General features: G+C 36.2%; 63 protein-coding genes and 1 riboswitch (2 of these 64 cut by a window edge). Of the genes, 4 read left to right on the top strand and 59 right to left on the bottom strand.

Going from position 1 to position 57,671, the window contains the following annotated elements; all coding sequences use genetic code 11:
* Window positions 1–1,182 carry the end of a transglycosylase domain-containing protein gene (locus KGF86_RS05925; RefSeq protein ID WP_211741347.1) on the top strand. The gene continues 1,524 nt to the left of window position 1, outside the view, so the window shows 1,182 of its 2,706 coding nt (coding positions 1,525–2,706); its start codon lies beyond the left edge, outside the window; its stop codon occupies window positions 1,180–1,182.
* A 45-nt stretch (window positions 1,183–1,227) separates the two neighbouring features.
* Here KGF86_RS05925 and nth read toward each other — a convergent pair whose 3' ends face one another.
* The 12 genes from nth to KGF86_RS05865 form a co-directional block, all read right to left on the bottom strand.
* Window positions 1,228–1,884 (bottom strand): endonuclease III, encoded by a 657-nt coding sequence (nth, locus tag KGF86_RS05920; protein ID WP_186869761.1) that lies wholly within the window; start codon window positions 1,882–1,884, stop codon window positions 1,228–1,230.
* The gene (locus KGF86_RS05915) at window positions 1,884–2,570 is read right to left on the bottom strand and encodes a DnaD domain-containing protein (protein WP_186869762.1); all 687 of its coding nucleotides are present in this window, start codon (window positions 2,568–2,570) and stop codon (window positions 1,884–1,886) included. The genes nth and KGF86_RS05915 overlap by 1 nt, the downstream gene beginning before the upstream one ends.
* Before the next feature lie 86 nt (window positions 2,571–2,656).
* Window positions 2,657–3,949 carry an asparagine--tRNA ligase gene (gene asnS, locus KGF86_RS05910; protein ID WP_186869763.1) on the bottom strand — a complete coding sequence of 431 codons (1,293 nt, stop codon included), beginning with the start codon at window positions 3,947–3,949 and terminating at the stop codon, window positions 2,657–2,659.
* A 49-nt stretch (window positions 3,950–3,998) separates the two neighbouring features.
* On the bottom strand, window positions 3,999–5,180 hold the full coding sequence (locus KGF86_RS05905; protein WP_186869764.1) for a pyridoxal phosphate-dependent aminotransferase: 1,182 nt from the start codon (window positions 5,178–5,180) through the stop codon (window positions 3,999–4,001).
* A 16-nt stretch (window positions 5,181–5,196) separates the two neighbouring features.
* Window positions 5,197–5,718 carry a cell wall elongation regulator TseB-like domain-containing protein gene (locus KGF86_RS05900; RefSeq protein WP_186869765.1) on the bottom strand — a complete coding sequence of 174 codons (522 nt, stop codon included), beginning with the start codon at window positions 5,716–5,718 and terminating at the stop codon, window positions 5,197–5,199.
* 369 nt (window positions 5,719–6,087) lie between these two features.
* Complete coding sequence (gene dinG / locus KGF86_RS05895) at window positions 6,088–8,871, bottom strand: ATP-dependent DNA helicase DinG (protein ID WP_186869766.1); 2,784 nt, start codon at window positions 8,869–8,871, stop codon at window positions 6,088–6,090.
* Between the two features lie 145 nt (window positions 8,872–9,016).
* Window positions 9,017–10,003 carry a biotin--[acetyl-CoA-carboxylase] ligase gene (locus tag KGF86_RS05890; protein WP_211741346.1) on the bottom strand — a complete coding sequence of 329 codons (987 nt, stop codon included), beginning with the start codon at window positions 10,001–10,003 and terminating at the stop codon, window positions 9,017–9,019.
* On the bottom strand, window positions 9,979–11,181 hold the full coding sequence (locus KGF86_RS05885) for a CCA tRNA nucleotidyltransferase (protein ID WP_186869768.1): 1,203 nt from the start codon (window positions 11,179–11,181) through the stop codon (window positions 9,979–9,981). Before KGF86_RS05885 ends, KGF86_RS05890 begins: the two co-directional genes overlap by 25 nt.
* Before the next feature lie 22 nt (window positions 11,182–11,203).
* Window positions 11,204–12,328 carry an N-acetyl-alpha-D-glucosaminyl L-malate synthase BshA gene (bshA, locus tag KGF86_RS05880; RefSeq protein ID WP_186869769.1) on the bottom strand — a complete coding sequence of 375 codons (1,125 nt, stop codon included), beginning with the start codon at window positions 12,326–12,328 and terminating at the stop codon, window positions 11,204–11,206.
* A gap of 2 nt (window positions 12,329–12,330) precedes the next feature.
* Entirely contained in the window at window positions 12,331–12,741 is a 411-nt protein-coding gene (mgsA, locus tag KGF86_RS05875; RefSeq protein ID WP_186869770.1) for a methylglyoxal synthase, read from the bottom strand.
* 16 nt (window positions 12,742–12,757) lie between these two features.
* Window positions 12,758–13,546 (bottom strand): 4-hydroxy-tetrahydrodipicolinate reductase, encoded by a 789-nt coding sequence (dapB, locus tag KGF86_RS05870; RefSeq protein WP_186869771.1) that lies wholly within the window; start codon window positions 13,544–13,546, stop codon window positions 12,758–12,760.
* The gene (locus tag KGF86_RS05865) at window positions 13,543–13,923 is read right to left on the bottom strand and encodes a nucleotide pyrophosphohydrolase (protein WP_186869772.1); all 381 of its coding nucleotides are present in this window, start codon (window positions 13,921–13,923) and stop codon (window positions 13,543–13,545) included. The genes dapB and KGF86_RS05865 overlap by 4 nt, the downstream gene beginning before the upstream one ends.
* 132 nt (window positions 13,924–14,055) lie before the next feature.
* Here KGF86_RS05865 and KGF86_RS05860 point away from each other — a divergent pair, with 132 nt between their 5' ends.
* Window positions 14,056–14,928 carry a YitT family protein gene (locus KGF86_RS05860; protein ID WP_211741345.1) on the top strand — a complete coding sequence of 291 codons (873 nt, stop codon included), beginning with the start codon at window positions 14,056–14,058 and terminating at the stop codon, window positions 14,926–14,928.
* Between the two features lie 249 nt (window positions 14,929–15,177).
* Here the strand turns inward: KGF86_RS05860 and KGF86_RS05855 are convergent, their stop codons facing one another.
* The 33 genes from KGF86_RS05855 to prsW form a co-directional block, all read right to left on the bottom strand.
* Window positions 15,178–15,861, bottom strand: coding sequence for a zinc metallopeptidase (locus KGF86_RS05855; RefSeq protein WP_211741344.1), 684 nt, complete (start codon window positions 15,859–15,861; stop codon window positions 15,178–15,180).
* A gap of 60 nt (window positions 15,862–15,921) precedes the next feature.
* Entirely contained in the window at window positions 15,922–16,185 is a 264-nt protein-coding gene (locus KGF86_RS05850; protein WP_211741343.1) for a sporulation protein YpjB, read from the bottom strand.
* Between the two features lie 62 nt (window positions 16,186–16,247).
* Entirely contained in the window at window positions 16,248–16,823 is a 576-nt protein-coding gene (gene lhaT, locus KGF86_RS05845; protein ID WP_186869776.1) for a lipoprotein heptaprenylglyceryl N-acetyltransferase LhaT, read from the bottom strand.
* A gap of 74 nt (window positions 16,824–16,897) precedes the next feature.
* The gene (locus KGF86_RS05840; RefSeq protein ID WP_186869777.1) at window positions 16,898–17,680 is read right to left on the bottom strand and encodes a menaquinol-cytochrome c reductase cytochrome b/c subunit; all 783 of its coding nucleotides are present in this window, start codon (window positions 17,678–17,680) and stop codon (window positions 16,898–16,900) included.
* A 16-nt stretch (window positions 17,681–17,696) separates the two neighbouring features.
* Window positions 17,697–18,371, bottom strand: a complete 675-nt coding sequence (gene qcrB, locus KGF86_RS05835; RefSeq protein WP_186869778.1) for a menaquinol-cytochrome c reductase cytochrome b subunit — start codon at window positions 18,369–18,371, stop codon at window positions 17,697–17,699.
* A 6-nt stretch (window positions 18,372–18,377) separates the two neighbouring features.
* On the bottom strand, window positions 18,378–18,890 hold the full coding sequence (locus KGF86_RS05830) for a QcrA and Rieske domain-containing protein (RefSeq protein ID WP_186869779.1): 513 nt from the start codon (window positions 18,888–18,890) through the stop codon (window positions 18,378–18,380).
* Window positions 18,891–19,028: 138 nt separating this feature from the next.
* Window positions 19,029–19,487, bottom strand: coding sequence for a DUF2487 family protein (locus tag KGF86_RS05825; protein WP_186869780.1), 459 nt, complete (start codon window positions 19,485–19,487; stop codon window positions 19,029–19,031).
* 88 nt (window positions 19,488–19,575) lie between these two features.
* On the bottom strand, window positions 19,576–20,151 hold the full coding sequence (locus tag KGF86_RS05820) for a ReoY family proteolytic degradation factor (protein WP_186869781.1): 576 nt from the start codon (window positions 20,149–20,151) through the stop codon (window positions 19,576–19,578).
* 30 nt (window positions 20,152–20,181) lie between these two features.
* Window positions 20,182–21,429: a tetratricopeptide repeat protein gene (locus KGF86_RS05815; RefSeq protein ID WP_343221429.1), complete on the bottom strand. Its 1,248-nt coding sequence runs from the start codon at window positions 21,427–21,429 to the stop codon at window positions 20,182–20,184.
* 87 nt (window positions 21,430–21,516) lie between these two features.
* A complete protein-coding gene (gene aroB / locus KGF86_RS05810; RefSeq protein ID WP_186869782.1) occupies window positions 21,517–22,593 on the bottom strand; it encodes a 3-dehydroquinate synthase in 1,077 nt (358 codons plus the stop codon).
* On the bottom strand, window positions 22,593–23,759 hold the full coding sequence (gene aroC / locus KGF86_RS05805; RefSeq protein ID WP_186869783.1) for a chorismate synthase: 1,167 nt from the start codon (window positions 23,757–23,759) through the stop codon (window positions 22,593–22,595). Before aroC ends, aroB begins: the two co-directional genes overlap by 1 nt.
* Window positions 23,760–23,861: 102 nt before the next feature.
* Window positions 23,862–24,638 (bottom strand): CheR family methyltransferase, encoded by a 777-nt coding sequence (locus tag KGF86_RS05800; protein WP_211741342.1) that lies wholly within the window; start codon window positions 24,636–24,638, stop codon window positions 23,862–23,864.
* A gap of 88 nt (window positions 24,639–24,726) precedes the next feature.
* A complete protein-coding gene (gene ndk / locus KGF86_RS05795; RefSeq protein WP_186869785.1) occupies window positions 24,727–25,173 on the bottom strand; it encodes a nucleoside-diphosphate kinase in 447 nt (148 codons plus the stop codon).
* An 84-nt stretch (window positions 25,174–25,257) separates the two neighbouring features.
* Window positions 25,258–26,229, bottom strand: a complete 972-nt coding sequence (hepT, locus tag KGF86_RS05790; protein ID WP_186869786.1) for a heptaprenyl diphosphate synthase component II — start codon at window positions 26,227–26,229, stop codon at window positions 25,258–25,260.
* 35 nt (window positions 26,230–26,264) lie between these two features.
* Window positions 26,265–26,972 (bottom strand): demethylmenaquinone methyltransferase, encoded by a 708-nt coding sequence (gene menG, locus KGF86_RS05785; protein WP_425516475.1) that lies wholly within the window; start codon window positions 26,970–26,972, stop codon window positions 26,265–26,267.
* Window positions 26,972–27,682: a heptaprenyl diphosphate synthase component 1 gene (locus KGF86_RS05780; RefSeq protein ID WP_186869787.1), complete on the bottom strand. Its 711-nt coding sequence runs from the start codon at window positions 27,680–27,682 to the stop codon at window positions 26,972–26,974. Before KGF86_RS05780 ends, menG begins: the two co-directional genes overlap by 1 nt.
* Window positions 27,683–27,809: 127 nt before the next feature.
* The gene (gene mtrB / locus KGF86_RS05775) at window positions 27,810–28,025 is read right to left on the bottom strand and encodes a trp RNA-binding attenuation protein MtrB (RefSeq protein ID WP_186869788.1); all 216 of its coding nucleotides are present in this window, start codon (window positions 28,023–28,025) and stop codon (window positions 27,810–27,812) included.
* 104 nt (window positions 28,026–28,129) lie between these two features.
* A complete protein-coding gene (locus KGF86_RS05770) occupies window positions 28,130–28,402 on the bottom strand; it encodes an HU family DNA-binding protein (RefSeq protein ID WP_010095921.1) in 273 nt (90 codons plus the stop codon).
* A 342-nt stretch (window positions 28,403–28,744) separates the two neighbouring features.
* Window positions 28,745–30,223 (bottom strand): stage IV sporulation protein A, encoded by a 1,479-nt coding sequence (spoIVA, locus tag KGF86_RS05765; RefSeq protein WP_186869789.1) that lies wholly within the window; start codon window positions 30,221–30,223, stop codon window positions 28,745–28,747.
* A 341-nt stretch (window positions 30,224–30,564) separates the two neighbouring features.
* Window positions 30,565–31,287, bottom strand: a complete 723-nt coding sequence (locus KGF86_RS05760; protein WP_186869790.1) for a hypothetical protein — start codon at window positions 31,285–31,287, stop codon at window positions 30,565–30,567.
* Between the two features lie 18 nt (window positions 31,288–31,305).
* Entirely contained in the window at window positions 31,306–31,503 is a 198-nt protein-coding gene (locus KGF86_RS05755) for a DUF2768 domain-containing protein (protein ID WP_186869791.1), read from the bottom strand.
* A 245-nt stretch (window positions 31,504–31,748) separates the two neighbouring features.
* Window positions 31,749–32,009, bottom strand: a complete 261-nt coding sequence (locus tag KGF86_RS05750; protein WP_186869792.1) for a stage VI sporulation protein F — start codon at window positions 32,007–32,009, stop codon at window positions 31,749–31,751.
* 60 nt (window positions 32,010–32,069) lie between these two features.
* The gene (locus tag KGF86_RS05745; RefSeq protein WP_186869960.1) at window positions 32,070–33,107 is read right to left on the bottom strand and encodes an NAD(P)H-dependent glycerol-3-phosphate dehydrogenase; all 1,038 of its coding nucleotides are present in this window, start codon (window positions 33,105–33,107) and stop codon (window positions 32,070–32,072) included.
* Window positions 33,108–33,122: 15 nt separating this feature from the next.
* The gene (gene der / locus KGF86_RS05740) at window positions 33,123–34,433 is read right to left on the bottom strand and encodes a ribosome biogenesis GTPase Der (protein WP_186869793.1); all 1,311 of its coding nucleotides are present in this window, start codon (window positions 34,431–34,433) and stop codon (window positions 33,123–33,125) included.
* A 196-nt stretch (window positions 34,434–34,629) separates the two neighbouring features.
* Window positions 34,630–34,815, bottom strand: a complete 186-nt coding sequence (locus tag KGF86_RS05735; RefSeq protein WP_186869794.1) for a capping complex subunit for YIEGIA — start codon at window positions 34,813–34,815, stop codon at window positions 34,630–34,632.
* Between the two features lies 1 nt (window position 34,816).
* Window positions 34,817–35,704 (bottom strand): YIEGIA family protein, encoded by an 888-nt coding sequence (locus KGF86_RS05730; protein WP_211741341.1) that lies wholly within the window; start codon window positions 35,702–35,704, stop codon window positions 34,817–34,819.
* A gap of 9 nt (window positions 35,705–35,713) precedes the next feature.
* A complete protein-coding gene (locus KGF86_RS05725; protein WP_186869796.1) occupies window positions 35,714–36,298 on the bottom strand; it encodes a YphA family membrane protein in 585 nt (194 codons plus the stop codon).
* Window positions 36,299–36,545: 247 nt separating this feature from the next.
* Window positions 36,546–37,670: a 30S ribosomal protein S1 gene (rpsA, locus tag KGF86_RS05720; RefSeq protein ID WP_186869797.1), complete on the bottom strand. Its 1,125-nt coding sequence runs from the start codon at window positions 37,668–37,670 to the stop codon at window positions 36,546–36,548.
* Window positions 37,671–37,807: 137 nt separating this feature from the next.
* Window positions 37,808–38,482 carry a (d)CMP kinase gene (gene cmk, locus KGF86_RS05715; RefSeq protein WP_186869798.1) on the bottom strand — a complete coding sequence of 225 codons (675 nt, stop codon included), beginning with the start codon at window positions 38,480–38,482 and terminating at the stop codon, window positions 37,808–37,810.
* Window positions 38,483–38,521: 39 nt separating this feature from the next.
* A complete protein-coding gene (locus tag KGF86_RS05710) occupies window positions 38,522–39,184 on the bottom strand; it encodes a flagellar brake protein (protein WP_186869799.1) in 663 nt (220 codons plus the stop codon).
* A 96-nt stretch (window positions 39,185–39,280) separates the two neighbouring features.
* Window positions 39,281–40,621 carry a germination protein YpeB gene (gene ypeB / locus KGF86_RS05705; RefSeq protein WP_186869800.1) on the bottom strand — a complete coding sequence of 447 codons (1,341 nt, stop codon included), beginning with the start codon at window positions 40,619–40,621 and terminating at the stop codon, window positions 39,281–39,283.
* An 11-nt stretch (window positions 40,622–40,632) separates the two neighbouring features.
* Window positions 40,633–41,547: a spore cortex-lytic enzyme gene (gene sleB, locus KGF86_RS05700; protein ID WP_211741340.1), complete on the bottom strand. Its 915-nt coding sequence runs from the start codon at window positions 41,545–41,547 to the stop codon at window positions 40,633–40,635.
* A gap of 156 nt (window positions 41,548–41,703) precedes the next feature.
* Window positions 41,704–42,342 (bottom strand): glutamic-type intramembrane protease PrsW, encoded by a 639-nt coding sequence (gene prsW, locus KGF86_RS05695; protein ID WP_186869802.1) that lies wholly within the window; start codon window positions 42,340–42,342, stop codon window positions 41,704–41,706.
* A 90-nt stretch (window positions 42,343–42,432) separates the two neighbouring features.
* Between prsW and KGF86_RS05690 the strand changes: the two genes are divergently transcribed.
* Window positions 42,433–43,404 carry an asparaginase gene (locus tag KGF86_RS05690; protein WP_211741339.1) on the top strand — a complete coding sequence of 324 codons (972 nt, stop codon included), beginning with the start codon at window positions 42,433–42,435 and terminating at the stop codon, window positions 43,402–43,404.
* 249 nt (window positions 43,405–43,653) lie between these two features.
* Here the strand turns inward: KGF86_RS05690 and KGF86_RS05685 are convergent, their stop codons facing one another.
* From KGF86_RS05685 to KGF86_RS05650, 8 genes are all read right to left on the bottom strand, one after another.
* A complete protein-coding gene (locus KGF86_RS05685; protein ID WP_211741338.1) occupies window positions 43,654–44,709 on the bottom strand; it encodes an LLM class flavin-dependent oxidoreductase in 1,056 nt (351 codons plus the stop codon).
* 20 nt (window positions 44,710–44,729) lie between these two features.
* Window positions 44,730–45,710 carry a YpdA family putative bacillithiol disulfide reductase gene (locus tag KGF86_RS05680; RefSeq protein ID WP_186869805.1) on the bottom strand — a complete coding sequence of 327 codons (981 nt, stop codon included), beginning with the start codon at window positions 45,708–45,710 and terminating at the stop codon, window positions 44,730–44,732.
* Window positions 45,711–45,796: 86 nt separating this feature from the next.
* Window positions 45,797–47,077: a Glu/Leu/Phe/Val family dehydrogenase gene (locus KGF86_RS05675; protein WP_211741337.1), complete on the bottom strand. Its 1,281-nt coding sequence runs from the start codon at window positions 47,075–47,077 to the stop codon at window positions 45,797–45,799.
* Window positions 47,078–47,231: 154 nt separating this feature from the next.
* The gene (locus tag KGF86_RS05670; RefSeq protein ID WP_186869807.1) at window positions 47,232–47,810 is read right to left on the bottom strand and encodes a genetic competence negative regulator; all 579 of its coding nucleotides are present in this window, start codon (window positions 47,808–47,810) and stop codon (window positions 47,232–47,234) included.
* Window positions 47,811–47,971: 161 nt separating this feature from the next.
* Window positions 47,972–48,280, bottom strand: a complete 309-nt coding sequence (locus KGF86_RS05665) for a hypothetical protein (protein WP_186869808.1) — start codon at window positions 48,278–48,280, stop codon at window positions 47,972–47,974.
* A 1-nt stretch (window position 48,281) separates the two neighbouring features.
* The gene (locus tag KGF86_RS05660) at window positions 48,282–48,857 is read right to left on the bottom strand and encodes a CPBP family intramembrane glutamic endopeptidase (protein ID WP_186869809.1); all 576 of its coding nucleotides are present in this window, start codon (window positions 48,855–48,857) and stop codon (window positions 48,282–48,284) included.
* Between the two features lies 1 nt (window position 48,858).
* On the bottom strand, window positions 48,859–50,388 hold the full coding sequence (locus KGF86_RS05655; protein WP_211741336.1) for a RecQ family ATP-dependent DNA helicase: 1,530 nt from the start codon (window positions 50,386–50,388) through the stop codon (window positions 48,859–48,861).
* The gene (locus tag KGF86_RS05650) at window positions 50,381–51,448 is read right to left on the bottom strand and encodes a YpbB family protein (RefSeq protein WP_211741335.1); all 1,068 of its coding nucleotides are present in this window, start codon (window positions 51,446–51,448) and stop codon (window positions 50,381–50,383) included. The genes KGF86_RS05655 and KGF86_RS05650 overlap by 8 nt, the downstream gene beginning before the upstream one ends.
* Before the next feature lie 124 nt (window positions 51,449–51,572).
* On the opposite strand from KGF86_RS05650, the gene KGF86_RS05645 reads away from it, so the two are divergent.
* On the top strand, window positions 51,573–51,827 hold the full coding sequence (locus KGF86_RS05645; protein WP_211741588.1) for a ferredoxin: 255 nt from the start codon (window positions 51,573–51,575) through the stop codon (window positions 51,825–51,827).
* Between the two features lie 22 nt (window positions 51,828–51,849).
* On the opposite strand, the gene KGF86_RS05640 is transcribed toward KGF86_RS05645, so the two are convergent.
* The 6 genes from KGF86_RS05640 to resB all read right to left on the bottom strand — a co-directional run.
* Window positions 51,850–52,368, bottom strand: a complete 519-nt coding sequence (locus KGF86_RS05640; protein WP_343221427.1) for an ECF transporter S component — start codon at window positions 52,366–52,368, stop codon at window positions 51,850–51,852.
* Window positions 52,365–52,805 (bottom strand): DUF4430 domain-containing protein, encoded by a 441-nt coding sequence (locus tag KGF86_RS05635; protein WP_211741333.1) that lies wholly within the window; start codon window positions 52,803–52,805, stop codon window positions 52,365–52,367. Before KGF86_RS05635 ends, KGF86_RS05640 begins: the two co-directional genes overlap by 4 nt.
* A 159-nt stretch (window positions 52,806–52,964) precedes the next feature.
* A riboswitch (cobalamin riboswitch) is annotated at window positions 52,965–53,147 on the bottom strand.
* Window positions 53,148–53,193: 46 nt separating this feature from the next.
* Entirely contained in the window at window positions 53,194–54,963 is a 1,770-nt protein-coding gene (locus KGF86_RS05630; protein ID WP_211741332.1) for an ATP-binding protein, read from the bottom strand.
* The gene (locus KGF86_RS05625) at window positions 54,963–55,679 is read right to left on the bottom strand and encodes a response regulator transcription factor (RefSeq protein WP_211741331.1); all 717 of its coding nucleotides are present in this window, start codon (window positions 55,677–55,679) and stop codon (window positions 54,963–54,965) included. Before KGF86_RS05625 ends, KGF86_RS05630 begins: the two co-directional genes overlap by 1 nt.
* 108 nt (window positions 55,680–55,787) lie before the next feature.
* Window positions 55,788–56,981, bottom strand: coding sequence for a c-type cytochrome biogenesis protein CcsB (gene ccsB / locus KGF86_RS05620; protein WP_211741330.1), 1,194 nt, complete (start codon window positions 56,979–56,981; stop codon window positions 55,788–55,790).
* A gap of 20 nt (window positions 56,982–57,001) precedes the next feature.
* On the bottom strand, window positions 57,002–57,671 hold the end of the coding sequence (gene resB / locus KGF86_RS05615) for a cytochrome c biogenesis protein ResB (protein WP_211741329.1). It continues 1,046 nt past the right edge of the window; 670 of the gene's 1,716 nt are visible here — the last part of the coding sequence; its start codon lies beyond the right edge, outside the window; its stop codon occupies window positions 57,002–57,004.

The raw sequence follows: 57,671 nt of genomic DNA, 5'->3' as shown, positions 1-57,671 counted from the left end.
GTAGTGTACCCAGATGATCGAACAATTAACCTAGCGCCAGAACCAGAAGTTGCCATGTCTGATTATACAGCTTATATGATCTCTGACATGCTAAAAACTGCCTTAGCACAAGGTTCTTCTGGTGGACCGGCTCGAATTTCAGGTTTACCTATTGCAGCTAAAACAGGTACTACCAACTTAAAAGATGTGGAAGGTACAAAGGACTCATGGATTGCCGGTTACACTACGAACTATACAACTGCAATATGGGTCGGATATGACGAGTCTAACCGCACAATGAATGATGAAAAATGGGTAGCACATAATCTATTTAAACAGCTTATGACAAAAGTACACGAGAATGTTGAGACAGCTGATTTTGTAAAACCTGATTCGGTCGTAGAAGTAAAAGTAGAAAAAGGATCAAATCCTGCTGCCCTACCTAGTGAATATACACCTAGCTCTGAAATTGTTACGGAGTTATTTGTGAAGGGTACAGAGCCTAAAAAGACATCCGAGCGATTTGATATGCTTGATCCAGTTAAAGGATTAAAAGCGGAATACAAAGAAGATAATAATTCTATTTTAGTCACTTGGAATTATGATTCTGATGAAGAAGTTAACTTTGAAGTCTCAGCTAGTGTAAACGGTGGAGACATGCAAGTCCTCTCCTCTACGGAAGAGAAACAATTAGAAATCAGCCAAGTAACACCTGGTGCTGAATATACGATTCAAGTTGTAGTAAAAAGTAAAGATAATGACCAAATTCGCAGTGAACCACAATCTGTTAAGATTCAGCTAGATAATGAGGAAGAAGAGGAAGAGAATACTCCTATCAATGCTGTAAGTGGTCTTACTGCTGTATATGATCCAGCAACATCCATTATCGATGTAAATTGGGGCTATGATGGACCACCCGCTGCTTTCGAAGTTGTAGTGGAAGGCGCACAAGGTGGTACCCAGATGGTAGAATCTAAAGGAATTGAAATTAGTGGAAACTTTACTCCTGGTCAAGTTTACACCATACATGTAACAGCGATTGGCCAAAGAGGAGCTAATGAAGGATCCCGAGGGGAAACCCGTAGTACTTCTGTTGAAATTCCTGGAAATGATGATACTAATCCAGATCCAGAAGATGAAGCAGATGAAGCATCTAACCCTAATTCTGACAATCAGGGCGATGAAGACAATGGAGAAGAATAGTTGATTTAACTAAAAAAGCTGTCACAGTTTATCGTGACAGCTTTTTTAAATTGATTCTCGCTTTTTCATTCTCTTTTGGCCTTCTCTACATACTTCTAATAAGGGACATTCTGGACAATTCGGATTTTTCGCCTTGCAATGGTAACGTCCAAAAAAGATTAACCGATGATGGGTAACACTCCATTCATCCTTCGGTACCTTTTTCATTAACGTTTCCTCTACTTCAATGACGGAATCCTTCCAGCGGCAGATACCTAATCGTTTGGAAACCCGCTCTACATGTGTGTCTACAGCAATAGCCGGTTCACCAAAGGCAACAGATGCAACGACATTAGCCGTTTTTCGACCAACCCCTGCTAATTTTACTAGCTCATCTTTTGACCTTGGTACTTCCCCACTATATTCCTCAAGTAATACAGTGCAAAGCTTCTGAATGTTTTTTGCCTTATTACGATACAATCCGATAGACCGGATGTCATGCTGTAGTTCTTCAAGTGGTACGGCTAAATAATCCTCAGGTGTTTTATACTTTTGAAACAGATCCTTTGTAACTTTGTTTACTAGTGCATCTGTACATTGCGCTGATAATAAGACTGCTATTACAAGCTCAAATGGATTACTATGGGTTAACTCACATTCTGCATCTGGAAACATCTTACCTATTTCGTCTAAACAGAATCGAATTTGTTTCTTGTTTAACATTAGTCCTCTCCCTCTAGCCAATTATAATAAAATGATGTATCTCTTTTTGAATTATTTACATTACTTTGTTTGGTGGTCTGATTATCATGGAATCGCTTGGAGGCCTGACGAGCTTGTTCAACGGTATGAATCCCTTTCTTTTGCCATTCTCTAAGAATTCGGTCCATATATTTAAAGTTTAACTTAGCCATCAACACAGACTCTCGAAGTGCAGCCTTAATCAATGCTGGTGAGATCTTGTCCTCATCCAACCAAACATTAATCGTCTCTATTTCAAATGGTGAAAGTGGCCTACCAAATTCCTGTTCAAACAAAATAAATAATGTGCCATCATCATTGTCTTTCTTCTCTTCCTTTACAGGCTGGTATAATTTTTCCCATAATGGCTCAAGTGAATAGGATTCGCTTAACTGATTTTGACTGTTCTCTGAACGCTCAATCTTCAAGAGATTCCGTTGAATTAGCTTGCGGAGAATCTTCGAGCATTCATTATCGTCCACAGTCAAATAATCCGATATTTCATGTATAGTAGGAAAATCGTTGCCCTGTAAAATAAATCGATGGATGTGTAATATAACGGTTAAATCGGTCTCATTAAGCCCTAACGTTTTATAAGAGAGCAATAATTCACTCGGTATGCTTATTTGATTATTCATAATATCTTGAATCAACATGTTTTTTTTCATATAGTGCACCTCATATTAAGTATAGCATGAATTGGATGTACATATAAATGTGGCTGTCCCTAATTGGAACAGCCACATTTAGTTTTTTATGGGTACAAACGATTTAACAATCTTGGGAATGGAATTGTTTCACGAACATGCTCTACTCCTGAAAGCCAAGCAACCGTACGCTCTAAACCTAAACCGAATCCAGAGTGTGGTACACTTCCGTATTGTCTTAATTCCAAGTACCATTTGTAAGCTGGCCCTGTTAAACCATGGTCTTCATAACGTTTTTTCATTAGCTCTAAATCATCAATTCGCTGCGATCCACCTATAATTTCACCGTATCCTTCTGGAGCAATTAAATCTGCGCAAAGAACAACTTCCTCACGATTTGGATCTGGTTTCATATAAAATGCTTTAATTTCTGCTGGATAATTCGTAATAAATACAGGTTTATCAAAGCTTTCTGCAATTGCAGTCTCATGAGGTGCACCGAAATCCTCACCCCACTCAATATCTGTAAAGCCCTTTTCCTTTAATAATGCAATCGCATCATCATAAGAAATCCGTGGGAATGGAGCTTTAACTTTTTCAAGCTTCGAAGTATCTCTCTCAAGAATATCTAACTCTAATTTACAGTTTTGCAATACAGATTGAACGATATGGCTAACATAATTTTCTTGGATTACTAGGCTTTCTTCATGGTCTACAAATGCCATTTCTGGTTCAATCATCCAGAATTCAATCAAATGACGACGAGTTTTAGACTTCTCTGCACGGAAAGTTGGTCCGAATGAGAATACTTTTCCAAAGGCCATTGCTGCAGCTTCCATATATAATTGTCCACTTTGAGATAGGTATGCATCTTCATCAAAGTATTTGGTATGGAATAATTCCGTTGTTCCCTCTGCAGAGGATCCTGTTAAGATTGGCGGGTCAATCTTGATATATCCGTTATCATTAAAGAATTCATATGTAGAACGAATAATTTCATTTCTTATTTTCATTACAGCATGTTGTCTTTTAGATCGTAACCATAGATGGCGATGATCCATTAAAAATTCTGTTCCATGCTCTTTCGGTGTGATAGGATAATCAACAGACTCATGAATTAATTCAATATCCGAAACTTGCATTTCATAACCAAATGGGGAGCGAGTATCTTCTACAATAGTACCAGTAACATAAATAGAAGATTCCTGTGTTAAGCTTTTTGCAAGCTGAAATGTTTCTTCACTAACATCACTTTTGGCAACAACAGCTTGCATAAAGCCTGTGCCATCACGTAATTGTAAGAATGCAATTTTACCACTAGAGCGCTTATTAGCAAGCCATGCTCCGATTGTTACTGATTTCCCCTCATGTTTGGGTACTTGTGCGATTGTTGTTTTCAACGAAATAACCTCCATTAGTAAAAAATTTGCTTCGTCATGTGAATATCTATTATTGATGTTTTTCTACAAATCGTTTAATTCGATGAGCAGCTTCAATTAATTGCTCTATTTCGATTGCATAAGATAAACGCATGTAATTAGGTGCTCCAAAGCCTGAACCAGGTACTACAGCAACCTTTTCCTCTTCCAGTAATGCTGTTACCCAGTCATCCACAGAATCAAAGCCATTTAATTTAGCAGACCCGGATACATTTGGAAATAAATAGAATGCTCCCTGAGGCTTTTTACAGGTCACACCAGGAATAGTAACGATTAAATCATATAACGCATCGAGTCTTTCTGCAAACACTTTACGCATTTCAATAGTTGGATCCTCTTTTGCTTGATATGCTGCTAACGAAGCATATTGTGTAATTGAAGTTGGATTAGATGTTGAATGCGATGCTAAATTAGTCATTGCCTTTATAATTACTTCTGGACCTGCAGCATAGCCGATTCTCCATCCAGTCATCGCATGTGATTTCGATAGGCCATTAATCACGATGGTCTGCGCTTTTAATGCAGAAGAAAGTTGTGCAATAGATACATGCTTATCTTCTGTGTAGATTAATTTTTCATAAATTTCATCAGAAATGATAACAATATTATGCTTTAAGCAGATTTCTCCTAACGCTTTTAGCTCATCTTCACTATACATCATCCCTGTTGGATTACTAGGAGAATTTATAATGACGGCTTTTGCACGATCCGATATTGCTGCTTCCAATTGTTCTGGTGTAATTTTAAAATCATTTTCTTCCAAGCCATCTACAATAACGGGTTTCCCGCCAGCTAGTTTAATTTGTTCTGGATAGCTTACCCAGTACGGCGCTGGAACAATTACTTCATCACCTTCATTTAAAATCACTTGAAAAAGCGTATATAAAGCATGCTTAGCACCTGAAGTTACAATGATCTCATTCATTTGATAATCAAGCTCGTTATCCTGTTTTAACTTCTTCATAATAGCTTGCTTTAATTCATTAATACCACCAGCAGGTGTGTACTTCGTCATGCCTTGATCCATTGCATCTTTTGCAGCTTGAATAATATATGCTGGTGTATTAAAATCTGGTTCACCTGCACCAAGTCCTATAACGTCAAAACCATTATTTTTTAATTCCCTCGCCTTTGCTGTAATAGCTAGGGTTGACGATGGGGTTAATGTTTTTACTCTGTTTGCAATCTCCATTTTGCAATTCCCTCACTTAATCGAACATTTTTTTAAAGCGAAATTCTTCATACTTTGAGCCATCAAACATAGACACATAATCCATCACATATCGTCCCGCTTCATCGTAGTAGGTAATCTCCCATAATGGATTATGATCGGTAATTGCCGGAACAATTTTAATGAACACACAATTTGTACATGTTTGTTGCCAACTTTGACGAATGGATTCAACTGGAATAATCTCATCCTCATTAATGGTGGTTAATTTATCCTCTTCATCATCAGGAACAAACACCATTAAACTTCCATTATCTTCAGTAGTACCAGTGACGATATAATGGAGTGTATCCCCGTGGTATCGCATCGTTTCCACTACTTCTATTACTTCTGTTTCCTCGATTACTCGTTTTTCAGCATTTTCAAACCCATTCGTTTTACTTTTTTCTATATTGTTATATAAAACCGATAAAAAGATAAGAATAGCAACAACAACAATGATCAATGCGAATATAACCCATTTTGTCCAGGAGGGGGCATTTATATTATTTCTTCGCATACGTTACCTACGTTTGTTACTACCTTCAAATTTCTAATACTTGGCTGATTCCTTTTGTTTCTTCCCATATCATTTACCCTCCAAATTCCTATACCTATCAAATTGCTTCTATTCTTATCAATTATTACTAATCATAGTTGCTTATATGCTGCTAATACTATAATTACGTTGAACTTAAATAAGATGAAACACATCCATTATACCAAGCATTTCCCGATTTTTGTTTTGATTTTATTTATTTCAACCAAAAAACTTCTAAACTCCATACCATCTCATTGAACTGATGCACCCCGCATCAGTTTTTTTATGTCAAAACAGTATTACAGAATGAAGAACAACGTGATACCATACCGTATTGAAAATTAATGGTTAAAACCATTCTCTTGCTTTTTTCATTAACTCGGTTGTTGAATCAAAGGCAATCGGTACTTTTGGAATGGATTCTGTGAAATACTTTCCATAAGACGATCTAATCATTCTCGCATCACACACAAATACAATCCCTCTATCATTATTAGAACGAATAAGCCTTCCGAACCCTTGTCTAAAACGGATAACGGCATTTGGAAGTGCTAAATCATAAAATGCATTTCCACCAGTTTTCTTCATATCTTGCGCTTTTGCCTCATATACAGGGTGATTAGGAGGTTGAAATGGCAATCTTACTATCATTAAACACGATAGATCATCACCTGGAATATCGACACCCTCCCAAAATGAACTTGTTCCTAGTAGGATTGATTGATCAAATGTTTGGAAGTTCTTTTTTAATCTTTCTCTACTACCACTTGAAATACCTTGGGCAATGAGTACAAACTTTTCATTTTCCATGGATTCTTTAATTAAATAATACGATTTTTTAAGCATATCATACGATGTGAATAGTACCAGCATCCTACCACTGGTGATTTCTGCAAGGGATAGGATAGCCTCACAAGTTGCCATAACAAAATCGTCCGAATTACTATAATTCCACTCTGGAAAATCGTTCGGTACCATCACACGTACTTGATCTTCATAAGAAAAAGGTGAGGGTAATTTTTTCGAATAAAGCCGATTATTTGGTATTCCTAGCCGTTTTTGAATGAAACTAAACGAATTTTTCATCGTTAAAGTAGCACTGGTTAAAATAACACTTTCTTTTACAGCAAAAAATTGTTCTTGAAGCACAGAGGATACATTAACTGGTTCACTATATAAATAAACCGCATTTTTAGCACCATATGCTTCAATTTCTATCCATTTCACGGCAACAGAATCATTATCAAGTAAGAATAATTGTTCTATCCCATCAATAAAGGATTGAAGTAATTCAATACGATGCTCTGTTTCATCCTTTGCTTCTTTATCAGTCAATTGTTGGCTTATGATAGTAAGGTAATGGATTAAATCCCGAATGTAAAAGATAACCCTTGTAGCCATCTCTATAATTGGATTCCATCTCGCTTCTTTCTCTTTTCTTTCTTCATACCGATACTGAATTCGGCCGACATCACTTAAGACCTTCTTCGTTCCCTCTAGGTGTAACACATATTGAAATATTGAACGGAATAAATCGTCTAATTCATACTTGGTTAAGCTTACCAAATCATTCCAGCGTTCAGAGGAAACGGCTTCTTTGATCTGTACATGATTAGTGGCAAGCTTATCTATCCATTTCCCTTCTCCAAAGGTTCCGATTTGGTTGATTACATGTTGCATATTAACATAATCAAGCTTTAAACCATAGTGTTTTGAAGCGGTCTCCTCTAAGTGATGTGCCTCATCAATGATAACTTTATCGTATTTTGGTAAAAACTGATACTCATTAAATATATCGGTACATAATAATGCATGATTCGTAATAATAATATCTGCTAATTGTGCTTTTCTCCGTGCTTTCTGGTAGTAGGAATATTTAAACCATGGTGAAGAAGGATCCGCTTGTCCTTCCGTATCAGCAGAGATTCGTCTATAAAATAGTTGGCCATGGGAAGGCAAGTGTAATTCATCTATATCACCTGTTTCGGTTTCCAATAACCAGACGAGAATCATTGCTTTCGTTAAGGCAATATCATAATTATCCTGCTCAGCGGAATACAATTCATGAATGAATTTTTCAATACTAAGATAATGCTGCTTTCCTTTTAATAACGCCACTTTAAATGGAAATGATATTAGCTTTTTTACTAAAGGAATTTCTTTTTCTAATAGCTGTGATTGAAGCTGTGTCGTATACGTACTAATTACGATTTTTTTATTTGTTTTTACCGCTTCATAAATAGCTGGTATCAAATATGCTAATGACTTTCCTGTACCGGTCTCCGCTTCAATTAGAGCGTGTTTTTTTCCCTGGAATGAATCATAAATGTCCTCAGACATGATTCGTTGTCCATCTCGTTTTTCGTACTGTTTAATCGCTGATTCCATCGAACCGTTCTCTTCATAGATAGAATCTAAATACTCGCCATAGGAAGTCGCGATCATTACCTTTTCACGCTTCTTAGGGGTATTATTAAGAAAAGCAAGTCCCTTATAACTAATATAATCCGTTTCCTCAGTCTCAAAGGCAACTAGTTCCATTTGTTTGTTTAGAATGTCATATAAATCGGACTTTAATGATTTTTCGATTTTTAAAAGATGCTGTAATGTTTCATATGGTAAGGTAGATATCTTTTCCTTTAAGATAAGGAAAAGCTTTGCTGTTACATAAGCATCTGATAAGGCACGATGAGGATTATCATGTTTAATCTTTAAATAATCCGCCAACTGCCCTAACTTAAAGCCAGGTGCCTGTGGAAACAGTATTCTAGTTAATTCCACCGTATCCAGTACAGGATTTCGTAATCTAGGTTTACCAATAGACGTTAGTTCTGAATTTAAGAATCCCATATCAAATGGAACATTATGAGCGATTAGGTAGCTGTTTTCTAGTAAGGTCGTTATCGTATCCGCCATTTCTGTAAAAGATGGTGCATCTTTTACATCTTCATCTTTAATTCCCGTTAACTTCGTAATAAAGGGTGGTATCGATTTTTCTGGGTACAACATCGTTGAAAATTCATCCGTAATTCGATCATCTTCTATTACAACGATACCCACTTCGATAATTTTATCTTGGTTTGCACTAGAATTTCCTGTTGTTTCTAAATCCAAGACAACAAATCGATTCATTCCCTCACCACCTTTATGTGTCATTTAATATAATGTACTTCATTGTATCGTTTAAACTTTATTCCTTTTTTTCTTCATCACAAGTTGAAGAGGTATCTCAGGTTAAAAGGATAACCTACCTAAGAGACACCTCCCCTACCATTCCTTATGTATTACCAAACCAATCAATTTCTCCGGAATATACCTTCTTAATCGTGCCATCCTCATACTTCGCTAATAATGCCCCGTCCTCGGCAATTCCTGTTAATACTGCTCTTTGAACATCATGAAACGTCTTAATGCTAGTAACCTCTCCGATTCGATAACCATAGCTTTCCCACTTTTCCTTAATTACCGAAAATCCTTTATCGAGGAAATCTTCATACGTCTTTTCGAAGTATAGTAATATTTGTTGAATTAATTCTGTCATATTCCATGACTTACCAGTTTCTATCTTTAAAGATGTTGCTTTCGATTGAATATCTTCAGCAAGGTCATCCGGTTCGTGATTCACATTAATTCCGATTCCAATAACCACATATTGGATACGGTCTTGTTCTGCTTGCATCTCCGTTAGAATACCTGAAGTTTTTTTATCCTGTAATAAAATATCATTTGGCCATTTAATTTTTGGATTAATCTTCAATTCTTTCTTCAATACGTCGGCTAATACGGTTGCCGTGAGTAAGGTCAATTGAGGAGCTAAATATGGTGGGATAGATGGCCTTAGAATAATACTCATCCATATCCCTTTGTTCTTCGAGCTATACCATGCACGGCTTAATCTTCCCTTACCAGCAGTTTGTTCATCTGCAATAACGACTGTCCCATGATCTGCATGATTCGTAGCCAAATCATGCGCAATATGCTGGGTAGAGGTAGTGGATTCCTTATGAATAATTGATTTGCCTAACCAGTTTGTGTTTAATCCCCATTGTACGGTATTTTCACTTACTTTATTTGGTGATTGAAGAATTCGATAGCCTCTGTTTCGAATCCCCTCGATAACATAGCCATCTTTTTCTAATTCCTTAATATGCTTCCAAATTGCACTGCGAGAAATTTGGAGCTGATTTGAAATCTCTTGTCCAGATATATAGCTATCCTGGTTACTGGATAATAAATTAATTATTTTTGCTCGGGTGGATTCCATTTTAGCCAATCCTTTAATATCATATTGTTGTTTTGTAATTCTCCTAGAACAACTAACCTTTCTAGTTTTACCAGTTTGTCCTGAATCCAGGGTCCTTTTGGAACAGCAGGAAATAATTTTATTATATCATTTCCATTGATATTTAGGTCTTTTTTTGATGTAAGGTTTAATTGTTTTTTTAATCTGTAAAGTTCGTCCTTGTCTATCTTAGTTGGGAACATAATCTCCGTAATTCGATAGAACGCGTTGTAATAATCTGGTAGGAGTTGATATACTAACCAATTATCCAAGCCGTTAGCTTTATAATAATCAACTGCTTGGTTCAATTGGAAGGCTTCTCTTAGAATTTTATTAGAACATTTCCATTCCTTGCCAATAATTCTTATGTCTAATTCAGGCTCCATCTGATGAATGAGACAGAGCACTTCAGCTAATGTATGCAATGGTTGAATAATAGGGACAAGCTTGGCAATTAGATGATAATCTTTCAGAACTGGAAGCTCTTGGTCTATCCTTAATTCTACCATATAGGATAGTGCGGTCTTGACATCCTTACCAGCAAATAATTTCTGTAACTCCACGGTTATCCGCTCAACAGCAAGTCCCGTTATCGATTGCCTCGTAGCCATAATTGCTTTTAAAGTGTTTTCTTCTATTTGGAATCCTAGTTGACTGGAAAAGCGAATTGCTCGTAGAATCCGAAGCGGATCTTCTTGAAATCGATCATGGCCATTGCCCACAGCTCGAATTAATGCTTTCTCAATATCTTCTCGACCATGAAACAGATCAATTATATAACCATGCTTGTTCATGGCAAGGGCATTAATGGTAAAGTCTCTTCTCGCTAAATCCTCGTCAATCTTATCAATAAATTGTACAGAATCAGGATGGCGCTGGTCTGAGTACTCTCCTTCCACTCGAAAGGTAGTTACCTCATACGAAATACCACGATGTCTTACGATGACTGTTCCATGCTGAATTCCTACAGGGATTACTTCATCAAAAATAGCCTGCACCTCAAAAGGCTTTGCAGAGGTTGTAATATCAACATCACCAATTGGTCGTTTTAATAAAAAATCTCTAACACAGCCACCAACAAAAAATGCCTGGTGACCTGCTTCTTCTATCGTTTCAATAATAGCTAACGCTTCTCGAAAAGGCTCTGTTAGTTCCTTCATTATTCCTAAACACCTCTATTTACTAATTCGATAATAATTTATGATATAAGTCCATGTACTGGTTTAATATAATAGATGAATGGAAATGATTCCGAACACGTTCAAGAGCTGTTTCAGAAAAACGCTTTAGTAATGACTCATCAGTTAGTAACTGCTTGGCATAGTAAGCTGCTGTTTCGACGTCGCCTAATTCCACAATATATCCTGTTTCATCGTGAACAATAACCTCTGGTATCCCACCAACATTCGTACCAATACAAGCTACTTCGCAAGCCATTGCTTCTAATAATACTAATCCAAAACTTTCTTTTTCTGAAAGTAATAAATTCAAATCTGCTATCGATAATAAATCACTTATATTTTTTTGTTTGCCTAGGAATAACACATCATCCTGAATACCTAATCTAGTCACCAGATTAAATGTATTAGTATATTCCGGACCATCTCCGACTAGCAGTAACTTCGCTTTCATACCATCTCTTATTCGCTTAAATGTGTTGACAGTATCCTCTAGGCGCTTTACTTTTCGAAAGTTTGAAATATGTATAATTACCTTATCATCTTCCTGTATACCATATTGTGCCTTAATTTCTTCTAAATCTCGCTTATAGTACTCTTCCTCGTTAACAAAATTGTAAATCACGGAAATTTCTTTATCTGTTTCGATCATATGTTTTGTCTGATTAGCTAAATCCTTGGATACTGCTGTTACAGCATCAGAATTTTCAATTCCATATTTAATCATCCGCTTAAATGTATTATCAATCCCTAATACCGTTATATCTGTTCCATGTAATGTTGTAACTATTTTCACATCACGTTTAGCCATATCCCGTGCTAAAATAGCACACACTGCATGTGGCATGGCATAATGAACGTGTAGAATATCTAGTTCTTCACGATCAATCACTTCAGCCATTTTGGTAGCTAAAGCCAAGTCATATGGAGGATATTGAAATACTGGATAATGACCAACTTCTACCTCATGATAATAAATATTGGGAATTACTCGGTTTAAACGAAAAGGTAGACTAGACGTTATAAAATGTATTTCATGCCCCTGCTCGGCAAGGAGCATCCCTAATTCTGTAGCAATCACACCTGATCCACCCACTGATGGATAACAGGTTATTCCTATTTTTTTCATCTTCAATATTCCTTTTTCCCTTTCATTATCTTTCTCCAGTCAAGACTACCATGCTCTAATCCATGTATAAATATTTCAGCCGAACTTATGTTCGTTGCAAGTGGAATTTGATGTACATCACAAAGCCTTATAAGTGCACTTACATCTGGTTCATGAGGCTGAGCGGTTAAAGGATCACGGAAGAATATAACCATATCCATCTCATTATTCGCAATCATGGCTCCAATTTGTTGATCGCCACCTAATGGCCCAGATAGAAAACGATGAATGGCTAAGCCCGTTTCCTCGGTAATTAACTTTCCAGTAGTCCCTGTTGCAAATAATTGATGCTTTTCTAACACGTGTTTGTAAGCTAAAGCAAAATTAATAATGGTTTGTTTCTTCTTATCATGAGCTATTAATGCAATATTCATAAACTACCTCCATTTATTAATCCAAATCTAGGACATTTTCCAAACCATAGACTAGTTCGTCAATGTGAAACACCTGATTTACGGATAATTTAATTCCTTCCATAAAGGACTTTCTATTCATTGAATCATGTTTAATCGTTAATGTTTGGCCCTCTCCTCCAAAAATAACCTCCTGGTGTGCGACGAGCCCTGGTAACCGTAAACTATGTATGTGGATGCCATCATCCTGTGCTCCTCTTGCCCCTTTCAGTACCTCTACTTCATCAGGGTGGCCTTGTGCTTTACTCTCACGTACCGTTTTTATCATTTCAGCAGTTTTTATTGCTGTTCCAGATGGCGCATCAACCTTTTGATTATGATGTTTTTCGATAATTTCGATGTCTGGAAAATATCTCGCTGCTATTTTGGAAAAATGCATCATAAGTATAGCTCCTATTGCAAAGTTGGGCGCGATAATTATGCCAGTTTTATTCTCTTTTGCTACTAGTTTCATCTCTACTAGTTGCTCGTTGGTAAATCCAGTCGTACCCACTACACAGCGTATATTTTGCTGTAAAGCGATAAGAATATGATGATAGCTTGCTTCAGCAACCGTAAGATCTATTAATACATCTACTTCCGTTGCATAGAAGCACTCCTCTGGATTTTGATATACCGGAATAGCCTTCTCAGCTAGTGATGATATAGAAGATGCTTTATGATCAATGCAAGCAACTAGATTAAAGCTTGGCTCTGCTAATACCATTTGTACTGCCTCAGACCCCATACGCCCACGAGGACCAGCAATAACTATATTTTTCCTCATTCTCGCCCCTCCTGTTGCAATTCCTTCTTCGTCCATCTATCCTTATCTCTCGTTTCGAATTTCGTCATCGATCGGTTAAAAGCGTCCGACAGGTCAATATCTAATGAATTAGCCATACATGCAATAACGAATAAGATGTCACCTAATTCATCTTCCACTGTATTTTCTTTCTCAGTAGATTTCTTCGGCTTCTCCCCGTAATAATGATTCATTTCCCGAGCGAGTTCTCCTACCTCTTCCGTTAATCTAGCCATTAAAGCTAAAGGTGAAAAATAACCCTCTTTAAATTGACTAATGTATTGATCAACTCTTTTTTGCATTTCTTTTGTAGTAATATCTGAAGTACGAATAATAATCTGCCCCTTTTCGAGTAGCATTTTCTTTAATGTTAGCGAATCCGATAGTTTTTGACAAATTATTTAGCACGGGAAAGCATTGTTCTAACCATTTAAATTGATTATAATAGAAAAAGTGTTCTATCGTATCATTTTATAAATGGAGGTGCAACAATGATTTTCGGCTTAAAAATTAAAAATATCCTTTTCATCTTAATTGGTGCTGCTATTTTTTCTTTTGGAATCGTTCACTTTAATATGCAGCATAACCTTGGTGAAGGTGGTTTTACTGGTATTACCTTAATCTTATATTTCGCTTTCAAATGGGATCCAGCTATTACGAATATCGTTCTGAACATTCCAATCCTCCTTATTGGTTGGAAATTTCTCGGTCGAAATACACTTTTTTACACAATCATTGGGACTTTATCTGTTTCTTTATTCTTAAGCATTTTCCAGCTTTATGAATATGAAATTCATTTAGAACAAGATATGTTTCTTGTTGCGTTATTTGCCGGTGTATTTATCGGAGTAGGACTAGGAATTGTATTTCGATATGGAGGAACTACTGGTGGTGTAGATATTATTGCAAGAATTGTACATAAATATATAGGTTGGAGCATGGGGAAAACCATGTTTATTTTTGACTTTGTCGTAATCGTTACCTCCATTTTTACCATTCTTGAACTTGACCAAGGAATGTACACATTAGTTGCTGTATATGTAGGTGCACGAGTCATTGATTTCATACAGGAAGGTGCCTACTCAGCTCGCGGAGCAACTATTATCTCCTCTAAGAGTGATGTGATTGCAAAGAAAATCATGAACGATATGGACCGTGGCGTAACCGTTCTAGATGGACGTGGAAGCTTCACAGGAGAAAAAAGAGATGTATTATATTGTGTTGTCGGTAGGAATGAAATTGTAAAATTAAAGAGCATTATTAATGCAATTGATCCGCAAGCCTTCGTTGCAGTCGGCACTGTCCACGATGTCTTGGGGGAAGGATTCACATTAGACGAAAACAAAAATCCAATTAATGATTAAGTGAATCTAGTTGTATAACGAAGATATAATTGGATATTACTCTGTGGCATTACACAGTGAAAAACCTGTGATAACGGAAAAACCAATAGAGGGGAGAGCATGATGTACACGCTCCCCCCTGCAAAAAGTCTTTCCTTTTACAAAAAGCAAACAATTTATAATAAAAATCCGTACGAATGTGAACTCTAATGATAGTCAACATGATCCGGATTTTTTAATTTTATTCCCTATATTTATCTAATGAATTGTTTAATCTTGGTTACTTGCTACAATCATTAAAATAAAACGGATTAATTCCGCAACTGCTACTACTGCAGCAGCTACATATGTCATAGCAGCAGCATTTAATACCTTCTTCGTATCACGTTCCTCATTATTTCGAATGACACCAGTAGATACTAACTGCGCCATTGCTCGATTAGAGGCATCGAATTCCACCGGTAATGTTACTAATTGGAATAACACCGCAGCAGCAAAGAAAACAACCCCAATCACGGCAAGCTCTGTCATACCAATTATAAAACCTGCAATGATTAAAAATATTGATATATTAGAGCCAAAGTTTGCTACCGGTACTAAAGCACTTCTAAATCGTAAAAATGCATAGGATTCTGCATCCTGAATGGCATGTCCTACTTCGTGAGCAGCAACAGCAGATGAAGCCATGGATTGTCCGTGATAAATACCACTTGAAAGAAAAACAGCTTTTTTCCTTGGGTCATAATGATCTGTTAGTGTTCCTTTTGTCTCATGAATTTCAACATCATAAAGTCCATTATCATTGAGAATTTTACGTGCCACTTGAGCACCTGTCATCATAGATGATGTAGCTACTTTAGAGTATTTATTATACGTACTTTTTACCTTTGATTGTGCCCAAAGTGGGATAATCATAAGAAGTACTATATAGATTAAATAGGTTCCAAGAGTCATGGTACATTCCTCCATTATGTTAATGTGTCTCTATAGTCAATTTTAGTCAAATAGTCAGATTTAGTCAATTAATTTGTCGTTATCTCTATGCTGCTTATCCTTCTTCTCACCATGATATTTTCTCCAACTAACATAAGATAATGTACATACTATAGATCCGCCAACAATTAGCAGTAACCAATAAAAGGGCAAAAGATTATCCTCTCTCTTTTCTTCTTTCATGTTGGCAAGTATAACATCACTCCAAAGCAATTCCATCAGAATAAAAAAAACTATCCCTATGATAATCCAAATCAAGATTTTTATAGATCGTTTCTTTTTCATAGAGATCACCCTTTTCAATGAGTATCTCTATAAATGTATGACATTCCATTAGCTGTTATAACTTACAGGCTTGGCTTATCTTTAATGGTTAACTTGTAAGCAATCCATATGGATACAATACTGAGCCAAAATGTAAAATAGCCTATTTTATCCATATACGCGGTTAGTGTAGAATAAATTGGCATCATTCCAAATACATAGTCAATTACATCATTATGTAAAGTCCAAATAGCTGCAATGACAATATGTATGAGCCTTATTTTGTAATAGGGAGCATATAGTAATCCTTGGATTGCCATGGCTGCATGAGATACCATTAACATATAACCACTAGGAGCTAATTCCCCATTTAGCCACAACGTTAATACGTTCATCACAACAGCCCAGATTCCATATTTAAACAAAGTGATAATAGCCAAAGCTTCAATCAAAGGAAAATGCTTTCTAAAAATAAAAAACAACAAAAATATCGTAAAGAATAAGCTTGCAGTCGGACTATCTGGTACAAATATAAGGAAAATTGTTGGTGTAATTGCTAGCTGAGAGCGATACCAATAAAACCCATAGATTGTGCCAATTAAATTAATGATAAATAATAGAACAAGGAAGCGCTTATCTAGCAATATCGCTTTTAACATGTAAATATACTTCTCCTCCTTAAAAAATGAAAAGCACCTTTACCATGTTGGCAAAGGTGCTTTTCTAACATTGATTATTCTGCCGCCTGCTCATTGACTGAAATTATAAAATCAACCAATTGTTCAAGCTCTTCTTCCGTACCAGTAAACATATTAGCAGGCATGCTACCAATACCTTCTTTTGCAATAGTAGCAATTTCTTCTGCAGTATGTTCAGTACCAATAAGCGCTGGTGCTGCAGAACTACCTTGTAATGCATCACCATGACACTGTAAACAGCTCGTTTCATAAGCAGCAAAGCCCTCATGTGACGTATCTATTTCAACTTCAGTTGGTGGAATTGGTTTATTCATTTCTGCACGCTCTTCCCAATTAACATGAGATGCAGAAGTATATGTTAACCATACTACAGATACTAAAGCAAGTAACATCATAATAACAGCTATTGGCCGTTGATGTGGTCTACGTCCAGGACCATTATCTAAGAATGGTGCTAGAAGGAGCGCTCCGAATGCAAGACCAGGTAACCCAATCATACCAAGTAATACATACGGTCCACTAGCGAATTCATATTTAAGTAATTCATACAAGAACAAGAAGTACCAGTCTGGTAAAGGTATATATGCTGCATTCGTTGGATCAGCCATTCCTTCTAGTGGAGATGGATGTGCTAATGTAAGACATAAAAATCCAACTAAAAATACTGCACCTACTAACCACTCTTTTAATAAGAAGTTGGGCCAAAAAGCTTCTGTTCTTCCAGGATACTCAGAATAATCTTTAGGTATTTGTGATGCTTTACGCTCTGCCGGTACACGAGAATCTCCGACAAATTTCATTCCTTTTCCCTTATGCATAGCCTTCCCCTCCTTTTTATAGTGGTCCAGAAATACCTTGTCTACGGATTAAGATAAAGTGAGCTCCCATAAGCGCAAATAATGCAGCTGGTAGGAAGAATACATGAATCGCAAAGAAACGAGTCAATGTTTGAGCTCCTACAATTTCTTCATCACCCGCAAGTAATGCTTTTAGATCGCCACCTATGAGTGGTACTTGTTCGGCCATCTCTAATCCTACTTGTGTAGCAAAGTATGCTTTGTTATCCCAAGGTAATAGATATCCTGTGAATCCTAAACCTAGCATAACAAAGAAGATAAGTACCCCTACCATCCAGTTTAATTCACGAGGTTTTTTATATGCTCCTTGGAAGAACACCCTTAAAGTATGTAATAAAAGCATTACGATAACGACACTAGCACCCCAGTGGTGCATGCCACGTACAATTTGACCATGTGCAACTTCAGTTTGTAAGTAATATACAGATCTCCAAGCGTTTTCAATATCTGGTACGTAATACATCGTTAAGAACATACCTGATAAAATTTGAATAACAACCACGAAGAATGTTAAACCACCAAAACAATATACAAATGCAGAAAAATGATGGGCAGGGTTAACATGTTCTGGTACTTCATGGTCTGCAATATCCCGCCAGATTGGCGTAATATCAATACGCTCATCGATCCAGTCATAAATCTTTTGTAGCATAAATAATTACGCCTCCTTTCTAGATATTGCTTTACCTAAGTATAGCATTCCATTTTCCACTTTTTGTTCATACAAAGGTAATGGCGCTGTCGGTGGTGTTCCTGGAACGTTCACACCATCCTTGGTGTAGCGACCATCATGACATGGGCAAAAGAATTGGTCCGGAAAACTTTCATTTCCCTCCCATGATACAACACAGCCTAGGTGTGTACATATTGGGGAAAGTGCTACAATGTTTCCGCTATCATCTTTATAAACCCACGCAGTTCTTGTTGGTTGTGACTCATACCATCCATCTACTTGTTCAATTTGCCAATCGACACGTTGAGGTGTTGTTGTAATATCTTCAACAGCAAGACCGACGTTTACATAGTCACCATCACTTGGTGGCTGTAAAACTGGGTCAATCGCCATTCTGAGCATAGGTGCAAGCAAACCAGCAGCCATAAATCCTCCAACACCTGTTAGTGTATAATTCAGAAATTGACGACGGGACACTTGTTGCTTTTCTTCGCTCATGATTTTCCCCCCTCTTCACAATAATCACGGACAATAATTTTAATCATATTACTAGGACATTATCATGATAGCGCAAACTTACTGCTCGGTCAATACATATCCATCTATGTTCTGAAAGATTTCATAATTTTATTACGTTTACCAATAACTGCGTATAAGATCGATGACATCTGGAACTTGTCCCCTAATTAGTTGCAGCATATTAGCGGAATTTGTCTCATCAACCTGAACTCCAGGAACCCATAAGAGATTAGCCTCTAAATTTTTTTCATAACGCTTCCAACTAGCATCAAAGGTTAAGATGAACACATGCTCAAACGGTTGTTTCTTAATTTCTTCACACCACTCATTTAGTCGCTTCGCTTCTTGTTCCTTATTACCAAATTCTAAATAATAATAGTTAGGAATTAAAAGAACTCTACCCGACAGCTCTTTTTCAATTTCCGTCGCAAAGATAGATAAGCTCTCTCTTTTGGAAGTACTTTTTCCAAATGATGCTTCTTGTGATACTTGGAACGGAATTATTGGAATGATAGCAGTATCAATATATTCTTTTGAGCCAACATAGAGCTCCATATCCTTTTTTGTCCATTGCATGTATGTAGCCACCTTTTTTAGTATTTACTAAATTTAATATTTTTATGATTCCCAAGTTAATATACTGGTGCAAACAAAAAAAATCAACCTATTGCTCTTGCAAAGTAGGTTGACTAAGCATTTTCAATTCAAGGATTCTAAGTTCCTTCACTAATTTGTTGAATTGGTCTTTATCTTGTTCATCTAAGCTCCGATCAATTTTCTCTAACAACTGTTTCTTTCGAAACTCAAATAGTGAGTGTTCCAGCAGTAACTTGGCATTATCTTTGTCTTGCTGGGTAATTAAATATTCATCCGGAACAAAAGGATTTTCTTCTAATACGGAAGCATATAGATGATTTTGATTTGACTGATTAAAATTTAATTGAATATATAATGACTCATGTTGATTGAGACGAATATCGTGAAATGCCTTTTCAGCGTCTGTGGTTACTAAATGATTTTTGTAAAAGCGGAATGGGACTTCTTTGGAACATTGACTGGTAATAATAACACTTCTTACACAAAATTTAGCGTCATGAACAAAGTGAACATTTTCTAATATTTCTTGATGATTAATTAAGTAGTTCAGAATCCATACACTTTCCCGTTTTTTTAATTGATAATTATTGAGGAACCATTGTAAAAACTTCTTTTTATCCTTTACTGAAACAGGTGCTTGCATAGCGTTTATTACCTCCTCCCCTTCACCATATTACATTTGCTTCAAACGATTAACGTATTCCATGATTTCATCGTCCTGTGGGTCTTGCTCTAAATAGGTAGTGAATACCTTAATCGCCTCTAAAGATTTCCCTTCTTCAACTAAGAAGTATCCGTATTCTTTTAAGAAGTCATTATCATGTTGTAAGCTATTATATGCTTCCTTGTAGTGATTTAATGCATCATTATAGGATTCAATTTTAATATAGGCACGTGCAATTTCCCAGTCATATAAAGGATCGTCACCACCATATTCTTTGACCATACGAATTAACTCGATAATTTCTTCCGGCTTGGCCTTCAATTTTAACAGTTCTATTAAAAACAGAACTGCTTCCTTATAATCCATATCGAGATTAACTGCTTCTCGAATGTGTTTTTCACTTTCCACATCTAAATTACATTTATGAGCCAAGGTCCCCGCTAAGTAGTATAGTTCCTTATTAAACTCATCTAATTTTAGACCCTTTAATGTCGTCTCGTAAGCATCATTTAGTAACTCCTCGTCCTCATAAGCCTTCGCTAACTGCATATAAGCAGTATGGTAATAAGGATCTTCTTCAATTAACTCCTCCCATACATGAATAGCAATATCCTTACGATCTGCTTGATATGCTGTAACCCCATATTTAAATAACACATCTGGATTTTTGCTATCTGTTTTTTCGTAATAGGTTAATGCAACCTCATACTCTCCAACGTTGGCATAAGATTCTGCTAATCTTTCATGAATTGGGATATCGTGCACATCGGATTTTAAGGCTTTTTCATAAAAGGTGATGGCTCGCTTGAAATCTCCGAAAGAATAATAGAGCTCTCCTAAACCTAAATCAATGATTGGCTCAGACGGATTTAACTCTTTCGCTTGTAGAAGCTTTTGCTCTGCTACCTCAAATAACCCTTGGGATTGATAAAGATCTGCAAGTGCTACTAAAGCTTGCAAATAAGCGTCATCTCCTTTTGGAATAGAGTTAAGTAGGTCTATAGCCTTTTCATCATTATCTTGTTCGATATAAATATCCGTGAGGTATAATTTTAATTCACTTTCTTCTGGATAGTTTATAAGTAATCTAGACAGAATCTCTTCAGCTTCCACTAAAAATCCCCAATGCAAATAAAATTCCGCATACCAATATAGCTCTTCATCAGATGCTTTTGTCATTTGCTTACGTATAAGCTTTAGCGCCTCGTCTACCTTATCCATCTCCATTAAGTTGTTTGCTTTTACAATAATATTCACTTTAAAATCCCTTCCATCTACCGTTAAGTTATCTCTACTAAAAAACTAGATTACGGTGGTGATTATTTACAATCACCATGACTGTTTTTATCCATTTATTATTTCTCTCTCTACAAATGATGTTAAATAATTCTTTAGTTTGTTTTCTTCTACAATATGGGTAACGGGGTCTCCAATTTTATTTAATAATACCATCTGGATTTGATTATGCTCTGTTTTTTTATCACGTTTCATTAAATCGATTAATTCGTCTATTCTATCCGTATTCACCAAAAATGGATATTCATTTCGTTTTAACCAATCTCTGAGCTCTTGTATCGGCAATACTGCTTGTAATTCTTGTTCACTTACGTAAAATGCAAATAGTAGTCCAATTGCCACTGCCTCACCATGGGTTAGTACACCATACCCTAAATCGGCTTCTATTGCATGACCTAATGTATGCCCGAGATTTAAAAACTTCCGCACCCCTGATTCTCTTTCATCCTGTTGAACGATTTCTGCTTTAATTTTAATTCCCATTTCTAGAAACTGTTCTAAATCAGCTGGGGTAATCCTATCTAAATGCTGCGATAAGAGCTTGTTCCATAATCCACTATCGGAAAGCATAGCTTCTTTTATTAGCTCAGCATACCCTGATCGAATTTCTTTTGGTGGTAGAGTTTGTAATGTATCCGTATCATATAGTACTAGTACAGGTGGATAAAAACTACCAATCAAATTCTTTCCTTTATCATGATTGATAGCAACTTTCCCTCCAACACTACTGTCATGCGCTAGTAATGTAGTAGGTACTTGAATAAAATCAATTCCGCGCATATAGGTTGCTGCTACAAATCCCGCTAAATCTCCTATTACCCCTCCACCTAAAGCAATAATGAGAGATTGACGATCTAAGCCATATTCAATTGCTTTCGTATGAAGGTTATAAAATGTTTCAATATTTTTCGATTGCTCCCCTGCATCGACAATTTCTATAAAGATGTTCTTTTGATTTAGTCCATCGTGAATGTCTTGAGCATATAGTTTTCCAACATTAGAATCTGTAATAATAAGAATCGACGAATAATTCTTATCCAGCTGGTCCTTGATATGATGGCGTATATGGTTACCAATTACAATATCATAGGATTGAATGGTTGAACGCACATGAATGTTTTTCATTAGAATCTCCTTATTTCTTCACGATAGTTTTCTACTGCTTCTTTTAATTTATAGAAGTTATCACGCGGAAATTGCTCCAGCATCGCTTTTGCTAACTCAAATGCTACCACATGCTCCATTACTACTGCGGCTGCAGGTACTGCGCAAGCATCAGAGCGCTCCACACTAGCTTGAAAAGGTTGCTTTGTTTCCATGTCAATGCTTTGTAGTGGCTTCATTAAGGTAGGAATCGGCTTCATAACACCTTTAACTACAATGGGCATTCCAGTTGTCATTCCACCTTCAAATCCCCCAAGATTATTCGAGTTTCTGTAATACCCCTTTTCCTGATTCCAATTGATTTCGTCATGAACCTCACTACCATTTCTTCTTGCGGCTTCAAAACCGATTCCAAATTCAACTCCTTTGTATGCATTGATACTGACTACCGCTCCTGCAATACGTGAATCTAGCTTTCGGTCATAATGTACATAGGAACCGACACCAGCAGGCATCCCTTCTACATAAACCTCTGTAACACCTCCTAAGGTATCACCATTCTTTTTAGCCAAATCTATTCTCTCCATCATTTGTTGCTCGACATTCTTATCTATCGTTCTTACTGGAGAAGCTTCCGAAATCCGCTGTCTTTCTTCCATTGATACGTTAGGCATATCTTCTGCTTGAATTCCGCCTATTTCTTTTACATACCCACACACACTAATCCCAAGTTGTTTTAGCATTGTTTTCGCAACGGCACCAGCAGCCACTCTTGCTGCAGTCTCCCGAGCAGAGGAGCGCTCTAATACGTTACGAATATCACGATGTCCATATTTTAATGCCCCGTTTAAATCTGCATGACCCGGCCTAGGTCTTGTTACTACTCGCCTTAACGTCACATCCTTATCTAACGGATCCTCCCCCATAATATCGGTCCAATGCTTATAATCATCATTGTTTATCACTAGTGAAATAGGAGATCCTAGTGTATAACCATGGCGAACACCACTTGTAATCTCAACTAAATCTTTCTCTATTTGCATCCGTTTACCCCGTCCATAACCTTTTTGTCTACGAAGTAACGACTCATTTATCTGATCTTTTTGTAAAGGCATTTGTGCAGGAATACCTTCTATGATTGTTGTCAATTGTTTTCCATGTGATTCACCTGCAGTTAAATAACGCATGCTTTACCTCCTTGTTTTACTTATCCTATTATCTAGTATAAACTAATAGGTCCTTATAATAGAAAAAAATGCTCCCTATCATCTGATATGAGCATTTGATAATTAATTTAATTTTTGATAAAAGAAAGTATCCAATAATTGCAGATTATACTTGTTTGGACTAAATATTTGTTCGGTACTACCAACAAATAGAACGCCATTAGTTGTAAGTGATTCAGAAAAGTTATGATAGATTTTATCCTTAGCGGTATCCGTAAAATATATTAGTACATTTCTACATATAATTAAATCAACTTGCTCAGGATAGTCATCCTCTAATAGATTGTGCTTCTTAAACGTAATTTGACGCTTAATAGAAGGGTCTACTTCATATGTGTTATCACGATACGTAAAGTACTTTTTCTTTAATTCTTCCGGTAATTCCTTAAGCGCCTGTTCAGCATAAACACCTTGTTTGGCTCTTTCTAGTACCTTTTCATCAATATCGGTTGCTAGGATTTTAGCATTTACATTAGGGAAGAATTCTTTTAGTAAAATGGCTATACTATAAGACTCTTCTCCTGTAGAACAAGCTGCACTCCAAACGAACAATGATTTATTATTTGTTTGGAGTGTTGGTATGACGGTATCACGCAATACTTCCCATCGCTTAGGATTTCGGTAGAATTCCGATACGTTTATGGTAATTCTATCGATAAATTCATTAAGTAATCCTTTGTCTTGATGAATCGCGTCAAAATAGGACATAAAATCCTGGTAACCTCTTTTATCACGTAATGAGGTTAATCTTCGCTTCATCTGTGCTTCTTTATACTGCTTTAGATCAATTCGAAACTTAGCATACACTTTCTCTATAAATAGTTGATAATCATCCCTCATAGCCTCTGCGCCTCTTTTTGCTTATGTATGTATACTTGCTTATCTAGTAAAATGCCTCCATTAAAGAAACGGAGGCATTTTGTTTAACTTAATAAATCCAATTACTATCTTGTTTTGAATATGAAATTAATTCATTTTGATTGAAGAATAAATTAATTTCTCTCTCAGCGCTTTCTGGTGAGTCAGAACCATGAATGACGTTCTTACCTACTGTCACCCCAAAGTCACCTCTTACTGTACCAGGTAAAGCTTCAGCTGGGTTCGTTTTACCCATCATTTCACGAGCTGTACTAATGACTTTTTCACCTTCCCATACCATTGCAAAAACTGGTCCAGAAGTAATGAATTCTACTAGTTCTCCGAAGAAAGGTCTTTCTTTGTGCTCTCCATAATGCTCACTCGCTAGCTCCTCAGAGATTTGCATTAATTTTGCACCTACTAATTTAAAGCCTTTTCTCTCAAATCGGTTTACAATTTCGCCTACTAAATTTCGTTGTACCCCATCTGGTTTAACCATTAAAAAAGTTTTCTCCATGTTTACACCTCATTTAAAGTATGTCATTAGGAATTATGTAACCGTTTAAATTCTATCAAACTTTTATAAAAATAACAATATTTACTATTGCTTTCTTTTTCCTATATATTTGGCAATTTGTTCAAGGGTTATCTTTGCCTTATTATGAGGGAAACCATTCAATGCACGAAACGCCTTTTTTAAGTAACGTTCGCTTAGCTGGTAAGACATGTCAATTGCATCCGTTTCTTTTAGTCTGCTAATGATGCATTCCATCTTTTCTTTAGAAACCTCATCCGGATTTGCGAAGGTTTCTCTAACTAACCGATTAAAGTTCTCATCACGCATAGCATAAAGAACTGGTAACGTGACATTCCCTTGATACAAATCATTCCCAGATGGTTTACCTAATTCTTCAGCAGAAGAAGTAAAGTCAAGAATATCATCGATGATCTGATAGCTCATTCCAATATAATATCCATATTCATAAAGTTTCTTAACTTCACTAGGTGTAATTCCTGATGTCATCGCGCCAAGCTTACAGCTTAAAGCGAGGAGTAAGGCAGTCTTCCGCTTAATTCTTCTTAAATAAGATCGAATATTTTGATCCCAGTTGTACTTATCTTTGATTTGTTGAATTTCTCCTAAACTAACCTCGACTAATGCCTCTGCCAATGTTTTATGTAATTCTGCATTATCAATCTGTGTGATGGTTTCTAGAGCTCGAGCTAAAATGTAGTCACCAGTATACATGGCGACACGGTTACCATATTGTTTCTTAATTGTCGGCATCCCTCTTCTTAGCTCCGCGTCATCTATAACATCATCATGGACTAAGGTTGCCATATGGATTAGTTCCAATGAAACTGCCACTTTGGTTATTTGTTCGATACTAACCGTACCGAATTGACTTGATAACAAAACAAAGACAGGCCGAATACGCTTCCCTCCTGCCTTCAATAGCTGTGTAGATGCTTCTCGTAGTACGGGATGATTGGCCTGAATTGCCTCCATTAAGGATGATTCTATTACGTCGAGATCTTTCTTTAGGTAGGTATATGTTTTTGGTAATTTCATGTAATTCACCTTTTGTCTGTCAAAACTAATGATTTTTATTTAACACCCATGTGCATAGCTGCAACCCCACCGGTATAACTCTTCACCTGTACTGTCGAAAATCCAGCATCTAAAAACATTTGCTTTAATGTCTTTTTATCAGGGAAATTCCTAGTAGATTCATTTAACCATGCATATTCCTCGTAGCTCTTTGCAAAAATTCTACCAAATAATGGCATAATAAAACGGAAATAGAAGAAATATAGTTGTTTAAAACCAATCATCGTAGGCTGTGATGTTTCTAGACATGCTACAACACCACCTGGTTTTACAACTCGATACATTTCCTTGAGAACAGTCATATAATCCGGAACATTTCTTAACCCAAATCCAATCGTTACAAAATCAAAAGAATTATCCTCATATGGTAATTCCATTGCATTACCATGGACGAACTCTAGATTATCATAGTTTAGTTCTTCATTCTTCTCTTTTGCTACCGATAACATATTTTGGCTAAAATCTAGACCGATTACGTTTCCTTTACTACCTACTGCTTCAGCTAGTGAGAAAGACCAATCTCCAGTTCCACAACAAACATCTAATGCACTTGCTCCATTTGGAACATTCATTTGCTTCATGACATCTTTTCGCCAGGCTTTATGTCGCTGGAATGAGATGATAGAGTTCATCGTATCATACTTATCATATATTTTTTCAAACACATGATGTACGCGTTCTTCTTTTGATTTACCTTGCATCATTAATCCATCTCCAAAGCGGTATGTTGGTATACGATGGTGTGAAGTATTTTTACAAGATTTTGCTTATACCCATCTTCCACCTGTAAACCCTCTAGCATACCTTTTGTTTTGTTTACTTGAGCCTCAAGTACTGATTGCTTGTCTATTTCAACAAATATATCATTTGTATGTATCATATAGTTTAGTAATAATAATTCTGCCATAACTGGGAGCTCTTCTGTCACTCGAACATGATCAGCTATATATTTGATTAATGTTATCTGAATTTCTTTTTTGATATTTAAATAGTTCTCTATTGTATAGTCGTTAAGATAATATAATTCCATCTTTAATTCATTAATGTGTTTGATTGCTGTGGCAAGTACGGTTATATACTCACGTTCTTCTATTTCAGCGAGTAGATAATAATAAAGGCCACTATAGTAATCCCCAGCTAATATGGATAATTGGCTCTCAACATTAATTGATGGACCTTGTTCCCCTTTATAGTCCGGAATTTGCTCATGTATATCTAAAGCAATTTGTACAAGCATTGTCGTTATAATTAGCTGTTCTTTTACTTTTGGGGCTAATGTTGTTTTATTCAATATTTGTTGAAGAAAGTATAGTTTGTATTCATCAATTTCAGGGTTGTCAATATGTTGTAAAAGGAAAGAATGTCTTACTTTCTCTTTAATTTGCTGTTTTAAATGTTGTAATTCCCTCTCCATTGTATGCAAATTTATCACCTTAGCCCTTCAAGCCTTTTTGTTGCCTTAGTTATTATAACACATTTATCTATGTCAGGTAGTTCAAAAGTTGTAATATGTATGCTATATAACCTGTAACATATTTCCTTTAGTTATTCGTTATCTCGCCATGGCTTGTTTGGATAATAGCTTTACCTCTAACTTTTACCGCAGAAGTATGCTCGGTAAACTGAGCAATCATAATTTCTCCTTTATCCAGTTTCTCTGAATGGTGAAATTTTGTATCTGATCCTCTAGTTAATCCAATTACATTAACACCATCTTCAAGGGCTTTAATTACAAAAAAATCATTGTTATTATTCATACGATACACTCCTTCATATTTTACAATTAGTATAATCCCTTTAGGAAGTAATATGAAAAGAAAAAAGGGTGCGTATGAACGCACCCTTTAACCCTATGTACGTATTATTTTACGCTGTCTTTAAGGGCTTTACCTGGTTTGAAAGCAGGAACTTTGCTTGCAGGGATTTCGATTTCTTCTCCAGTTTGAGGGTTACGACCTTTACGTGCAGAACGCTCACGTACTTCGAAGTTACCGAAACCGATTAATTGTACTTTTTCACCTTTTTTAAGTGAATCCATGACAGCTTCGAAAACTGCATCAACAGCTTTTGTAGCATCTTTTTTAGAAAGTTCGCTTTTTTCAGCAACAGCATTTACTAAATCTGTTTTATTCATGACATTCACCTCCTCCCAAAAAAGATTTCGGGTCACATTGGTACAAATATTTCTCTCTCATCATTTGTTTACCAATTTACCAACTTTTATACTTAAATGCCCCTATATCAATAGGGACAACGCTAATAATAAACGAGATTTCTTTAAAATTCAACAAAAACCTATTATTTTTTCTTATTTTGTTTGATATTTTATAGATTAGCGGCTACTTCTATCCAAATATTGGTAATAAATCCCCTTCTTAAATGCCCTATGTAACATATTCGCTAGTTGCTCGCAAAATCCTTCTAAAATTTAAAAATAAACAAAAAAATAAACAGCAGCTAACTGCTGCTGTTTATTTTATAGGATTATCGCTATTAATCCTCCAGAGCCTTCATTAATAATTCGCTCTAGTGTTTCTTTTAGTTTATATCGAGCATTTTCAGGCATTAGTGAAATTTTAGCTTGAATGCCTTCTCTTACAATAGAACTTAGTGATCTACCAAATATATCAGATTCCCAAATCGATAATGGGTCTTCTTCAAAGTCTTGCATTAAGTATCTCACCAATTCTTCACTCTGTTTTTCCGTACCAATAATTGGCGCGAATTCGGACTCTACCTCTACTTTTATCATATGAATAGATGGTGCAACTGCCTTTAGTCTTACACCAAATCTTGACCCTTGGCGAATAATTTCAGGCTCGTCAAGCTCCATATCCTCTAGCGTCGGAGCAGCAATACCATATCCTGTCTGCTTAACCATTTGTAAAGCACTCGCAACTTGGTCATACTGTCTTTTCGCATAAGCAAAGTCTTGCATAAGCTCTAGCAAATGATCCTTACCTCTAATTTCAACACCGACAATTTCTTTTAATACTTGATCATATAAATAATCTGGAGCATGTAAATCAATTTCAGCTATTCCTTCTCCCATCTCCATGCCGGCTAGATTTGCTTTGTCAATATAATCATAGTCTGCGAAATCACCAACAATATGATCGACATCACGTAGTCTTCTAATATTTTTTACAGTAGATTGAATTGCTTCTTGATAGCTTTCACGTAACCAATGATCTTCCTTTAATACCATTACCCAGCTTGGAAGATTCACATTAACCTCAAGTACAGGGAACTCATATAACGCCTCACGAAGGACATTATATACGTCATGTTCTGTCATGGACTCGACACTCATCGCAAGTACCGGTATATCATATTTTTCAGACAGCTCTTGTCTAAGCAATTCGGTTTCACCACTTGTTGGATGAACTGAGTTAACTACCATAATGAATGGTTTCCCAACTTCTTTCAATTCTTCCACAACTTTAGACTCGGCCTCAACATAGCCTCCTCTTTCGATATCACCGATAGACCCGTCAGTTGTAATGACCACACCAATTGTAGAATGTTCCTGAATTACTTTTCTAGTTCCAATTTCAGCAGCATCATGAAATGGAATGGGTTCTTCATACCAAGGAGTATTGATCATTCTTGGTCCGTTCTCATCTTCAAATCCTTTCGCTCCTTCTACTGCATAACCAACACAATCTACTAGTCTAATATTTACATCTAGACCTTCCTCAACGGTTACATTTACTGCTTGATTCGGAATAAACTTTGGTTCAGTTGTCATAATAGTCTTTCCAGCTGCGCTTTGAGGTAGTTCATCTTGTGCCCTAACCTTCTCACTTTCATCTTCAATATTCGGAAGAACAACTAGCTCCATAAATTTCTTGATGAAAGTTGATTTTCCTGTTCGAACAGCTCCAACAATACCAAGGTATATATCGCCATTCGTACGTTTCGAAATATCTTTAAAAATGTCTACCTTTTTCAAACGATCCCCTCCCGATCACTACAATATTAAATGAACAAACTACGAATAATTGACATTACAATTCTATGATGTTGTCCTATCAAATTATGACTTAATATATGCAAAAGAATTAAAATAAATGATAAAGTTTCTTTAGACGAACCAGAATTATTCTAAGCCAATTACTAGATGTACGTATTAGGACAGTTCTAGGAGGCTCCCTACCTGACATTATTTAATTTAATAAATAAGCTTTTAAAGGATGCATTTATTCGTAGCTCGGTAATTTCAAATAACACCGGGTTATAGCAATAAAAAACCCCTGCAACAAATATATGCTGCAAGGGCGTATTTATGAAAATTTATTCCGTCATAAAAACAGGCTCATTGTCTTTAACTGTATAAGGTAAGGAATACACGGGTAAGAAAGGGGTGTTCTCCGCTAATAGAAAGCGAATATCCTCTCCTTCTTTATAGCTACTGTTATACTCTTTTAAAGCGTTATTTAAATCTATCCGATAATCAATATAGATATTACCATCCGTATCCATGACAATTGGTAATACAGCATCAGAATAAGGACTTTCTATTGTGGGTGGAGTCTCTAATCCTAATTTCTCATGATCAATAGTAAAGATGCCGTTTTCAACTACTTCACCAAAAGGTGGATATAGATTTTTATCACGATATAGATTAATTTTCAGATTAATACTTCTCAGTGCATCGGTGATACGTAAATCAATTAATTTTACTTCTGGATTGGTGTCTGGATTAATAATAGCATATTGGTATATTCCGCCATTCTCATAAGCGTTACCTGGCACCTCTGCTAGGCTACCTTGTTCTTTTAGCTGATTAAAATCAATGATATATTTTTCAAAAATAGGAGTTTCGTTTGGCTTTGTACGAATAGGTAATAATCCATTCGTTTTCTCCTGATAATCATTTAATGCAGATTGAACCATATCAAGCTGTGCCTGGTTTGGTGTTTGATTCTTTTCTAGTTGGCTACTAGGATATAAACAACCGCTTAAAATAAATAGTATTAGGAGCATCATTGCAATAATTTTATATGTATGTTTCATACATTAACCTCCATTAGCTTATATTGTTGGCCCACTAAAGACGATATAAAGTATTATGATACCTCCTAAAATTAGGCAAACATATGCTAAAAACGATACAATAATGGATAAAAACCCTTTCAGTTTATGTCTTGCTAATACAATTAGGCCGATAGCTATAATTAAAAGCCCCATACCCGCTAAAGATATCCACATATTCATCATTGATTGTGACATTTTTTCACCTCTATATCTGTTTGTCCGTTTACTGCAACCGTTATTATACCATACCGTGCCAAATAGAGCATGCATAATAGGGGAATCGAAGTGTGTTTTTCCATATAAAAAATCCAGGATAAAGAGGGGCTATCTTCATCCTGGCTTGACTAAATAATACCCACAGCAACTCTATCTATGAATGCTTGTGCGTTCTATTTTATGCGAGCTGACTCGAGGTTGTATCCTCACATGCCCAAGTCTCGTTACTTTTTAAATAACTGATTCAGCGAGTTAAGATCTCCAGGAACTTTATTATTCGTTATGGACTTAACAAGTTTATCTTCTTTTTCTCTCGAGATGGGTTTGTTCGCCATTTTCGCTAATTGCCGAACGAGCCTTCGAACGGTTTTCTCATCCGAAAAATCGGCGTTTTTAACTGAATCAGCAACTTTGTAGATTTCACTTGGACTAATACCCGCGCTTTGCTGAATTTTGTCAAAGGGATTGTTACTTTTATTGCTCACATGCTCGCCTCCTTGCTGCTATACTTCAACATAGTATATGCAAGGGAATTTATCAGTGTGTTAGCGAGCGTAACGGTTCTTTAACAATGTCGCTAAATCATCCATTTCTTCTCGTTTACTTCGATTCATTAATTGCTCCACAACTTCTTTAGGTTTCTTCTGATGGTGGATAATTTCATAAATACCATGAGTAATCGGCATTTCTATATCCTCTTGCTCTGCGAATTGGTACGCTGCTTCCGCAGTACGAACACCTTCCACTACCATACCCATTTGATTTAAAACCTCTTCTAAGCTTTTACCTTTTCCTAGGAGATTGCCTGCTCGCCAATTCCGACTATGAACACTTGTACAGGTTACAATAAGATCGCCAACACCTGGTAATCCCAAAAAGCTTAGAGGATTAGCACCTAAATATGTTCCTAGCCTCGTAATCTCAGCAAGTCCTCTTGTAATTAATGCTGCCTTAGCATTATCTCCATACCCCAGTCCATCTGAAATACCAGCACCTAGAGCAATAATGTTTTTTAGGGCACCACCTAATTCAATGCCAATTACATCATTACTTGTGTATACACGAAATACTTCATTAAAGAAAGTGTCCTGGGCAATTTTAGCTTGTTCTTCATTGATAGATGCAACCGTTACGGTTGTAGGTTGTCTAAGTCCAACCTCTTCCGCATGGCTAGGCCCTGATAAAACAACGATATCCTCGTATTTCACTTTATCCATCTCTTCGTCCATCATCTGGGATACGCGTTTCAGAGTACCTGGTTCAATCCCTTTTGTTGCATGAATTATGGTTGGGTTTCCTGTTAAAATAGTATTTAATTGTTGCGAAACCTCTCGTATAGCCTTTGTCGGTACAACTAACAAAATAACATCCGTATCTTGAATCGCTTCCTGCATATCAGCATAAGCTCTGATTCTCTCTGGGATCATAATTTCTAAATAATGTTCATTTTTATGCGTTGTGTTAATTTTATCTGCTTGTTCCTTACGGTGAGTCCATAACCTAACATCATGCCCATTATCAGCAAGAACGATACTCAATGCAGTACCCCAGCTACCTGCTCCTAAAACAGCTACTTTTTTCACCAAAAATCCCTCCCCCTAAGATCTTCTGCGAGCAATTATCTTTATCGGTGTTCCCACAAAACCAAATGCGTCACGGATTTTATTCTCCAAGAAACGTTGGTATGAAAAGTGCATAAGCTCTGGATCGTTCACAAAGACGACAAATGCAGGAGGCTTAGCAGCTACTTGTGTTGCATACAATACCTTCAAGCGCTGTCCTTTAACTGTCGGTGTTGGATTCATTGCAATGGCATCCATAATGACATCATTTAACACATTTGTCGGAATTCTTTTCGCGTGATTTTCACTTGCTACTTGAACCATTGGTAGTAACGTATGGATACGTTTCTTTGTTCTAGCAGATAAAAATACGACTGGTGCATAATCTAAGAATTGGAAATGAGCGCGAATTTTTTCCTCATATTCCTTCATTGTTTTCTCATCTGTTTCGACTGTATCCCATTTGTTCACTACAATTACAATTCCTCGTCCAGCATCATGTGCATAGCCAGCAATTTTTTTATCCTGTTCCCTAATACCCGTCTCAGCATCGATTAAAACTAGGACAACATCGGAACGTTCAATAGCTCTTAGTGCACGTAATACACTATATTTTTCTGTTGATTCATACACTTTCCCACGTTTTCTCATTCCGGCAGTGTCAATAATGACATAATCTTGTCCATCACGGTGTAAATGTGTATCAACCGCATCACGTGTAGTACCTTCTATATCACTTACGATTACACGTTCTTCATTCAGTAATGCATTGACTAAAGAAGACTTACCTACATTTGGTCTACCAATTAAACTAAAGTAGATGGTATCCTCATCTACCTCTTCTTGTTCAAATTGTGGAAAATGTCCAACCACTTCATCTAATAAATCTCCTAGTCCCAAACCATGGGCACCAGATATAGGGAACGGTTCACCGAAACCTAACGAATAGTACTCATAAATCTCGTCACGCATTTCTGGATTATCTATTTTATTTACTGCTAGAACAACTGGTTTATTCGACTTGAATAAAAGCTTAGCCACTTCTTCATCAGCAGCAGTGATCCCTTCTTTGGCATTTACAATGAAAATAATGACATCAGCTTCATCTATCGCAATTTCAGCTTGCTGACGCATTTGAATTAAAAGAGGTTCATCCCCAATTTCTATACCACCCGTATCAATTAGATTAAATTTCGTATTTAACCATTCCGCTTGGGAATAGATACGGTCTCTTGTTACCCCTGGTATGTCTTCTACAATTGATATTCTTTCACCTACTAATCGGTTAAAAATAGTAGATTTTCCAACATTTGGTCTCCCTACTATGGCTACTACAGCTTTCCTCATTGAAAGGAACATCCTCTCTCTATGTAAAATACATTTTTTAGTTTTTTTAATAGTCTAATGTAAAATTGGATTGATTTTTTACTTATACTTCGCGTAATTACGTTTATATTTGATACTATTCTAATCAACCTAACAAATAATACCACATATCATAACTTTATTCATTCTAGCAAAAGAAATTAATCTTAACAATATTTTAATGTTTTACAATGATAAAAACCTCGTCACTTAATGCATGTGCAATCCCATCTAATATGGCCTCTAAATTGGCAGCTGTTTTTTGTAATTCATCAAAATCCTGACAATTGAAAATCGGTGCTCCTCCCGCCACCTTCTCATTATTAGTTGTAATGATAGCCAAAATAGATTTTTCTATCACCATGCTAATGGACCTCCTTCTGTGTATTAGATTTTGAAGGCATTCGAATCGCCGTTTCCAATACAGGGACCGCACCGATTATTTGTATTGCTTTATCAACGTCTCTAATTTGCGGTAATATGAAAACACCAATTCTACCATCATCTAAATCTCGTTTAATAAGCGGCACTAATGCCGGTGTCCCGGAATCACGAAACACACCTAACGAAACCGATACATCATGTAATATTGCTTGTCTTTGGCCAAGATGAGCAATCGTATTCACCACATTTATATTTTTAGGCTTTAAAATAAAGCCCATACCATACTTGAGAATCTCCTTTTGCCTTTCCGGTAGACCTATATTCATAATATAGATATTATCTATATATAATCCAGCCCCTTCAAAATGTGGTTCCACATATTCGATTTGAACAAGATCTTTGATTGTACTTCCACTTTGCATGATTTTACTAATAATAAAACAAATAATCGCTCCAATAATAGCGGCATATATATTCCAAATAATATAAAATAACGTAGTAATAAAGGCTGTTAAAATAACTAAATAATTCCTGCTTTCAAACGAAATTGCGATCCCTTCTATATAAGCCTTTCCCCTAGAAACAAGCTCATGATCATCAATTTCACTTAGTGTATTCCGTTCCATGTTTCGTACCTCACGAAATTGTGTAGCGGCAACAGTTAAAAACGTAACCGCAGTAAAATCCATCTCCATCATCGCGGGTACTGCAACTGCACCAAGAGATGCTGCAATAAACCCTAATGAGACATGGATTATTTTTCCATGTAAATATGTTGGATATTGACGGTAATCCGTACGAAGCATGATTATCCTAGTAATTGTACCTAATACTACACCTAAAACAATAGGCATCATATACTCATTCATTTTGCCACCTCAAATGTTGTTCGTTTTATGGAGTAATAAAAACAGTTTATCTTTTCCTTGATGTATAGCTTCCATAAGGACAAGCAGGAATACCATAACAGAGAGTGTATCTAGAAAACGCAAACTACCAATAGATTGTATAATGGAATAATTATATAATAGAGCACTATATAAAAACTCACCGCTACAAATACCAATGACACTTATCGTAAACCTAGCATAAAGTTCCTTTGTTAACACCATTGCCAAGCATACACATAAAACAGGTATCATGATGATTCTTGGCATAAATAGCCATACTGGAGCATTTACTTCCCATATTAATAAACTTGTATAACCAATCATCATGGTAAATGCCGAAAAAAGGAGGATTCCTTTTCTATTTAATGTTGAAAGGAGGATAAAAGCTCCTAATATAAGGGTTAAATAGGACATAGATAACGCTATTGAATCAAAGGATAGATATAGATTTGAAAAACCGATAATCAGTAATATCCACATCGCATAAATAGTCCGTATTTTATTCTTGGGAACTATAAAGGTAAAAATCACCCAAAAGAACCAACCAAACCAGTAAAAAAAGATACCATCCATCAATCATCACCACCATTTTTAGTATTGCTTTGATGGGTTGTTTTTAAACAAGAAAGAGGATGTCTCCTATATTTGTCATAATAAAAAAGACCCAAACCAATAAAAATTAGTTCGGGTCTTATTTATCGAATTTAATACTACGACGTTATGTGGGTTCCTATTGAGCACAACAAGGGAAAACAGGCTCATAGAAATTATCATCACATATACTTTTAGTTGATATAAACCAAGTATTCCTTAAAGAATGTTATTGCTTAAATTTATTTAATTTATCTCCAATAAGGTCACCAAATTGGAAGCTAGATTGCTCTTCAACCTTTTCGTATTGTTTGTAGTCTTTTGCTTCTTCTTCAGCCTCTAATTCTCGAATACTTAATGACATTCTTTCTTCCGATTCATTAATATCTAGAACTTTCACCCTTACCTGCTGACCAACTTCTAATATCTCTTGTGGTGTACCAATGTGGCGATTGGCAATTTGTGAAATGTGCACTAGACCTTCTACACTTGGAAGTACTTCGATAAATGCTCCAAAATTAACTAAGCGTTTAACCGTTCCTTCTACTACTTGACCTGGTTTAATTTTACTTTCAATATCTGCCCATGGCCCAGGAAGAACTTTCTTTCTGGAAAGTGCAATACGTTCATTATCACGGTCAACGGAAAGTACTTCTACTTTCATTTTGTCCCCGACAGATACCACTTCTTCGGCATTATTGACATGATCATGTGATAGTTGAGAAATATGTACTAACCCATCAATACCACCGATATCAACAAACACACCAAAATCAGTAATGCGTTGTACTGTCCCCTCTATCACTTGTCCAACCTCTAAAGTTTGAATAATCTCAGACTTTTTATTTGCTAGTTCCTCTTCTACAACCGCACGGTGAGATAGGATAACTCGGTTTTGTTCCTTATCTAATTCGACGATTTTCACTGTTAGAATACGATCTTGGTATTCGGAAAAGTCTTCTACATAATGTGCTTCTACTAATGAAGCAGGGATAAAGCCACGTATGCCAATATCAGCAACTAGGCCGCCTTTTACAACTTCTTTTATTTGTACTTCAAACACTTCTCCTGATTGGAATTTTGTTTCTAGGTCACCCCAAGCCAATTCCTGGTCAACTACTTTCTTAGAAAGAACTACTCCATCATCCTCTATTTTCTTTATAGATAATGATAGCGTATCGCCTTCCTTCACAACCTCATTAGGCGTCTCGATATGTAGATTAGATAATTCACTAATGGGAATAATACCCTCCGTTTTATAACCAATATCAACAAGAACATGTTTATCTTCAATCTTCACAACCGTTCCTGTTACCTTATCCCCTACTTGTAAATTTAAATTTTCTTCGCTCATTCCAATTCCTCCTTAGCCAATACAACTATATAACAACATATTTTCAGAAAAAATCTTCCTTTTAATAACTTCTAATATTTGACTTTATTTGTCAAGCAAATATTACCTTCATGATAGTAGTTAGTATTTACCCTTGTTTATTTTAGGATTTTTTGGACCTGATGTAAGATTTGATCAGCGACATCCTGAATAGATAGTGAAGTTGTATCTATTTCCACAGCATCTTCCGCTTTTACTAGTGGTGAAGCCTCACGCTCCGAATCAATTAAATCGCGCTTCTCGATTTCTTTCTTCAATTGCTCCAAGTCAGATGGAAATCCTTTATTTATATTCTCTACATGTCTTCGTTTAGCCCGTTCCTCGACTGAGGCAATTAAGAAAATCTTAACCTCTGCATCTGGGATAACCTTCGTACCAATATCACGGCCGTCCATAACTACCCCACGCGCTTCTGCTAGTTGCTGTTGTCTCGCTACCATATCCTCTCGTACCTTCGGGTGCTGTGCAACATAGGACACATTATTCGTAACTTCACTTGTACGTATATCTAATGTTACATCTCGATCATCAAGTAAAACCCGTTGTCCTTCTTCACTCTGAACTAGTTTGATACTTGTTGTTTCAAGTATTTCCACTAGCTCCTGTTCATTATTTACATCAACAGAATTCTCTAGTGCCTTTAATGTTATCGCTCGATACATTGCACCTGTATCAATGTAAATATAGGATAATTTATTCGCAACAATTTTAGCTACTGTACTTTTTCCTGCTGCCGCAGGACCGTCAATCGCAATCGCAATTTTTTTTGTCATTACATTATTCATTCCTCTCATGGTCAATCCCTATGCTAGCTATTGAATTTCTTTTTGTCTTGCTTCTCGTTGCTTTTCAAAACAGTAACGAACAATACTCTGTTTATCCTGTTCACTGAGTGCATTTAATTTAATTGAGGCTATATTGGCAGTATGTTCTTGATGTATAATTCTTACAACCTCACCGGATAGTTCAAGATATGAATACTCCCCAGAATACATATGAAGAACCAAATATATCGTAACCTTCTCCTGTTCCATTATACTAGTTCCTTTAGGTATAATGACAGATATCCCACCGCCACTAATATCTACTGTCACCGTAGTAAAAGGAGGAAATTTCTCTTCTATACTATGAATGGCAACATCAGTAGCCGCTTCTACTCTTACATATTGCCTTCTTTGGATTCTCTCTACTTGGTCTTTTTCAGGTATTACAAGTGCCAGAGTGGGTATTTTTCCTCTTTGTTTATCTTTGACTTCAGTTTTGAATCGATAAACAGATTGGTCTTCCCCATTATACTCAGCATACATTATATCACCTATTTGAAATCCTGCATTCGTTCTTTTCGTTTGTATGTGAACTGGATAATCAACGTATAGATAGTTACTATTTTTGTCAACTATTTTACAACGATATTTCTCCATAGAGTTCGTTTTTATACTGAACGCCTCAATTGTTAAAAAAACCCCAATCTTCATGTTACTCCCCCACATTATCTATTCGATAAAACAATAGCTCTCCATTTATTATCACAAAAAAATAAAAAAAGGGAAAGGACAAAAGCCTCTCCCGAACTAAATTCCTGCATAATTTATTTCTTTGCCGTTTAATTTTTCTACTTTTTCTTCATGACCATCTGTCGCATTTATAAAGATACGATACGTGTCATTACCTAATAGACCAAGGAACTCATACACCAGTACCTCTTCTCCAAGATCATTCGTTATGACGGCTAAAAACTCTTCTTGTATATCGACATTTGGATTTACGAAATCTCGTGCTTCCTCATAGCTTAATTTAGGGTCTGGAATGTCTCTTTCATGGTGATTTAGAAAATAATTATTTGCAGTCAATCCAATTATATCTCCATTATCAAGCGCCACTTTTACCTCTATTGCATCTGCAAAAACGCGGACACCATCTTGATTATAAATAAAGGAGTAAATACCTATGTTTTCATATTGACTACTATTGAACATTTCCATCTCTTCAAAATCATGATCTTGAATATATTTCTCAGCTATTTTAAACCCGTCATTTAAGCTAATACTTTGTTCTCCAACTGGTCTATCGACAAGTAACGTAATAGGGTGGCCACCTTTTTGCGTTAAATCAAGGTATGCACTCTTATTTCCTTCAGAATACGATACACTATATAAGGCTACGTCTGCCCCATCTCCTGTTTCTGTTAAGTTTAAATCTCTTGTTTCTTTTATATTAAATAGGTCTTTACTATATTGCAGTGCTTCCTGTTCACTAATTTGTTTACCTTGAATATTTTCATAGCTATGATTTTCTGAGGAAGTACCAGAAAGAGCTGAATCGACATTTCCTTCTGAATATCCTTCAATCTTCTTTTCGACAGTCTTAAAACCATCGATAATCGTGTTATCTGCTTGTTCATCCTCTGTAGCTAAGGCTAATTGGACGTCCATCCAACGAAGGTTGTTTTCCATTGCTGTATGTTGTACTTGACGAAGTTCATCCTTAATTTCACCAGCTTGCGAATATAAATTCTCTAATGTTTCTAGCTCTTTATCAGATAATGGATCTTTATCTAAATCTCGAATGGCGGTTCGATACGTAAAATCTCCAATATTCGATAAGAATTCTTCCGTCTTATTAAATGGTATTAACGTAAGTGGCAGTTGCCCAACATTTGATAATGAATCCGATGTAAGTCTCCAAATTTCCGCAAGCTGTGGTGATAATCGTTCTCTGGAGTTCATAGCAATTGCCGTACCAATCTTATCATGCAAAAGATCCATATTATAAGTCAGTTCATGAAATGCCCTCTGATACGTATTTTCTGCTTGTATTAAGATGGCATTTTTTTCTTGATGTTCTTTATAGCCCCATGCAGCAGTTCCTATAACTGCTACTGCTAGGACAACTATCGATATCCAACGCAACATTTTTCACACCCCTATTTACAAAAGATATGCTTACCTATCCGCTTAATTTGTGGTCTACCCCAAATCCAACTTGATGTAGCCGTATCTGGGTTAAAGTAATAAATTGCTTCCCCTGTAGGGTCCCAACCATTGATAGCATCTAAAACTGCTTGTCTAGCTTTTTCATTCGGTGTTAACCAAATTTGTCCATCTGCTACTGCCGTAAATGCTCTAGGTTCAAAAATAACCCCTGCTACAGTATTAGGAAACGTTGCACTCTCTACACGGTTTAAAATAACTGCGGCAACGGCAACCTGCCCCTCATATGGCTCTCCTCTTGCCTCTCCATAAACAGCATTTGCCATTAAGCTGATATCATTTTGTGAAAAGCCTTGTGGCACATTAACAGCTGGTGTATCCGTTGTATCACCTGTGTTTGTAGCATCGCCTGTTTCACCTTCTGCTGGAGCTTGTTGTTCCGTACCACCTTGGTTTTGTGCTGGTTGTTTTGGCTGTGTTTTAGCTGTTCCACCACCACCAGCTTTTTTCCTCGGTTTTGTCTGTTTGGCAAGATCAGTTCCACCATAGTAAGTAAATTCATTTCCTTTAGCCAATTGTTCATGAACCCATTTTCCATTAAATTCTGATGAATCGACTAACTTTTGCCTAGTCTTTAATCCTGCAAGACCATCAACATCTAATCCGAATTCTTTTTGAAAATTACGTAACGCCCAGTATGTTTCCCAACCAAATACACCATCAATTTTGCCATTATAAAAACCAATATACTGGAGCCTTGCCTGAAGCTCAATGACATCATCACCAACTGCCCCTTTCTGTATTACCTGATTCGTAAAGGCTTCTACTTGTTTGGGGTTATAAGTTTCTTGAAGTCCAATTGCAAATAGACATATAATAACTAAAAGGATGTATTTTCTCAATGTCATATTGATACCTCTCACTTTCATTTTTGTCTAGTAGTATCTATTTTCTGATGAAACTGCTAATTTATGCATACGAATCTAGATTTTAAATTTATCTAGGATAATGGGAAACAAAAAAAGAGACTGTAAAAGTCCCTTTCTATTCATCATATTTAGTTATTATGAGCTTGCTCTAGCTATTTTCACCCGATGTAAACCAAAGAACCATAGCAATATCATAAATGGAATGACATACAAGGCCCAGTTTTTCGTAACATAACCTAAAATAAAATTATAAATTCCGTGTAAAGCGATAGGTATAACCAATGCTAAAATAATATTGACCGCTCGATTCACAGGGTACATCTTGGCTTTCCCAAAATAATAACCCATGATGACACCAAATAATGCATGGGAGGAAACAGGGAACAATGCTCTAGTAAAAGCATACTCAATCCCATTTACTAGTAGATAAAGAATATTTTCAACTGTAGCAAATCCTAAGCTTATTGAAACAGCGTACACAATCCCATCGTAATGAGCACTAAATTGTGTATGCTGATAAATAATGTACATAAAAACAAACCATTTAAAAAATTCTTCTAAAAAGGCAACAACAAAAAAAGATTGTACAAATAAGTTACCGATTTGATCACTTTCAAACGCATATTGGAGAAACATGATTGGAAATACAAGTAAACCACCAAAAATGAACGTACGCAGAATCAGCGGGATTGGTTCTGTGATTTTATCTTTTAAATAAAAAAAAGACATTAAAGCAAGTGCAGGTGCAACCCCAGCAGATATAATTCCTAGCATTTGTAACCTTCCCCTTCCAAACTAATTCAATCGTACCATGTTCCGAAACGATTGAAAATACATAATTTATGAGAAAAGTAGGTGTATCTTTTGAAAAAAATTATCATCATTCACACCGGTGGTACTATTTCCATGCTTGAAAATAGAGAAACGGGTGAAGTAAATACGACAAACGAACATCCATTAACAAATGTCCCATACAATTTCAGTGATGATGTCATGATAGATGAGCATATTGCGTACTCTTTACCATCTCCACATATAACACCGAAGCATATGTTGGAATTAGCCAAAACAATCGAACAGTTTTTATTAGAATATGATGGGATTGTCGTTACCCACGGAACTGATACTTTAGAAGAAACCGCTTATTTATTAGAATTGGTATTAGATACAGAAAAGCCTGTAATCCTAACAGGAGCAATGAGATCCAGCAATGAGATTGGTTCTGATGCATTATACAATTTAATTAGTTCTGTTCGTGTTGTATTATCTCCTGCTGCCTATTCTAAAGGAGTATTAGTTGTCATGAACGATGAGATTCATAGTGCGAAGAATGTTACGAAAACATCGACCAGTAATATTGCAACCTTCCAAAGTCCTCAATTCGGGCCAATTGGAATTATTACGAAAGAATCCATACTCTTTCATCATCAATTAACATCAAGAACGGCTTACCCTGTGGAAAATATTTCAAAAAATGTACCTTTGTTAAAGGCTTATGCGGGAATGGATAGCAACATTATTGAATTAGTATATGGTGGAAAACCAGATGGATTAGTTATTGAGGGGCTGGGACAAGGCAACCTTCCTAAGGAGACGATCCCTGCCATTAAACAGATTTTAGCAGACCAAATTCCAATTGTATTAGTTTCGAGAAGCTTTCGAGGTGCTGTACAACCTACCTATGCTTATGAAGGTGGAGGAAAACAATTGAAGGAAATGGGCGTAATTTTCACCAATGGATTAACTGGTCCAAAAGCGCGTTTGAAATTACTTATTGCATTAGAAAACACATCTGATATACAAGTCATACGTGATATTTTTGAAAAAGACTTTTAAGCGATTAATTGGTACCTGTTGTCATCAACCTGTTTGACTAAAGAAATACCTATTCACTAACTACCAATATAGCGAGGTCCCCCACTTATGGGAGTACCTCGCTATATTCTTTCTACTCAGTAGTTCATTACTACCAGAGGCATATTAGCTAAAAACAAGAATATGACACAGATTATCTTTCCTACTGACGATGACTACACATAATTCCTGGGCCAATATTTTTTTATCTAGAGCATATATCCCTTCAAACTATCGGCTATTCTCTAATTCCCACTGTTTAATCTCTTTACGTACCATTGGAGCCACTTCTTTCCCTAGTAACTCAATAGCATGCATCACATCTTCATGTGGCATAGATCCTACTGGTACATGTAGCATAAACCGCGTAATTCCGACTTCTTTACGTAAGAGGATTATTTTTTCTGCAACAGTCTTTACATCCCCAACATAAAGTGCTCCTTCTAACTGTCTAGCATGATCAAAGGATTTTTTAGTATAAGGTGCCCAGCCACGTTCCTTCGCTAACACATTCATTGCTTGTTCTGTAGGTGGAAAAAACTTATCCACTGCTTCCTCTACAGTATCCGCTACAAATCCATGGGAATGTGATGCGACAGTCAGTTGCGATGGGTCATGGCCTGCTTGAGCGGCAGCACGATAGTACAAATCCACCAAAGGGGCGAATTGTAAAGGACTACCGCCGATAATGGCAAGTGCAAGAGGGAGCCCTAAAATTCCAGCACGTATAACAGATTCAGGTGTTCCACCACTAGCAATCCATACTGGAATAGGCTCTTGAACCGGTCGAGGGTATACACCACGATTATTGATGCTTGCTCTATGCTTCCCATTCCAAGATACGATTTCCGTTTCTCTTATGTTTAACAATAGCTCTAATTTTTCATCGAATAATTCATTATAATCCTTTAAATCATAACCAAATAAAGGAAAGGATTCGATAAATGAACCCCGTCCAGCCATTATCTCTGCTCTACCATTAGAAATCGCATCAACCGTTGCAAAATCTTGAAACACGCGAACTGGATCTGCCGACGATAATACGGTAACTGCACTGGTTAAACGAATGTTTTTCGTTTGGGATGCAGCCGCCGCAAGTATTACTGCAGGAGCAGAGCTAGCATAATCTTTTCGATGATGCTCACCTACTCCATATACATCAAGACCTACCTCATCAGCTAACACAATTTCTTCTACGACTTCGCGTATTCTCTCTGCATGACTGATCACTTTTCCTGTATTCACATCAGGGGTTGTTTCCACAAATGACGTAAGACCTATTTCCATTCTATATACTCCTTTACCCTCTATTTCAAACGGGTTGCAATTAGTCTTGCTATCTTCTCACCATGAAATCGTCCATTTTCAATGAATATCTCATTATTGTTATTTCCAGCAGCTACAACCCCCGCTATAAATACACCCTCTACATTAGTTTCATACGTTTCTTCATCATATAACGGTTTTCCATTTTCAGAATTAAATTTCACACCTATTTCTTTTATTAATTTCACATCAGGACGATATCCAGTCATTGCAAAAACAAAATCATTATCTATTCGATATTCCTTATCAAACACTTTATAATATACAGAATCGTTCGTAATCTTCAAAACTTCAGCTTGGAATACCATGTTAATCATGTCTTTTCTTACAAGTGAATCGAAGTCGGGAAGAATCCATGGTTTAATACTTTTAGAATACGTTTCTCCTCGATAAAGAACCGTAATATTCGCTCCTGCTTTATGAAGCTCCAGTGCAGCATCAACTGCTGAGTTCTTCCCTCCAATTACAACAACATTTTTATTATAATATGGATGTCCTTCCTTGAAATAATGACTAACCTTTGCTAAGGTCTCCCCTGGAATATTCATATAATTCGGCTGATCGTAATAGCCTGTTGCAATGATAATTTGGTCCGCTACATATTCTAACGGCTTGCCATGAAATGTCTCCGTAAAAACAGAGAAGTAGTCACCCTCATTCTTCAGTGACGTTACCGTTTCATACGTATTGATTCGTAAATTTTGTCTCTCTGCTACATTTCGGTAATACGCTAATGCTTGGTTTCTTCTCGGTTTTTGTTTCTCTGTTATGAACGGTATCCCACCTATTTCAAGCTTTTCACTGGAACTAAAAAACGTTTGATGTGTTGGATAGTTGTATATGGAATTCACAACGTTACCCTTTTCTATTATTAACGAATCTATACCTTGTTCTTTTAACGCAATGGCACAAGCGAGTCCACAAGGCCCTGCACCAATTATAATGACTTTTTCTTTTCTCATGTTATTACCCCGCACTTCCTTAGTCAAAATCAAAAAACTCTTATCCATACGATGATAAGAGCTTTTTGTAATTCATGTTCTATCGATTATACCCAGCCTCGGAAACGAGATGCTTCCGCCATTTTTCTTACACCAACCATATAGGCAGCTAGTCTCATATCGATTCTTCTAGTTTCTGCCGTATTATAGATTGTGTTAAATGCTTTCGTCATAGTTTGGTAAAGCTTTTCTTCTATTTCCTCTTCTGTCCAGTAGAATCCTTGATTATTTTGTACCCATTCAAAGTATGAAACTGTAACTCCACCTGCGGATGCAAGTACGTCTGGAACGAGTAGTATACCTCTTTCCGTAAGAATTTTCGTCGCTTCCATCGTAGTTGGACCATTTGCTGCTTCGACAACAATTTTAGCCTTGATATTATGAGCATTTTCCTCTGTGATTTGGTTTTCTACTGCTGCTGGTACAAGGATATCGCATTCTCTTTCTAATAACTCTTTGTTCGAAATGGTATTATTAAATAATTTTGTAACGGTACCAAAGCTATCTCTGCGATCTAGCAGATAATCAATATCTAATCCTTCTGGATCATATAATCCGCCATATGCATCTGAAATACCAACAACAATTGCACCTGCATCATGTAAGAATTTAGACAAAAAGCTACCCGCATTTCCAAATCCTTGAACAATTACTTTTGCGCCTTTTACCTCAATATTGCGTTTCTTCGCTGCTTCATCAATACAGATTGTAACACCTTTTGCCGTAGCAGATTCTCTACCATGTGAACCGCCTAGAACAATTGGCTTTCCTGTAATAAACCCAGGACTATTAAACTCATCAATTCTACTATATTCATCCATCATCCATGCCATAATTTGGGAATTAGTAAACACATCTGGAGCAGGAATATCTTTTGTAGGGCCAACAATTTGGCTGACCGCTCTTACATAACCACGACTTAACGATTCTAACTCGCGGAATGACATTTCTCGAGGATCACAAATAATGCCACCTTTACCACCACCATACGGTAAATCAACAATACCTGCTTTTAAACTCATCCATATTGATAATGCTTTCACTTCTCTTTCTGTTACGTTAGGATGGAATCTAATTCCTCCCTTTGTAGGTCCTACCGCATCATTATGTTGTGCACGATATCCAGTGAAGATTTTAGTTGAGCCATCATCCATACGAACAGGAATTCTAACTGTCATCATACGAAGTGGTTCTTTTAACAACTCATAAACTTCATCAGGGTAACCCAGTTTCTCCAGTGCATTTTTTACAACAGTTTGTGTTGAGCTCAGTACATCCAATTGCTTATTATTCTCTTTGGTAGAATCTGCTGCTTTTTCGGCTACCATGAATTTACCTCCTAAGGAACATATAAATATTAATAATAGCTATTCTCAGAGATTAGTATACACGTTAGTCACAAATATGCAATATAAAACCCCTCTTTTTCTCTTAAATTTCAATAAAAATGTAAACGTTTTCTCTTATATACTATTATACAAATTAAGTAAAGGTCTGCACAATCGTTTCTATGGCGTTGGAAGGGATAATAACTTTTCCATATTCTTTAAGCCTATAGGAAGTAACGATACTTGGATTAGAGAACTCTGACATTAATGCAATAACATTTTCTTTATTATTACCACCTAGTTCGTTTCGCTTTAAAAGCATATAATACCGATTTTCCATAAAAAACACTTGCCCTCCGCTAACTGATAAGGAATTTAAATAGGAGGAAACCTGTATGATATTCTCGAAATCATCAAATGAAAAAATTAATTCTTTGCTCTCGTCAAGTGTCACTTTCATTTCAATGAAATCCTCATCCCAATCTATATTATCGCGATTTTGCGTAACAATAACATGCATTCCTTGTGCCTGCATGATATACACCTGCACATATAACTTTCCTTCAAGCTCAAAACCTAGTTCTGAACTTGCTTCATACATAACATCTGTAAAGAGGTTCTGGATGCTTGTGGCATCTTGAAATAACTCCTCCTTGTTAAATCCCCGTTCTACCAAGTCATCAAACGTTAAAAATATTGTAAATTGACTACTGGACACCCTTTCAATACGCACATAGCATCCTCCTCAAATGAACAAAATATCCCGCTTCTAAAACAAACGACCTATATTCGGCCAAAACGGCTAGATTCTTTTTATTATTATATGCTGCTAAACAAATTGTTGAACGATATACAAGTTAACTTTTAACTTCGGGCGATATAATCAATAAGGTTCTAAAAAAATTCCAGTCCATCCCCTAGAATAAACAGGATTACCAAAACAGCTAAAAGTAAAACAACCAATGCTAATCTAATAAATGGTTTTGTTATTTTGAAATGGGTTCTTTTCTTCTTAACTCCGTGAACTTCTTTTCTAGGGGGAAGATTTAATACACTCATATCATGAAAGCTTTCAGCATCAAAATTAGACGGATCCTTTTCAGGTTGTGACAGAGCTCCTGCTATCTGTTGTTGGTTTACTTCATTCAATATAGATCTTAATTCTTCTGCTTGATCATGATGATCTTTTTTCTTCGTTTCCACACTAATCCCCCCAAATCTTATAACGGATGATTAATCCCAATAAAAAATCAATTACAAAATGCGTTGTTATCGATACCAATAAATTATTCGTAACCTCATACATATATCCAATGAATAAACTTATCAATAAGACTGATAAGAGAAGTACCGGCTTCCTCAAGTATCGAACGTGTACTAACGCAAAAATAATACTTGCCGTCAAATATCCAAAAGTCGTTTGAATAACCCCGCGGAATAGCATTTCCTCGGAAACAGCAATAAATAGTGTTAGAACAAATATCCTAGGAACAGAGAGGTTGGTAAAGATTCGTTTATTAATTCCTCCATCATCATAATAATTACTGGGCAGGATGGATATTAAAACAAGATCCATAAGTACAATAATAATTCCCGGCATAATGCCGAAATAAACCATTTCACTCATGTTGAAAGTGAATAAGGTTATCCAATCAGCTAAGCTATCAAACAAGAAAAAGCTTAGCACAATGGAAATGAATAAAAATAACCCTTGAGAATATACTACCACTCTTCTTAATTGTTCATTTGTCAGTTGATCAGCCAGTTCAGCTTGTCTCATTTTATTCTCCTAGTAGTATACGTTTTAATTTCTTTTCCCATGATGAAATAGAAGGTTTATTTATCGTTTGCACAGGGGTGAAGCTTTGTATATTCATACCACAGTAACTACAACAAAACGTTTCTAGCTTTGTATAGCTATCCTGAAATTTTGCGTACAGATTTTTCCTAAGGCATTCATTGGATTGAATCCAATTTAACATATCATATAATTTAGATTGTTTTAGTATAAATCGTTCGTCACGTATTTTTTTTACGTGTTGAAATGCTTCATCGATTTTACTTTGCTCATATTTTAAACCATTTTCTATGAACATGCCATTTTTTTCTAATTGGGAGGAAATGAACCTCCATTGAACCTCACTAATCTCCATCAAAGACTGCATTTCTTCTAATTCTTTCGGTAGGGATAAGTTCTCTTCACGATAGGATGTTATAATTCGGTATACCCGCATCAAGTCTTCATCTGAAGGTAATTCACTTTCTATCATCTGTTTAGGAAGAAATACATCCTGTCTACTATAAAGAAGTACACTAATACTCTGCTCCCCATCTCTGCCAGCTCTACCAATCTCTTGAATATAAGATTCTATTTGACCAGGAAAATGATAATGAAAGACAAAACGAATATTATTTTTATTTATCCCCATGCCAAATGCGCTTGTACAACAAATAATATCAATTTGGTCGTTCATGAACTGTTGCTGTATCGCAATACGGTCCATTTGTTCCATACCACCATGATAAAAAGCCACTCGATGATTGGGAAGCTTTTCAGAAAGTAAAAGCGAAACACTTTCTGCTGCAGTCTTACTAGAAAAATATATAAGAGAAGGAACCTTTTGCTCCTTTAGCAGCTGGGTAATCACTTCAATCTTCTCTTCATTATTTTGCACTTCCATAATAGAGAGTGCAATATTCGTTCTGTCCATCGGAAAAATATGCTTTACCATAGCAGGGCAATCTAATGAAGAAATAATGTCTGCTTGAACCTCCCTCGTTGCTGTGGCACTTAATGCAAGGACTGGTGGTTCTCCTAAAACCTTCAGAACTTGTCTTAATTTTTGATAATCCGGTCTAAATTCATGACCCCATTGGGAAATGCAATGGGCTTCATCTACAACAAATAAAGAGATAGTAAGTTTTTTAAAATAGAATTGTAGTTCTTTTTGCTGCAAAATTTCAGGCGAGACATAGATTAATTTGTATTGATATAGATTTCGATATAGTGTCTTCCTTTTTTCATAATCTAAAAAGCTATTAATTGCGATCGCATCTTTAAAATTTGTTGCTTTTAATTCTTTTACTTGATCCATCATCAATGAAATAAGTGGTGAAACGACAAGTGTAACACCTTCAAGAAGACGGGCTGGTAACTGGTAGCAAATAGACTTCCCCGTACCAGTTGGCAATATCCCTAATACATCATTTCCTTTCATGACATCTTCAATTATTTCCTTTTGACCTGTTCTGAAGGCAGAATAACCAAAGTATTGTTCTAGCTCTTTTTCTAATGACAATGTGTTAGACATGGAAATCTTCCTCCGGTAAAAGTTCCTTCAACCTAGTTAGGACTAGTCTAATTTGAAAATAATCAATGGAAGGACTACAATTTTCTTTAATGATCTTCAGCTTAAGTGTTTGATTGTTTTTTACTGTTTGCACAATTTGTGCTTGCTCCTCCTGCGAAACAAACGATTGAATGTCAAAATCTGGGTCATACAAAGCAATCTCAACAATATGATCATAAATAGTGCTTAGCTTTAGATCTCTTTTTTTGGCGATGTCTTCCAGGCTAATGTTATTCATATATAATTGATAGGTAAGATTCGCGGTATTCGTAATGAATTTATTCTCGTTTTGATTATCAGTTAATTGCAATAAAATAGGATAATTCTCTTGTTTTCTATCCATAACCGTAAGTAGTTTATGTGTTATTGCAATTAATATAATTTTCATATCGTCATGAGAAAATTGGTATTTTGTCGCTAACTGATCGATACTCATCCCATAGTGCTGATATCCACTTAATCGGTCCACAAATATTACTGCTTCTTTATTCGAAAGTTGGCTTAAAACGTGATGTAGCTCATAATACAACTTCTCCGCTACCCGTTCTTTACCGTTATAATGATAGAATTGTTTTACCCAATTTGTAACACTCGAATTATCTATTATTGGTATAAACGAATAATTACTAGCTTGTAGATTAGAATACGTTTGAACTAATAAATATAGTCTTTCCAAGAAGGAAATATCCTTCCCAGAAAGCATCAGCCCATTTAAATTGTTATATACAGATGAATCATAATACTCATGTAAGAGATCTTTAGCAGCTGATGAAACCATATAATAGTCATCTGGACCTTGCTCAATGATCCATCCTTTCTTCTTCATTTCCCTAATAATGTGTATAAAATGCTGCCGTGACAATGATACATATATCCCATAATATTTTTCCAATTGAAAAATTCTGGCATCATGAACGGATTGTATCGATTTCTTTCCCGTTATGAGATGATATATTCCAAATATGGATCGATTTGTTCTAATACGATCGATACAATCTAATAAAATTCCTTCAACAAACATATTTTTTGACTCCTCATTGGTCTTAGTTCTATCATATCATTTATCGTTTAGTTGAATAATACTAATTTACATTTTAAAATAGAAAAAGTAATAGATATAACTGTATCGTGAGGGGTAACCATTGATAAGAGCTAAATATACCATAGTGGATAAAGAAACGTGTATTGCCTGCGGTTCCTGCGGGGTGGCTTGTCCATTACTTTTTGATTATGATGATGAAGGTCTAGCCTTTGTTACAATAGATGACAATACGGGAAACAAGGAAATACCTGAGGAATTAGAAGACGATGTATTGGATGCTTATGAAGGTTGTCCAAGTGACTCCATTAAAATAGCAGAACATCCTTTCAATAACGATCCACTTCGATATGAGAGATAATAGACGAACACCAACAAAGTAGTTAGTTGGTGTTCAAATGTTTTTGTATATAGTTTTGGAAAATAAATGACACCGTCGGATAGAGTAGTAGCATGATGACAGCATTACCAATTGCATGATACGTATCGAACGGTAAACCAGCTATATAATAAGTCCAAAATCCATGTCCAGTAATTTGGTAGTTAGTCAACGAAACAATGAATCCGTATAAGTATCCACTAAATACAGCCAATATTAGAATGAGATAAAAAGGAATCTGTTTCATTGTTTTACCTAAGATACCGCTCATAACCCCAATAAGTCCCCAGGATATGATTTGCCAAATCGTCCATAATCCAGTCCCAAGAACCATATTCGATAAAAAGGTAATTAAAAACGCCAATATAATACCAGCAACTGGCCCTAAAAAAATGCCACTTATAATAATAACTGAAGTTACGGGTTGAACATTTGGGATAGAACTTAACATAATTCGTCCAACTACAGCTAATGCTGCAAGAAAAGCTAATAGCGTTAATTTATAAATATTCAACGATCTCATTCCCAAGATTGATAATCGAAATTAACTACGTCCCCATCTTTCAGTTCCACTTCCCCTGCTCCTACCATTGAACTTTCACCATTGATAGAAAACATCCAGGACATTGAATTTTCTTCATCATAATCTAGACCCTCAAGAGAGGTAATAAAGCCGTCTTTATCTTCAGCGTTAAAATTTTCCTTCATCACGTCTAATAGAATATCGCCTTCGTTGATTTCTACTTCTTTTTCTTCTAATATCTCGGCTTCTTTATCCTTAGAAAGTACAATTTTAATAGTTGCTTCCTCTTGTTGTTCACTAGTTTCAGTAGTATTAGCTTGGTTTTCGTTTGGAGTTTGATTTTGAGCTGCATTATTAGGTGATTCATCGTTGCCACAAGCAGCAAGAACTACTAATGCTACAAGTACTGTAAACAGTTTTAATAATAGTGATTTCATATTTTCCCCTCCACTTCAGTAAATTTAAAAATCAGGTGAATAAAAAAAGAGCTAACCCCGTAACTAGTTAACTCCTGTGACAGTCTATAGATCATAAAAAAGCATAAAAATACTGTTTTTATGTACTAGATTGTCTCAATTGTCCTATCCTCGGGATCATTGATACAGTTGATACTGGCAGGTCTACTGGCTTGTGACTACTACCTACTTTAAGCCCTTCCCATAGAATTATCTACAGTGGTAATTGCTTATTTCGTCATCACTAACAGTTGCGAGGACAGCTCTAGCTTTTCACTAGATTCCCTTTTAAGTAACACATACACCAATATCAAAACTCTTGTATTCAATTCTAATAAATATAGTAACATACAACAGCTAAATTACAAGATTAAATATCTTCTTCCTTTGGAATCATGAAGTTAAATGTTGTACCGATATCTAATTTACTTTTCACCGTAATGGTACCTTTATGTGATTTGACGATATTTTTGGCAATAGATAACCCTAACCCGGTTCCTTTAACATGCTTATTCCGAGTTCTTGATTTATCAGCCTTATAAAATCGTTCAAATACAAATGGTAAATCTTCTTCCGGTATTCCACTGCCACTGTCTTCAACAGACACCGATAATCCAATATCATCATTTGAGACCGAAACCTTCACAAAGCCACCTTCACTCGTATGGCGAATCGCATTATCAATCAAATTTGTAAATACTTGTTCAATACGGTCAGGATCAAAATAAGCTTGAGCTTCTTGTATATCTTTCGCTAAACTCATTTCGATTTGATTCTCTGCAGCAATTCCTTGGAATTTACGGAATATCCGTTCAATATAAGGAGTGATATCCACCTTCTCCTTTTTCAAGGTTAAATGTCCTGCTTCCATACTAGCCATATCGAGTAATTCATTTACGAGACGACTCAACCGTAATGATTCTTCATAGATAATTTGTGCGAGTTCATTTTTCTCTTCTTTAGTCTCGGCAATATCATCGACAATTGCCTCACTATATCCTTGCAACATCGAAATAGGGGTTCGCAATTCATGTGATACATTCGCTATAAAGTCTTTTCGCAATTTATCCAACCTACGTTCCTCGGTCATATCACGAATAACAGCTACTGCACCACGTATATAAGCTTGATCATATAAAGGGGTCATGATCATTACCCAAGTTCGGCCTTGTAATGTAATTTCTTCAATTACTTCCTTTTCCCCTTCAATGACTTGCTGTAACGTATCCAGCAATTCTTTTGGCAGCTTACGTGATTCGGTATCACTTTGTAGACTTTTTTCGAAATACCAGTCTTCTATAAACCGTTCAGCAGGCTGATTAGTAGCAATAATTTCACCACTACGGCTTAATGTAATCACGCCATCTGCCATCGAGTTAACTATACTAGATAATTGTTCTTTCTCTTGTCGTAAGGCATTAATATGAAATTTTAACTGCCTTCCCATATGATTAAATGCCATCGCCAGTTCTCCAATTTCATCATGCGTCAAAATGGGAACCTTTGTATTAAATTCTCCTCTTGTTAAATCAAAGGCCGCCTCTCTCATTTTAATCAATGGTGATGTAATACGTGTCGATAAGAAAAAGGCAAATATCGTTGTAAGAATAATCGCGACAGCAGCGGCACCTAATATAATCTTGGTTGTTTCTGCTTTTGTACGGTCAACAATGGCTAATGATTGATATACTAGTACAACGTCATCGGTGTTCGGAACAGTTTTCCCAACGAGCATAATTCCAGGCTCGTCATCTGAAACCTCAATTTCATCGTTGTTGTTGTCATCATCGGCCTTAATTCCAGCTACATCGGATTGCTCGATAAGCCAGTCATCCCTTAAACTGGACAAATGAATATCATCGGTTTCTGAACTCCAATAATCCCCTTCTGAAAATAAAATAATCACTTTACTTGATGGGTCTTTTACTCGTTCCGTTGTTTCATAAATCAAGGATTTATCTTCGTGATTTTCCACCATAACAGAAACCTTTGTCGCGGTCTGTAATAATGCTTCTTCTGCTTCTTGAATATGAAAGTTCTCAAAGAACTCTAATAAAAATATCGTTAAAACAAATAATACAAAAGAAACTAGCAATAATATGGTTACTGCTAGTTTCCCTACTACACTACGCCAAAACATTATTCATCATCTACCTCAAACTTGTATCCAACTCCCCAAACCGTAACAATCATCTTAGCAGCTTTTTTGGATACTGTATTTAATTTCTCACGAAGACGTTTTACATGGGTATCGACTGTTCGTAGGTCACCAAAGAATTCATATTGCCAAACATCTTTTAACAGCTGTTCACGGTTAAATACCTTATCCGGTGATTTGGCCAAATAGCATAGTAATTCATACTCTTTCGGTGTCAGTGCAACTTCTTGTCCATCTGCTGTAACACGATGGGCATCATGGTCAATTGTTAAATGTGGAAATACTAATAAATCTTTAGTTGATGCATTCATTTCCTGATTTCCACTAGAACCGGTGCGACGTAGTAGTGCTTTCACACGTAGTACTACTTCTCTAGGACTGAAAGGCTTCACAATATAATCATCGGTACCCACTTCAAACCCCTGTACTCGATTTGCTTCTTCACCTTTTGCCGTTAACATGATGACAGGTGTATTCTTTTCTTTTCTTAATTCTTGGCATACTTCAATTCCATCCATCTCTGGCATCATAATATCTAATAGGATCACATCATAATCATTTTCTAATGCCAAGCTTAATCCTTCTGTACCATTTTCCGCTTCTTCAACAATTAAATCTTCCCGTTCCAAATACATACGAATTAGGCGGCGGATTCTTTCTTCATCATCAACCACAAGTACTCTAGTACTATTATCCATGGAATGCTCCCCCTTACATACTATCTACCAACAGTATAAACCAAGCAAATATAAATGTATAAGAAAACATGACATTTGTACGAAAAATGTCATGTTTTCAAGTTAATTCTATGCGTATGAATGTAAGCCTGCTAATACAAGATTTACAACGATTAAGTTAAACATGATAATGCCAAATCCAATAACGGCTAACCATGCTGATTTTTCCCCGTGCCAACCACGAGAAAGTCTTAAATGTAAGTAGGCTGCATAGAAGAACCAGGTCACTAAAGCCCATACTTCTTTTGGATCCCAGCCCCAGAATCGTCCCCATGCAATCTCAGCCCAGATAGATGCGAAAATCAAACCACCTAATGTAAACACTGGGAACCCAATAGCAACAGAACGATAATTAATCTCATCCACTAGGTCTGGTTTAACATTCTTCAGAAGTGGTTGAAGCAATGCACCAACACGTTTTCTAAAAATTAACCGCACTAATCCATAAAGAATCGAACCTGCAATAAAGGACCATATTACCGTGTTAAACTTACTTCCTGCATCCGCACCGTGCATCCATGCAGGAGTCTCAAATAACGGATTCATCACATCTTCTGTAATCAGCACTCCTTCAGTAGGTGCTGCAATTGCTGGTAACGTATATTCAGTAGTGACAGTTTTTCCATTTAAAGGATATTCGAATGTTGCACTATAATTCATGGCATTAAACACAGACGAAACCACAATGAAACCAATAACTAAAAAAATCGTGTAAAGTACTACTTCAAGTGATATAGTACGACCGGACCGCTTACTTTGGTCAATTCCATGAATTAAATAGATAAGCCCGGCAACAAAGCTAATAAATAAAATCCCTTGTCCTAATGCGACTGTCGTTACATGGATATGTAACCAATGACTTTGTAATGATGGAACAAGTGGTGCAATTTCTGTAGGGAACATACTTGCATAAGCAATGAATATTAACGCTATTGGTAATGCAAATAAGCCTAAAATACTCAATTTGTACATAAAATAAATGATAATAAACGCAAATACTAAACACATTCCTAAGAAAGTGACAAACTCAAACATATTACTTACCGGAGCATGACCAGAAGCCATCCATCTCGTAATAAAATAGGCTAGTTGTGCTATAAAACCTAAAATCGTTAATGAAATTGCAAGCTTTCCTGCAAATCCCTGCTTTTTGTGATCAATATGTTTATCACGAATGGTTGCCCCAAAAAATAACGTCGCAACTAAGTACAAAATAAATGCTATAAAAAGCATTGTACTGCTCGTATTTAATAAACTCTCCATGAGTTTCCTCCTTGTACCTATTAATCTTCTTTTTGATCATCCACCATTTGAATAGAGGTACCTTCAATTGCTTTTTCAATATCTTTTTTCAGTCCAAACCAGTTCTTATTTGTATGCGCTGCTAATAGTATGCCATTTTGTTTAGGGTGAATCCATACTCGGCGATGCTGCCAGTACATGCCTTGAATAACACCAATCATAAAGATAAGCGCACCAATTATAAATAAAGGAATCGTATTGTCTCGCTTAATACTTATGCCACTCTTACGATCAAAATCAATTGCATCAATGATGATGCGGTATTGATTTTCCCCAGTTGGATCAACAGAAGGTGCAAAAGTTCCGACTACATGTCCCATTGGTTGAAGATCTACTACTTTAGGGTCTATTCCAAGTTCTTCTACTGCCCCAATAACATCCCCTATAAAACTAGTCTCTGCCTCTTCACTTTCAGGTGGATATAGATTAAAGACAAAAGCTGGGTTATTCGTTTCATTCGTTTCGGACTTTACACCATCACTGGTTAACTCAAAATCAGGATAAAATTCGGCTACTTCCACTGTAAATCCATTATCAAGTTCATATTGACTTTGTGGATGATACAAATCAATAATAAACTCACCTAATGCTTCTGCATCCGGATCATTCATTTCATAGATTTTAAAGGTCATCTTTGAAAAAGCATTTAAT

Origin of the sequence: Ornithinibacillus massiliensis, from assembly GCF_018310345.1 — a bacterium.
Classification (GTDB): domain Bacteria; phylum Bacillota; class Bacilli; order Bacillales; family Amphibacillaceae; genus Ornithinibacillus; species Ornithinibacillus massiliensis.
The sequence above is the reverse complement of the archived record's forward strand: the minus strand, read 5'-3'. Positions and strand labels throughout refer to the sequence as shown.

Coding starts and splice junctions, on each gene's coding strand:
- nth (WP_186869761.1), bottom strand. CDS start 1,884: ATGTTAAACAAGAAACAAATTCGATTCTGTTTAGACGAAATAGGTAAG.
- KGF86_RS05915 (WP_186869762.1), bottom strand. CDS start 2,570: ATGAAAAAAAACATGTTGATTCAAGATATTATGAATAATCAAATAAGC.
- KGF86_RS05905 (WP_186869764.1), bottom strand. CDS start 5,180: ATGGAGATTGCAAACAGAGTAAAAACATTAACCCCATCGTCAACCCTA.
- KGF86_RS05900 (WP_186869765.1), bottom strand. CDS start 5,718: ATGCGAAGAAATAATATAAATGCCCCCTCCTGGACAAAATGGGTTATA.
- dinG (WP_186869766.1), bottom strand. CDS start 8,871: ATGAATCGATTTGTTGTCTTGGATTTAGAAACAACAGGAAATTCTAGT.
- KGF86_RS05890 (WP_211741346.1), bottom strand. CDS start 10,003: ATGGAATCCACCCGAGCAAAAATAATTAATTTATTATCCAGTAACCAG.
- KGF86_RS05885 (WP_186869768.1), bottom strand. CDS start 11,181: ATGAAGGAACTAACAGAGCCTTTTCGAGAAGCGTTAGCTATTATTGAA.
- bshA (WP_186869769.1), bottom strand. CDS start 12,328: ATGAAAAAAATAGGAATAACCTGTTATCCATCAGTGGGTGGATCAGGT.
- mgsA (WP_186869770.1), bottom strand. CDS start 12,741: ATGAATATTGCATTAATAGCTCATGATAAGAAGAAACAAACCATTATT.
- dapB (WP_186869771.1), bottom strand. CDS start 13,546: ATGAGGAAAAATATAGTTATTGCTGGTCCTCGTGGGCGTATGGGGTCT.
- KGF86_RS05865 (WP_186869772.1), bottom strand. CDS start 13,923: ATGCTACTCGAAAAGGGGCAGATTATTATTCGTACTTCAGATATTACT.
- KGF86_RS05860 (WP_211741345.1), top strand. CDS start 14,056: ATGATTTTCGGCTTAAAAATTAAAAATATCCTTTTCATCTTAATTGGT.
- KGF86_RS05855 (WP_211741344.1), bottom strand. CDS start 15,861: ATGACTCTTGGAACCTATTTAATCTATATAGTACTTCTTATGATTATC.
- KGF86_RS05850 (WP_211741343.1), bottom strand. CDS start 16,185: ATGAAAAAGAAACGATCTATAAAAATCTTGATTTGGATTATCATAGGG.
- lhaT (WP_186869776.1), bottom strand. CDS start 16,823: ATGTTAAAAGCGATATTGCTAGATAAGCGCTTCCTTGTTCTATTATTT.
- KGF86_RS05840 (WP_186869777.1), bottom strand. CDS start 17,680: ATGCATAAGGGAAAAGGAATGAAATTTGTCGGAGATTCTCGTGTACCG.
- qcrB (WP_186869778.1), bottom strand. CDS start 18,371: ATGCTACAAAAGATTTATGACTGGATCGATGAGCGTATTGATATTACG.
- KGF86_RS05830 (WP_186869779.1), bottom strand. CDS start 18,890: ATGAGCGAAGAAAAGCAACAAGTGTCCCGTCGTCAATTTCTGAATTAT.
- KGF86_RS05825 (WP_186869780.1), bottom strand. CDS start 19,487: ATGCAATGGACAAAAAAGGATATGGAGCTCTATGTTGGCTCAAAAGAA.
- KGF86_RS05820 (WP_186869781.1), bottom strand. CDS start 20,151: ATGCAAGCACCTGTTTCAGTAAAGGATAAAAAGAAGTTTTTACAATGG.
- aroB (WP_186869782.1), bottom strand. CDS start 22,593: ATGAAAAACATTCATGTGCGTTCAACCATTCAATCCTATGATATTGTA.
- aroC (WP_186869783.1), bottom strand. CDS start 23,759: ATGCGTTATTTAACTGCAGGTGAATCACATGGAAAACAATTGACAACA.
- KGF86_RS05800 (WP_211741342.1), bottom strand. CDS start 24,638: ATGAGGGATGATTATCAACTATTTATAGAGAAAGTGTATGCTAAGTTT.
- ndk (WP_186869785.1), bottom strand. CDS start 25,173: ATGGAGAAAACTTTTTTAATGGTTAAACCAGATGGGGTACAACGAAAT.
- hepT (WP_186869786.1), bottom strand. CDS start 26,229: ATGAAATTACCAAAAACATATACCTACCTAAAGAAAGATCTCGACGTA.
- menG (WP_425516475.1), bottom strand. CDS start 26,972: ATGATGCAAGGTAAATCAAAAGAAGAACGCGTACATCATGTGTTTGAA.
- KGF86_RS05780 (WP_186869787.1), bottom strand. CDS start 27,682: ATGGAGAGGGAATTACAACATTTAAAACAGCAAATTAAAGAGAAAGTA.
- mtrB (WP_186869788.1), bottom strand. CDS start 28,025: ATGAATAATAACAATGATTTTTTTGTAATTAAAGCCCTTGAAGATGGT.
- KGF86_RS05770 (WP_010095921.1), bottom strand. CDS start 28,402: ATGAATAAAACAGATTTAGTAAATGCTGTTGCTGAAAAAAGCGAACTT.
- KGF86_RS05760 (WP_186869790.1), bottom strand. CDS start 31,287: ATGAAACATACATATAAAATTATTGCAATGATGCTCCTAATACTATTT.
- KGF86_RS05755 (WP_186869791.1), bottom strand. CDS start 31,503: ATGTCACAATCAATGATGAATATGTGGATATCTTTAGCGGGTATGGGG.
- der (WP_186869793.1), bottom strand. CDS start 34,433: ATGAGGAAAGCTGTAGTAGCCATAGTAGGGAGACCAAATGTTGGAAAA.
- KGF86_RS05735 (WP_186869794.1), bottom strand. CDS start 34,815: ATGGTGATAGAAAAATCTATTTTGGCTATCATTACAACTAATAATGAG.
- KGF86_RS05730 (WP_211741341.1), bottom strand. CDS start 35,704: ATGAATGAGTATATGATGCCTATTGTTTTAGGTGTAGTATTAGGTACA.
- KGF86_RS05725 (WP_186869796.1), bottom strand. CDS start 36,298: ATGGATGGTATCTTTTTTTACTGGTTTGGTTGGTTCTTTTGGGTGATT.
- rpsA (WP_186869797.1), bottom strand. CDS start 37,670: ATGAGCGAAGAAAATTTAAATTTACAAGTAGGGGATAAGGTAACAGGA.
- cmk (WP_186869798.1), bottom strand. CDS start 38,482: ATGACAAAAAAAATTGCGATTGCGATTGACGGTCCTGCGGCAGCAGGA.
- KGF86_RS05710 (WP_186869799.1), bottom strand. CDS start 39,184: ATGAAGATTGGGGTTTTTTTAACAATTGAGGCGTTCAGTATAAAAACG.
- ypeB (WP_186869800.1), bottom strand. CDS start 40,621: ATGTTGCGTTGGATATCGATAGTTGTCCTAGCAGTAGCAGTTATAGGA.
- sleB (WP_211741340.1), bottom strand. CDS start 41,547: ATGACATTGAGAAAATACATCCTTTTAGTTATTATATGTCTATTTGCA.
- prsW (WP_186869802.1), bottom strand. CDS start 42,342: ATGCTAGGAATTATATCTGCTGGGGTTGCACCTGCACTTGCTTTAATG.
- KGF86_RS05685 (WP_211741338.1), bottom strand. CDS start 44,709: ATGGAAATAGGTCTTACGTCATTTGTGGAAACAACCCCTGATGTGAAT.
- KGF86_RS05680 (WP_186869805.1), bottom strand. CDS start 45,710: ATGAGAAAAGAAAAAGTCATTATAATTGGTGCAGGGCCTTGTGGACTC.
- KGF86_RS05675 (WP_211741337.1), bottom strand. CDS start 47,077: ATGGTAGCCGAAAAAGCAGCAGATTCTACCAAAGAGAATAATAAGCAA.
- KGF86_RS05660 (WP_186869809.1), bottom strand. CDS start 48,857: ATGAGACAAGCTGAACTGGCTGATCAACTGACAAATGAACAATTAAGA.
- KGF86_RS05655 (WP_211741336.1), bottom strand. CDS start 50,388: ATGTCTAACACATTGTCATTAGAAAAAGAGCTAGAACAATACTTTGGT.
- KGF86_RS05650 (WP_211741335.1), bottom strand. CDS start 51,448: ATGTTTGTTGAAGGAATTTTATTAGATTGTATCGATCGTATTAGAACA.
- KGF86_RS05640 (WP_343221427.1), bottom strand. CDS start 52,368: ATGAGATCGTTGAATATTTATAAATTAACGCTATTAGCTTTTCTTGCA.
- KGF86_RS05635 (WP_211741333.1), bottom strand. CDS start 52,805: ATGAAATCACTATTATTAAAACTGTTTACAGTACTTGTAGCATTAGTA.
- KGF86_RS05630 (WP_211741332.1), bottom strand. CDS start 54,963: ATGTTTTGGCGTAGTGTAGTAGGGAAACTAGCAGTAACCATATTATTG.
- KGF86_RS05625 (WP_211741331.1), bottom strand. CDS start 55,679: ATGGATAATAGTACTAGAGTACTTGTGGTTGATGATGAAGAAAGAATC.
- ccsB (WP_211741330.1), bottom strand. CDS start 56,981: ATGGAGAGTTTATTAAATACGAGCAGTACAATGCTTTTTATAGCATTT.